The 53,948-nt window shown below is 64.7% G+C and carries 61 protein-coding genes and 2 pseudogenes; 29 read left to right on the plus strand and 34 right to left on the minus strand.

Features of this window, described 5'->3' with window-relative positions; translation table 11 throughout:
* Positions 1-222 (plus strand): NAD(P)H-dependent oxidoreductase (locus G9C89_RS18535; protein WP_172150821.1); only part of this gene is annotated, 222 nt, incomplete at its 5' end.
* A gap of 50 nt (positions 223-272) precedes the next feature.
* Here the strand turns inward: G9C89_RS18535 and G9C89_RS18540 are convergent.
* A pseudogene (locus G9C89_RS18540) lies at positions 273-476 on the minus strand (IS1595 family transposase); the annotation flags it as partial.
* Between the two features lie 70 nt (positions 477-546).
* Here G9C89_RS18540 and G9C89_RS18545 point away from each other — a divergent pair.
* Both G9C89_RS18545 and amrS read left to right on the plus strand, forming a co-directional pair.
* Positions 547-708: pseudogene (locus tag G9C89_RS18545) on the plus strand (IS5/IS1182 family transposase); the annotation flags it as partial.
* Between the two features lie 480 nt (positions 709-1,188).
* Positions 1,189-2,277, plus strand: coding sequence for an AmmeMemoRadiSam system radical SAM enzyme (gene amrS, locus G9C89_RS18550; RefSeq protein ID WP_172150823.1), 1,089 nt, complete (start codon positions 1,189-1,191; stop codon positions 2,275-2,277).
* Positions 2,278-2,616: 339 nt separating this feature from the next.
* Here the strand turns inward: amrS and G9C89_RS18555 are convergent, their stop codons facing one another.
* Positions 2,617-3,642: an IS110 family transposase gene (locus G9C89_RS18555; protein ID WP_172150825.1), complete on the minus strand. Its 1,026-nt coding sequence runs from the start codon at positions 3,640-3,642 to the stop codon at positions 2,617-2,619.
* A gap of 124 nt (positions 3,643-3,766) precedes the next feature.
* Between G9C89_RS18555 and G9C89_RS18560 the strand changes: the two genes are divergently transcribed.
* From G9C89_RS18560 to grxD, 9 genes are all read left to right on the plus strand, one after another.
* On the plus strand, positions 3,767-5,197 hold the full coding sequence (locus G9C89_RS18560; protein WP_172150827.1) for an IS1182 family transposase: 1,431 nt from the start codon (positions 3,767-3,769) through the stop codon (positions 5,195-5,197).
* A 299-nt stretch (positions 5,198-5,496) separates the two neighbouring features.
* A complete protein-coding gene (locus G9C89_RS18565) occupies positions 5,497-5,919 on the plus strand; it encodes a hypothetical protein (RefSeq protein ID WP_172150829.1) in 423 nt (140 codons plus the stop codon).
* Positions 5,920-5,928: 9 nt separating this feature from the next.
* On the plus strand, positions 5,929-7,134 hold the full coding sequence (locus G9C89_RS18570) for an adenosine deaminase (RefSeq protein ID WP_256674323.1): 1,206 nt from the start codon (positions 5,929-5,931) through the stop codon (positions 7,132-7,134).
* An 87-nt stretch (positions 7,135-7,221) separates the two neighbouring features.
* Positions 7,222-8,736 (plus strand): nitrogenase cofactor biosynthesis protein NifB, encoded by a 1,515-nt coding sequence (gene nifB, locus G9C89_RS18575; protein ID WP_172150831.1) that lies wholly within the window; start codon positions 7,222-7,224, stop codon positions 8,734-8,736.
* 30 nt (positions 8,737-8,766) lie between these two features.
* Positions 8,767-9,045, plus strand: coding sequence for a 4Fe-4S dicluster domain-containing protein (locus tag G9C89_RS18580; protein ID WP_172150833.1), 279 nt, complete (start codon positions 8,767-8,769; stop codon positions 9,043-9,045).
* Positions 9,046-9,055: 10 nt separating this feature from the next.
* Positions 9,056-9,499 carry an ArsC/Spx/MgsR family protein gene (locus G9C89_RS18585; protein ID WP_172150835.1) on the plus strand — a complete coding sequence of 148 codons (444 nt, stop codon included), beginning with the start codon at positions 9,056-9,058 and terminating at the stop codon, positions 9,497-9,499.
* Positions 9,499-10,086 carry a nitrogen fixation protein NifQ gene (locus G9C89_RS18590; RefSeq protein ID WP_172150837.1) on the plus strand — a complete coding sequence of 196 codons (588 nt, stop codon included), beginning with the start codon at positions 9,499-9,501 and terminating at the stop codon, positions 10,084-10,086. Before G9C89_RS18585 ends, G9C89_RS18590 begins: the two co-directional genes overlap by 1 nt.
* Positions 10,083-10,436, plus strand: a complete 354-nt coding sequence (locus G9C89_RS18595) for a thiosulfate sulfurtransferase GlpE (RefSeq protein WP_172150839.1) — start codon at positions 10,083-10,085, stop codon at positions 10,434-10,436. Before G9C89_RS18590 ends, G9C89_RS18595 begins: the two co-directional genes overlap by 4 nt.
* Before the next feature lie 16 nt (positions 10,437-10,452).
* On the plus strand, positions 10,453-10,782 hold the full coding sequence (gene grxD, locus G9C89_RS18600) for a Grx4 family monothiol glutaredoxin (protein WP_172150841.1): 330 nt from the start codon (positions 10,453-10,455) through the stop codon (positions 10,780-10,782).
* Between the two features lie 532 nt (positions 10,783-11,314).
* Here the strand turns inward: grxD and G9C89_RS18605 are convergent.
* From G9C89_RS18605 to G9C89_RS18655, 11 genes are all read right to left on the minus strand, one after another.
* The gene (locus G9C89_RS18605; RefSeq protein WP_172150843.1) at positions 11,315-11,857 is read right to left on the minus strand and encodes a flavodoxin; all 543 of its coding nucleotides are present in this window, start codon (positions 11,855-11,857) and stop codon (positions 11,315-11,317) included.
* A 247-nt stretch (positions 11,858-12,104) separates the two neighbouring features.
* Positions 12,105-13,433, minus strand: a complete 1,329-nt coding sequence (gene clpX, locus G9C89_RS18610) for an ATP-dependent Clp protease ATP-binding subunit ClpX (RefSeq protein ID WP_172150845.1) — start codon at positions 13,431-13,433, stop codon at positions 12,105-12,107.
* Positions 13,426-14,340: a nitrogen fixation protein NifM gene (nifM, locus tag G9C89_RS18615; RefSeq protein WP_172150847.1), complete on the minus strand. Its 915-nt coding sequence runs from the start codon at positions 14,338-14,340 to the stop codon at positions 13,426-13,428. Before nifM ends, clpX begins: the two co-directional genes overlap by 8 nt.
* The gene (locus G9C89_RS18620; RefSeq protein WP_172150849.1) at positions 14,330-14,800 is read right to left on the minus strand and encodes a nitrogen fixation protein NifZ; all 471 of its coding nucleotides are present in this window, start codon (positions 14,798-14,800) and stop codon (positions 14,330-14,332) included. Before G9C89_RS18620 ends, nifM begins: the two co-directional genes overlap by 11 nt.
* 19 nt (positions 14,801-14,819) lie before the next feature.
* Positions 14,820-15,167, minus strand: coding sequence for a nitrogenase-stabilizing/protective protein NifW (nifW, locus tag G9C89_RS18625; RefSeq protein WP_172150851.1), 348 nt, complete (start codon positions 15,165-15,167; stop codon positions 14,820-14,822).
* Positions 15,164-15,703, minus strand: coding sequence for a hypothetical protein (locus G9C89_RS18630; protein ID WP_172150853.1), 540 nt, complete (start codon positions 15,701-15,703; stop codon positions 15,164-15,166). Before G9C89_RS18630 ends, nifW begins: the two co-directional genes overlap by 4 nt.
* Positions 15,704-15,739: 36 nt before the next feature.
* A complete protein-coding gene (gene cysE / locus G9C89_RS18635) occupies positions 15,740-16,531 on the minus strand; it encodes a serine O-acetyltransferase (RefSeq protein ID WP_315852833.1) in 792 nt (263 codons plus the stop codon).
* On the minus strand, positions 16,528-17,676 hold the full coding sequence (gene nifV / locus G9C89_RS18640; RefSeq protein WP_172150857.1) for a homocitrate synthase: 1,149 nt from the start codon (positions 17,674-17,676) through the stop codon (positions 16,528-16,530). The genes cysE and nifV overlap by 4 nt, the downstream gene beginning before the upstream one ends.
* 32 nt (positions 17,677-17,708) lie before the next feature.
* The gene (gene nifS, locus G9C89_RS18645; RefSeq protein WP_172150858.1) at positions 17,709-18,917 is read right to left on the minus strand and encodes a cysteine desulfurase NifS; all 1,209 of its coding nucleotides are present in this window, start codon (positions 18,915-18,917) and stop codon (positions 17,709-17,711) included.
* 1 nt (position 18,918) lies between these two features.
* Positions 18,919-19,863 (minus strand): Fe-S cluster assembly protein NifU, encoded by a 945-nt coding sequence (gene nifU, locus G9C89_RS18650; protein WP_172150859.1) that lies wholly within the window; start codon positions 19,861-19,863, stop codon positions 18,919-18,921.
* Between the two features lie 56 nt (positions 19,864-19,919).
* Entirely contained in the window at positions 19,920-20,243 is a 324-nt protein-coding gene (locus tag G9C89_RS18655; protein ID WP_172150860.1) for a HesB/IscA family protein, read from the minus strand.
* A gap of 527 nt (positions 20,244-20,770) precedes the next feature.
* Here G9C89_RS18655 and modA point away from each other — a divergent pair.
* From modA to G9C89_RS18675, 4 genes are all read left to right on the plus strand, one after another.
* Positions 20,771-21,529, plus strand: coding sequence for a molybdate ABC transporter substrate-binding protein (gene modA / locus G9C89_RS18660; protein WP_172150861.1), 759 nt, complete (start codon positions 20,771-20,773; stop codon positions 21,527-21,529).
* Positions 21,530-22,195: a molybdate ABC transporter permease subunit gene (modB, locus tag G9C89_RS18665; RefSeq protein ID WP_172150862.1), complete on the plus strand. Its 666-nt coding sequence runs from the start codon at positions 21,530-21,532 to the stop codon at positions 22,193-22,195. It begins immediately after the preceding gene.
* Entirely contained in the window at positions 22,188-23,264 is a 1,077-nt protein-coding gene (gene modC / locus G9C89_RS18670; protein WP_172150863.1) for a molybdenum ABC transporter ATP-binding protein, read from the plus strand. Before modB ends, modC begins: the two co-directional genes overlap by 8 nt.
* A 245-nt stretch (positions 23,265-23,509) precedes the next feature.
* Entirely contained in the window at positions 23,510-23,728 is a 219-nt protein-coding gene (locus tag G9C89_RS18675; RefSeq protein WP_172150864.1) for a Nif11-like leader peptide family natural product precursor, read from the plus strand.
* A gap of 191 nt (positions 23,729-23,919) precedes the next feature.
* Here G9C89_RS18675 and G9C89_RS18680 read toward each other — a convergent pair whose 3' ends face one another.
* The 10 genes from G9C89_RS18680 to nifE all read right to left on the minus strand — a co-directional run bounded on the left by G9C89_RS18680 (position 23,920) and on the right by nifE (position 30,216).
* Positions 23,920-24,330 (minus strand): hypothetical protein, encoded by a 411-nt coding sequence (locus G9C89_RS18680; RefSeq protein ID WP_256674324.1) that lies wholly within the window; start codon positions 24,328-24,330, stop codon positions 23,920-23,922.
* Complete coding sequence (locus G9C89_RS18685; RefSeq protein ID WP_172150865.1) at positions 24,327-25,076, minus strand: DUF364 domain-containing protein; 750 nt, start codon at positions 25,074-25,076, stop codon at positions 24,327-24,329. The genes G9C89_RS18680 and G9C89_RS18685 overlap by 4 nt, the downstream gene beginning before the upstream one ends.
* Positions 25,073-25,447, minus strand: a complete 375-nt coding sequence (locus G9C89_RS18690) for a hypothetical protein (RefSeq protein ID WP_172150866.1) — start codon at positions 25,445-25,447, stop codon at positions 25,073-25,075. Before G9C89_RS18690 ends, G9C89_RS18685 begins: the two co-directional genes overlap by 4 nt.
* A 64-nt stretch (positions 25,448-25,511) precedes the next feature.
* Entirely contained in the window at positions 25,512-25,835 is a 324-nt protein-coding gene (locus G9C89_RS18695; RefSeq protein WP_172150867.1) for a 2Fe-2S ferredoxin, read from the minus strand.
* A gap of 10 nt (positions 25,836-25,845) precedes the next feature.
* The gene (gene fdxB, locus G9C89_RS18700; protein ID WP_172150868.1) at positions 25,846-26,145 is read right to left on the minus strand and encodes a ferredoxin III, nif-specific; all 300 of its coding nucleotides are present in this window, start codon (positions 26,143-26,145) and stop codon (positions 25,846-25,848) included.
* 58 nt (positions 26,146-26,203) lie between these two features.
* A complete protein-coding gene (locus G9C89_RS18705; protein WP_172150869.1) occupies positions 26,204-26,413 on the minus strand; it encodes a CCE_0567 family metalloprotein in 210 nt (69 codons plus the stop codon).
* Between the two features lie 15 nt (positions 26,414-26,428).
* Positions 26,429-26,911, minus strand: coding sequence for a NifX-associated nitrogen fixation protein (locus G9C89_RS18710; RefSeq protein ID WP_172150871.1), 483 nt, complete (start codon positions 26,909-26,911; stop codon positions 26,429-26,431).
* A 29-nt stretch (positions 26,912-26,940) separates the two neighbouring features.
* Positions 26,941-27,417, minus strand: a complete 477-nt coding sequence (locus G9C89_RS18715; protein ID WP_172150873.1) for a NifB/NifX family molybdenum-iron cluster-binding protein — start codon at positions 27,415-27,417, stop codon at positions 26,941-26,943.
* 3 nt (positions 27,418-27,420) lie between these two features.
* Positions 27,421-28,797 carry a nitrogenase iron-molybdenum cofactor biosynthesis protein NifN gene (nifN, locus tag G9C89_RS18720; RefSeq protein ID WP_172150875.1) on the minus strand — a complete coding sequence of 459 codons (1,377 nt, stop codon included), beginning with the start codon at positions 28,795-28,797 and terminating at the stop codon, positions 27,421-27,423.
* A gap of 9 nt (positions 28,798-28,806) precedes the next feature.
* Positions 28,807-30,216 carry a nitrogenase iron-molybdenum cofactor biosynthesis protein NifE gene (gene nifE / locus G9C89_RS18725; protein ID WP_172150876.1) on the minus strand — a complete coding sequence of 470 codons (1,410 nt, stop codon included), beginning with the start codon at positions 30,214-30,216 and terminating at the stop codon, positions 28,807-28,809.
* Between the two features lie 289 nt (positions 30,217-30,505).
* Here nifE and G9C89_RS18730 point away from each other — a divergent pair, with 289 nt between their 5' ends.
* Both G9C89_RS18730 and G9C89_RS18735 read left to right on the plus strand, forming a co-directional pair.
* Positions 30,506-31,120 (plus strand): LysE family translocator, encoded by a 615-nt coding sequence (locus tag G9C89_RS18730; RefSeq protein ID WP_172150877.1) that lies wholly within the window; start codon positions 30,506-30,508, stop codon positions 31,118-31,120.
* Positions 31,120-32,310: a benzoate/H(+) symporter BenE family transporter gene (locus tag G9C89_RS18735; protein ID WP_172150878.1), complete on the plus strand. Its 1,191-nt coding sequence runs from the start codon at positions 31,120-31,122 to the stop codon at positions 32,308-32,310. Before G9C89_RS18730 ends, G9C89_RS18735 begins: the two co-directional genes overlap by 1 nt.
* A 261-nt stretch (positions 32,311-32,571) precedes the next feature.
* Here the strand turns inward: G9C89_RS18735 and G9C89_RS18740 are convergent, their stop codons facing one another.
* A complete protein-coding gene (locus G9C89_RS18740; protein WP_172150879.1) occupies positions 32,572-33,333 on the minus strand; it encodes an SDR family oxidoreductase in 762 nt (253 codons plus the stop codon).
* A gap of 225 nt (positions 33,334-33,558) precedes the next feature.
* Here G9C89_RS18740 and G9C89_RS18745 point away from each other — a divergent pair, with 225 nt between their 5' ends.
* Complete coding sequence (locus tag G9C89_RS18745; RefSeq protein WP_172150880.1) at positions 33,559-34,566, plus strand: NADP-dependent oxidoreductase; 1,008 nt, start codon at positions 33,559-33,561, stop codon at positions 34,564-34,566.
* Positions 34,567-34,651: 85 nt separating this feature from the next.
* Here G9C89_RS18745 and G9C89_RS18750 read toward each other — a convergent pair whose 3' ends face one another.
* The 4 genes from G9C89_RS18750 to G9C89_RS18765 form a co-directional block, all read right to left on the minus strand.
* A complete protein-coding gene (locus G9C89_RS18750) occupies positions 34,652-37,720 on the minus strand; it encodes an efflux RND transporter permease subunit (RefSeq protein ID WP_172150881.1) in 3,069 nt (1,022 codons plus the stop codon).
* Positions 37,717-38,745 (minus strand): efflux RND transporter periplasmic adaptor subunit, encoded by a 1,029-nt coding sequence (locus G9C89_RS18755; RefSeq protein ID WP_172150882.1) that lies wholly within the window; start codon positions 38,743-38,745, stop codon positions 37,717-37,719. The genes G9C89_RS18750 and G9C89_RS18755 overlap by 4 nt, the downstream gene beginning before the upstream one ends.
* 96 nt (positions 38,746-38,841) lie before the next feature.
* Positions 38,842-39,621: an ABC transporter permease gene (locus G9C89_RS18760; protein WP_172151210.1), complete on the minus strand. Its 780-nt coding sequence runs from the start codon at positions 39,619-39,621 to the stop codon at positions 38,842-38,844.
* Positions 39,622-39,632: 11 nt separating this feature from the next.
* Complete coding sequence (locus tag G9C89_RS18765) at positions 39,633-40,565, minus strand: ABC transporter ATP-binding protein (protein WP_172150883.1); 933 nt, start codon at positions 40,563-40,565, stop codon at positions 39,633-39,635.
* Between the two features lie 261 nt (positions 40,566-40,826).
* On the opposite strand from G9C89_RS18765, the gene G9C89_RS18770 reads away from it, so the two are divergent.
* Both G9C89_RS18770 and G9C89_RS18775 read left to right on the plus strand, forming a co-directional pair.
* Positions 40,827-41,714 carry a DNA-3-methyladenine glycosylase family protein gene (locus tag G9C89_RS18770; protein ID WP_172150890.1) on the plus strand — a complete coding sequence of 296 codons (888 nt, stop codon included), beginning with the start codon at positions 40,827-40,829 and terminating at the stop codon, positions 41,712-41,714.
* A gap of 6 nt (positions 41,715-41,720) precedes the next feature.
* Entirely contained in the window at positions 41,721-42,218 is a 498-nt protein-coding gene (locus tag G9C89_RS18775) for a methylated-DNA--[protein]-cysteine S-methyltransferase (RefSeq protein ID WP_172150892.1), read from the plus strand.
* 166 nt (positions 42,219-42,384) lie between these two features.
* On the opposite strand, the gene G9C89_RS18780 is transcribed toward G9C89_RS18775, so the two are convergent.
* From G9C89_RS18780 to aroC, 5 genes are all read right to left on the minus strand, one after another.
* Positions 42,385-42,948 (minus strand): histidine phosphatase family protein, encoded by a 564-nt coding sequence (locus G9C89_RS18780; protein WP_172150894.1) that lies wholly within the window; start codon positions 42,946-42,948, stop codon positions 42,385-42,387.
* Positions 42,949-42,952: 4 nt separating this feature from the next.
* A complete protein-coding gene (locus tag G9C89_RS18785) occupies positions 42,953-43,144 on the minus strand; it encodes a PLDc N-terminal domain-containing protein (protein WP_172150897.1) in 192 nt (63 codons plus the stop codon).
* A 113-nt stretch (positions 43,145-43,257) separates the two neighbouring features.
* Positions 43,258-43,803: a 1,2-dihydroxy-3-keto-5-methylthiopentene dioxygenase gene (locus G9C89_RS18790; protein ID WP_172150899.1), complete on the minus strand. Its 546-nt coding sequence runs from the start codon at positions 43,801-43,803 to the stop codon at positions 43,258-43,260.
* Positions 43,804-43,885: 82 nt separating this feature from the next.
* The gene (locus tag G9C89_RS18795; protein ID WP_172150901.1) at positions 43,886-45,034 is read right to left on the minus strand and encodes an MFS transporter; all 1,149 of its coding nucleotides are present in this window, start codon (positions 45,032-45,034) and stop codon (positions 43,886-43,888) included.
* 136 nt (positions 45,035-45,170) lie between these two features.
* The gene (gene aroC, locus G9C89_RS18800) at positions 45,171-46,262 is read right to left on the minus strand and encodes a chorismate synthase (RefSeq protein WP_172150913.1); all 1,092 of its coding nucleotides are present in this window, start codon (positions 46,260-46,262) and stop codon (positions 45,171-45,173) included.
* Between the two features lie 173 nt (positions 46,263-46,435).
* Between aroC and G9C89_RS18805 the strand changes: the two genes are divergently transcribed.
* Positions 46,436-47,425, plus strand: coding sequence for an alpha/beta hydrolase (locus G9C89_RS18805; RefSeq protein WP_172150915.1), 990 nt, complete (start codon positions 46,436-46,438; stop codon positions 47,423-47,425).
* A 52-nt stretch (positions 47,426-47,477) separates the two neighbouring features.
* Positions 47,478-48,275: a hypothetical protein gene (locus tag G9C89_RS18810; protein ID WP_172150917.1), complete on the plus strand. Its 798-nt coding sequence runs from the start codon at positions 47,478-47,480 to the stop codon at positions 48,273-48,275.
* Positions 48,276-48,376: 101 nt separating this feature from the next.
* On the opposite strand, the gene uraH is transcribed toward G9C89_RS18810, so the two are convergent.
* Positions 48,377-48,730 carry a hydroxyisourate hydrolase gene (gene uraH, locus G9C89_RS18815; protein ID WP_172150929.1) on the minus strand — a complete coding sequence of 118 codons (354 nt, stop codon included), beginning with the start codon at positions 48,728-48,730 and terminating at the stop codon, positions 48,377-48,379.
* A gap of 115 nt (positions 48,731-48,845) precedes the next feature.
* Between uraH and G9C89_RS18820 the strand changes: the two genes are divergently transcribed.
* From G9C89_RS18820 to G9C89_RS18845, 6 genes are all read left to right on the plus strand, one after another.
* A complete protein-coding gene (locus G9C89_RS18820; RefSeq protein ID WP_172150931.1) occupies positions 48,846-49,148 on the plus strand; it encodes a hypothetical protein in 303 nt (100 codons plus the stop codon).
* Positions 49,145-50,089 (plus strand): allantoinase PuuE, encoded by a 945-nt coding sequence (gene puuE / locus G9C89_RS18825; protein ID WP_172150933.1) that lies wholly within the window; start codon positions 49,145-49,147, stop codon positions 50,087-50,089. The genes G9C89_RS18820 and puuE overlap by 4 nt, the downstream gene beginning before the upstream one ends.
* Positions 50,086-50,601 (plus strand): 2-oxo-4-hydroxy-4-carboxy-5-ureidoimidazoline decarboxylase, encoded by a 516-nt coding sequence (uraD, locus tag G9C89_RS18830; protein WP_172150935.1) that lies wholly within the window; start codon positions 50,086-50,088, stop codon positions 50,599-50,601. Before puuE ends, uraD begins: the two co-directional genes overlap by 4 nt.
* 27 nt (positions 50,602-50,628) lie before the next feature.
* Positions 50,629-51,624 (plus strand): allantoicase, encoded by a 996-nt coding sequence (gene alc, locus G9C89_RS18835; protein ID WP_172150937.1) that lies wholly within the window; start codon positions 50,629-50,631, stop codon positions 51,622-51,624.
* Between the two features lie 139 nt (positions 51,625-51,763).
* The gene (locus G9C89_RS18840) at positions 51,764-52,267 is read left to right on the plus strand and encodes an ureidoglycolate lyase (protein ID WP_172150939.1); all 504 of its coding nucleotides are present in this window, start codon (positions 51,764-51,766) and stop codon (positions 52,265-52,267) included.
* Between the two features lie 47 nt (positions 52,268-52,314).
* Entirely contained in the window at positions 52,315-53,571 is a 1,257-nt protein-coding gene (locus G9C89_RS18845; protein ID WP_172150941.1) for a urate hydroxylase PuuD, read from the plus strand.
* The last annotated feature ends 377 nt before the right edge of the window (positions 53,572-53,948 follow it).

The raw sequence follows: 53,948 nt of genomic DNA on the forward strand, positions 1-53,948 counted from the left end.
GGCGGCAAGAAGGTGGTGATTGTTTCCACCGCAGGCGGTATTCACGCCGGCCAGCCCAGCGGCCAGGCCCATGAAGAGTACCTGCTGTTGGTGCTGCGCTTTCTCGGTATCAGCGACATCGAGATCGTCCGCGCCGAAGGCCTGGCCTACGGCGAAGAGCCTCGCGTCAATGCCTTCACGGCGGCACAGGTGCAGATCGCGGAGTTGTTCGTCGCCGCGTAATTGTCCGCTGCCAACAAAAAGCCCGCTCAATTGAGCGGGCTTTTTGTTGGCTATGTCCCAATCATGTGTTGCATGGTTCGCCCAACCGCCTCCTGGATACAGTGAACCGGCTGGATACGCTGCTGATAACGCTCAAGCATGCGTCGCCAGCCCAGGTAGTTCGGAAGGTAGCGGATGGCGACGCCGTGAAAACGAGTCATCCAGCTCTTCAGGCGGCTGTGGTATGCATTAACGTTCTGATCGTGGTCTGCCCCCTATTGCTACGCCAAAGGGTCCACGAAAGGGGTCGGAGTGATTAAAATTAAATCACTCCGACCCCTTTACTCTTTTGGAACGCTCAAATATTGGATGGGAGCCACCCACTTCCTGACCAAAACACTTCCGCGGGTAAGTACCGAAATGAGCCTTCATGTGCTCGCCTACAACCTCAAACGAATGATGAGCATCTTCGGCATCGCAGGACTGCTTGAGGCGATCAGGGCGTGAATTCAGCCGCTTGGCTCGCCCGTTAGTAGCCGTTTTGGCCGCTGACGCGGCCCAAACGGTATTACGAACGTCTATGTAGCTGACTAAGGTGATTCGCGCTTCCGCCCGCTGATTCCACAGGCAATCTTCGCGACTCTCAGTTTTCGAGGTATTTAGCGCGTTTTCACACAGCTTGGGCCGATTTCTGCCGGTGACCACCGCCTGCTACGGGTCGAGTGCCGTCGGTCATCGCAGACCATACCTTGCCCCAAAAACGGCGCCTCACACGCCACAATATCCAGGCCGGATCCTGCACGGGCCCGCCAGCAATGGCATAGTGAAAGCATGCCGGCGTGCCCGCTCCGCCCTCCTGCCGCCAGTGCGGGAGCGCCCGCCCTCATCGGCAGGCTTGTTCGCGCAGCCGGAGCGCGCCTGCCCACTGCTGGCATACCGCTAACCGTCTGACGCGCGACACCGTCGGCACGCGGTAGGAGGCATACGATGAATGACCTGTCCGCACATCACCCGGGGCGCTGGTGGCACAGCTTGCCCGATGGCCGAATCCAGTGCGACCTCTGCCCTCGTGACTGCAAGCTGCGCGACGGGCAGCGTGGCGCCTGCTTCGTGCGCATGCGCGAAGGCGAGCAGGTGGTGCTGACCACCTACGGCCGCTCTTCCGGCTTCTGCATCGACCCCATCGAGAAGAAGCCGCTCAACCACTTCCTCCCCGGATCGGCGGTGCTGTCCTTCGGTACTGCAGGCTGCAATCTCGCCTGCAAGTTTTGCCAGAACTGGGATATCAGCAAATCGCGGGACATGGATCGCCTGATGGATCAGGCCAGCCCGCAGCAGATTGCCCTGGCGGCGGAGAGCTCGGGCTGTGCCAGCGTGGCCTTCACCTACAATGACCCGGTGATTTTCGCCGAATATGCCATCGATACGGCCATCGCTTGCCGTGCGCGCGGCATTCGGACGGTGGCGGTGACCTCCGGCTACATACACGCCGAACCGCGCCGCGAATTCTTCGCGGTGATGGACGCGGCGAATGTCGACCTCAAGGCCTTCACCGATGACTTCTATTTCAAACTCACCGGCGCACATCTGCAGCCGGTGCTGGATTCCTTGGTCTATCTGCATCACGAGACCGGCGTCTGGACGGAAATCACCACCCTGCTGATTCCGGACTACAACGATTCGAATTGGGAGATCGAGGCCCTGTGCGCCTGGGTACTCAAGGAACTGGGGCCGGATGTGCCGCTGCACTTCACCGCCTTCCACCCCGACTTCAAGATGCTCGAAACCCCGCGCACCCCGCCCGCAACGCTCAGGCGCGCCCGGCAGATCGCCCTGGCGCAGGGGCTGCACTATGTCTACACGGGCAATGTGCACGATGCCGAGGGCGGCACGACCTTCTGTCCAGGCTGCGGCGCGCCTTTGATCGAGCGGGACTGGCACCGCATCCTCCACTACCGGGTGACTGCCGAGGGGCGCTGTCCGCAGTGCCTCACCACCATCGCCGGGCGCTTCGACCAGCATGCCGGCGACTTCGGCCAGCGCCGGATTCCGCTGCGGCTGAACCCTAACCCCTGAGCAGATAAGCGTCCTATCGATGGGTGGCAGCGACGCTGCGCCGTAGACAGTTCGGCGACCGCTATCGGCCCAGACTGTGTAAAAATCTATGGTCACCCCCACTTTTGCAATACTGATCAGCGATGAGCGTTAGGCTTGCCTAAATCTATCCGGCGTCTTGGTGGAGCAAGCTCCGCGCCTCGATGAGAGTCGCGCCTGAGGATCCTGAAAACGTTGGCGGCTTCGAAAGCCAGTTTTTACATCAGGTTCTTCATCAGGCCGGTGGGCCGTTCACGTCATCGTCTATTCAGCTATCACAAAACCGGAAAAGGTCGTCGTGGTACTGCTCAGTCAGTAGGGTCAGGCGGTCAAGCCGTCTGGCTCGGCTTCATATCGAGTGTGCTTAACGGCAATTGCCCAGGCAATGCGGGCCAGTTTGTTCGCCAGGGCGCAAGCCACCACGTTCGAGTGGCGTCGAATGAGCAAGCCCCGCACCCAAGTCGCCAATGCCCCGCGCTGATGCTCAAGTCGCATTAGATAGACTCGAGCACACTGAACCAGCAAACGCCTGAGGTGCTTGTCACCCCGCTTGCTGATGCCCAACAGATTGGTGCGACCGCCTGTGCTGTACTGCCGGGGCACCAGCCCGAGTGATGCGGAAAAGTCGCGGCTACTGGCGTATTGCCGGCCATCGCCCATCTCGACCGCCAGCAAGCTGGCTGTGATCGGGCCGACCCCCGGCATGCTGAGCAACCGACTGCCCAAGTCATCCTCGGCTACTTGAGTCTCCAGCTGCCCCTCCAACTCCTTGATCTGCTGATCCAAGTAGAGGAAGTGCTGATGCAGTCGCATCAGCAACTGCATCAGTTGCGGCGGCAACGAGTGCTCTGACAAAGTGCTCGGGAGTCGCTTCATGGTTGCCAGGCCCTTGGGCAGGCAGATGCCGAACTCCAGCAGGAAACCATGTGCCTGGTTGGTGGCCTGTGTGCGCTCACGCACCAAGGCGTCACGCATGCGATGCAAAACAGACAGCGTCTGTTGTGCCTCGGTCTTGGGTGCGACAAAACGCATGGAGGGTCTGCACGCGGCCTCGCAGATGGCCTCGGCATCCACGAAGTCGTTCTTGTTGCTCTTCACGAACGGTCTGACAAATTGCGGTGAGATCAGTTTGGCGACGTGTCCGAGCTTGTTGAGCTCCCGCGCCGTGAAGTGGGCTCCGGCACAGGCCTCCATGACCACCGTGCAGGCTGGCAGATTGCCGAAGAGTCGCATCATCTGCAGTCGCGAGAGTTTCTTGCGAAAGACCGCCCGGCCTGCCCCATCCTGACCATGCAGATGGAAGCTGTGCTTGCCGAGATCGATACCCACCAGTGCAACTTTGTTCATGGCGATGGCCTCCGAGATAAACCCCGCGAGAGCATAGCCCTCGCGGGGTGTGGGGGTGACCATCTCATTACGTTGGCATCGACCTTGCTATGATTTGATGGATTCGAATCAGCGGGGGACGTCAATGAAGCGTTTTATCCAGGGAGAGCATCGAGGCCAAAGCGCGCTGCTTCCCGAGAGCCTGGATGACTATGTGGCGGACACCAACCCGGTGCGGGTGGTCGATGTTTTCGTCGATGAACTCGACCTTGGCACGCTGGGTTTTGAAGGTGTCGTCCCGGCTGAAACAGGTCGGCCCGCTTACCATCCTGCCGACCTCCTGAAGATCTACATCTACGGCTACCTCAATCGTATCCAGTCCAGTCGCCGTCTCGAGCGCGAGGCTCAGCGCAACGTTGAGTTGATGTGGCTGACCGGACGCTTGATGCCGGACTTCAAGACCATCGCCAACTTCCGCAAGGATAACGGCAAGGCAATCCGCGGCGTCTGTCGGCAGTTCGTGGTGCTGTGCCAGCAGCTTGGCCTGTTCTCTGAAGCGCTTGTGGCCATCGATGGCAGCAAGTTCAAGGCGGTCAACAACCGCGACCGCAACTTCACCAGCGCCAAGCTGCAGCGGCGAATGGAGGAGATCGAGTCCAGCATCAATCGCTACCTGAGCGCACTGGATACCGCTGATCGTCAGGAGCCTGCCGTGGCGAAGGTCAAAGCCGAACGCCTCCACGACAAGATCGCGATCTTGAAAACTAAGCTGCAGGAGCTCAAGGAAATCGAGGTTCAGCTCAACGAAACACCGGATAAACAGATCTCCCTGACCGATCCCGATGCCCGCTCAATGAAGACCCGGGGCACCGGCGTGGTCGGCTACAACGTGCAGGCGGCGGTCGACGCGAAGCACCACCTGATCGTGACGCACGAGGTCACGAACGATGGGGCTGATCGAGACCAGCTAAGCACCATGGCCAAGCAGGCGCGAGAGGCCATGGGCGTCAAGAAACTCTCGGCGGTCGCCGACAGAGGCTACTTCAAAGGCGAAGAAATCCTGGCGTGCCATGAGGCTGGAATCACCGTTTTCGTGCCCAAGGCGCTGACCTCGGGAGCGACAGCGGCGGGCCGCTTCGGCAAAGGTGACTTCATCTATGACGCAGCCAAGAACGAGTATCGATGCCCTGCTGGGCAAAGCCTGATCTGGCGGTTCTCACGCGTCGAGAAAGGACTGAAACTGCACCGCTACTGGAGTTCGCACTGCCAGGGTTGTGCGTTGAAAGAACACTGTACGCCTAGCTCAGAGCGGCGAGTGAGCCGCTGGGAGCATGAGGCAGTGCTCGAGGCGATGCAGAGTCGCCTGGATCAAGCGCCCGAGATGATGCGAATCCGCCGCCAAACGGTCGAGCACCCGTTCGGCACGCTGAAGTCCTGGATGGGCGCCACCCACTTCCTCACCAGAACGCTCGACCGGGTGAGCACCGAGATGAGCCTGCATGTGCTCGCCTACAATCTCAAACGCGTGTTGAATGTGTTGGGCAGCGGTGCCTTGATGGCCGCGATGAAGGCCTGAGGCCTGTTTTACAACTCTTGCCGCCCACCAGCAGGCGCGCCGAAGCCGAAAGTGGCATAGCAACCAGAATCACCGATTGCGCCTGACTGGGCCTCCCTCGGCCTCCTGGACACTGAGAAAATCCCCCGGCAGTTGATTGCCATCACTCACTACGTTTTTACACAGTCTGGGCCAAGAGCGGTCATCCAGGGAGAGCAGATTCGACCAGAAACAGTCTGCCCACACTCCCCCTGTACGCGTCCAGCGAGGCGCATTGGAGTCTGCTGACGTTATGATGCCCATCTGCATAGGAGGACATCTTGGACAAGCAAACGCAGATATTGAGATTGGTGCAGGAGCTAGAAGACGAGCTCGATCAGTTTCCCCTCTCCAGCGTAATCCGATCGCACGCGGAGTTAACTGAACAAGCACTCGATGCTTGGTCTGATCGCCTCCGGGACATAGGCCATCCGGGGCGCAAATTCTGGGATCAGCCAGCGGAGCTAATGTACGACGAGGCCGGTGTACTGCTCGGGGCCATGTTTGTTCTTATTCAGGCGGCCATCACCGAGACGGTTTCGATTGTAAAGCGGATCTACGAGCTAAATGGACAGAAGATAAATAAGAACGCCGTGATGTCGTTGGAGGCAGATCTCGATTCGAGGTCAAGCCTGAGCTACGTCGCGATCGCAAACGGAGCTGCAAATTTTTATACCCACGCATTACGCTCGACGAGCAAATAAGGAAAGTGATTGAACCAGAGCCAATCTTATTTACCTGGGATGCAGGGCGATGTCAGCAGGGGCAACGAGGTACAACAAGGCAAGGCGAAGATGGCCGGTGTGCGCGACCGAGGAGAGCTCCACGTGCACCTCAACGGAGCGATTCCGGCACCAATAATTCGAGAGATACTGGCCGACGAATCAACGGAACTGCCGCCCGGGTTTCTGATTGAGCGCGACCTGCTTCGAAACACACCCTGCCATTCCTTGGCGTCGTACTTAACTCCGTGGCAGGCACTGAGGCTATTTCCCAAGAAGCGCGAGAACCTGGATCGCATTTCCAATGCAGTCTTCGCTAGCCTCGTGGAGAACGGAGTACGCTTTGTCGAACTACGAAGCAGCGTCTTGTACCTCGCCCATCTGCAGAATTGCTCGCCCACCCAAGCGCTAGAACATCTGATCGAATCAACCAGGAACGCCGCGCATCGTCACGGCATTCGTCGCGGTCTGATTCTTACAGTGACGCGCGGCGACTACGGTGCGGTTTGTCTTTCCACACTACTACAGGCCTATCAAGACCTCGGAGAGCCGAACGATGTGGTGGGGCTCGATCTTGCGGGTGATGAGGAAATCGCATATCCATCGGAGTTGCCGTCACTTTTCCGAAAGGCAAAAGATCGATTCGGACTCGGGGTCACCATACATGCCGGCGAAACAGGTCGCGTGGAAAACGTTCAGGCTGCTGTGGAGTTATTTGGCGCCGACCGTATTGGCCATGGGACAGCTGCAGGTAAGGATCCTCACCTGCTAGACAAATTGGTAACGCAGGACATCTGCATCGAAGTATGCCCGATTAGCAACAGACTCACCGGCGCAGTACCTTTCGATGAGGCCCATCCACTTCAAGAATTTCGGCGCTTTGGGGTTCCGTTTGTTATCTGCTCAGACAACCCTGCAATCCATCAACGCGGTCTTGCGGATGACCAAACGATCGCGATTGCTGAGGGGCTTATCTACACCCCACGCCTACACCAAGCACCCCTCCCGAATCCCCTCAAAAAACCGCGCGTCCAAGTCCCTCGCAGCCCTCTCCTGCCCTGCCCCAGCAAACACCGAAGCACTCGCCTTGCACACCGCCTGCAAACCAACCCGGCATTGTCGCAAGTCCTACAGCGCCCACCCGGAAGCCCTGTGATTTTGTCCGCTGGCAGACAAAAGAAACCATCTACATGTTGATAATCCATTTAAAAACAATAGCTTGCTAAACAGGCACGGCACTTGCTCTGCATCCTGCGTACTGACTCTCTCACCCGGAGACCGACCATGGATCTGAGCGTACTTGGGCAAAACGATGCGGAGCATCACGGCGCTGGCGGCTGCTCCTCTGGCTCGTGCGGCAGCACGGACGATCAGCTCACCCACCTGCCGGAGCATATCCGCGAGAAGGTGCACAACCATCCGTGCTATTCCGAGGAGGCCCATCACTACTTCGCGCGCATGCATGTGGCGGTGGCGCCGGCCTGCAACATCCAGTGCCACTACTGCAACCGCAAGTACGACTGCGCCAACGAGTCGCGTCCCGGGGTGGTCTCCGAGGTGCTCGACCCGCTGCAGGCGGTGAAGAAGGTCAAGGCGGTGGCGGCGACCATCCCGCAGATGACCGTGCTTGGCATCGCCGGCCCGGGCGATCCGCTGGCCAACCCGCAGCGCACCTTCGACACCTTCCGCATGCTCAGCGAGGAGGCGCCGGACATCAAGTTGTGCGTCTCCACCAACGGCCTGGCGCTGCCCGACTGCGTCGACGAGCTGGCCAAGCACAACATCGACCACGTGACCATCACCATCAACTGCGTGGACCCGGACGTCGGCGCCAAGATCTACCCCTGGATCTACTGGAACAACAAGCGCATCCACGGGCGCAAGGCGGCGAAGATCCTCATCGAGCAGCAGCAGAAAGGCCTGGAGATGCTGGTGGCGCGCGGCATCCTGGTCAAGGTCAACTCGGTGCTGATCCCCGGGGTCAACGACGAGCACCTCAAGGAGGTCAGCCGCGTGGTCAAGGCCAAGGGTGCCTTCCTGCACAACGTCATGCCGCTGATCGCCGAGGCCGAGCACGGCACCTTCTATGGCGTGATGGGCCAGCGCAGCCCCGAGCCGGAGGAACTGCAGGACCTGCAGGACGCCTGCGCCGGCGACATGAACATGATGCGCCACTGCCGCCAGTGCCGCGCCGATGCGGTCGGCCTGCTCGGCGAGGACCGCGGCGACGAGTTCACCCTCGACAAGATCGAGGAGATGGACATCGACTACGACGCGGCGATGGTCAAGCGTGCGGTCATTCATGCCGCGATCAAGGAGGAACTCGACGAGAAGGCGGCGAAGAAGGCACGCCTGGCCGGCATGTCGGTACCGGCGGCGGCCGGCGGCGACGCCGCCAAGCACCATCGCCCGGTGTTGATGGCCGTGGCCACCAGCGGCGGCGGCCTGATCAACCAGCATTACGGGCATGCCCAGGAGTTCTTGGTGTACGAGGCCTCGCCGGCCGGGGTGCGCTTCATCGGCCATCGCAAGGTCGAGCAGTACTGCGTCGGCAATGACAGCTGCGGGGAGAAGGACAGCGCCTTGTCCGGCGGCATCCGCGCGCTGAAGGGCTGCGAAGCGGTGCTCTGCTCGAAGATCGGCTTCGAACCCTGGAGCGAACTGGAGGCCGCTGGTATCCAGCCCAACGGCGAGCATGCCATGGAGCCTATCGAGGAAGCGGTGATGGCGGTCTACCAGGAAATGATCCGCGACGGCCGCCTGGAGCGCGACAAGACGTTGCAGCGGGCCAATGCCTGAAACAGTGCAAGCGATAGCTGGAGGTGCGAGATGGCATTGAAGATTGTGGAAGCCTGCGTCAACTGCTGGGCCTGCGTGGATGTCTGCCCGAGCGAGGCGATCTACCAGGGCAGCGCGCATTTCAGGATCAACGCACACAAGTGCACCGAGTGCGACGGCGACTATACCGAGCAGCAGTGCGCGAGCATCTGCCCGATCGAAGGCGCCATCCTCCTGGCCGACGGCAGCCCGGCGAATCCGCCGGGTTCGCTGACCGGCATTCCACCGGAGCGCCTGGCCGAGGCCATGCGCGAAATCCAGGCACGTTGAGGGAAGGGTCATGTCCTGCATCGTCTTCTATGAAAAACCCGGTTGCGCCACCAACAACCTGCAAAAACAGCTGTTGCGCTCGACCGGCCTGGAAATCGAGGTGCGCAACCTGTTCCGCGAGCCCTGGACCCGCGAGCGCCTGCGGCCGTTCTTCGGCAACCGCCCGGTGGCCGAGTGGTTCAACCGCTCGGCGCCGGCGATCAAGTACGGCGATCTGGACCCGAGCCGGCTCGGCAGCGCGGAGGCGCTGGAGCTGATGCTGGCCAATCCGCTGCTGATCCGCCGGCCGCTGATCCGTTGCGGCCAGCAGTTCATGGCCGGCTTCGACCTGCTGGCGATCAACGCCCTGTTGCCGTGCAAGGCCAAGCTGGCGCGGATGCCGGCAGCCATCGACAGTTGTTCGCTCGGGCAACACTCGCAGGAGGGCTGCCTGCCTCTGCAGGCGGCGCTGTGATGACCAGCCTGGCCAGCCGTCCGCTGCTCGGCGCCACGGCCTTCAGTCGCCAGCAGCCCAACCATGCCTGGCTGGCACAGATCATCCGCGCCCAGCGTGAAGGCCGCAGTTGCCTGCCGTTCCAGCTGGGCCTGGACGCCCGGGACTATGCCGCGCTGATCCAGGCGCATTTCCCCCAGTGGAGCGGCCAGACCAGTGCGGCCCAGGGCTCACTGGCCCACGAATGCAACGAGCTGCGCGAGGAGTTGCTGGACATGCGCCGCGACGAATGGGCGGAGCTGCGCGCCCTGCTGCTGGACGGCCGGCGCGGCAGCGACCGGGACGAGGTCAGGATGGCCAACATAGTCGCCGCCGCCTGCCTGGGCGGCGACCACCTGTGGCGCGACCTCGGCCTGGACTCGCGCCTGCACCTGCGCGAGCTGCTGAACCACAACTTCCCGCGGCTGGCCGTGCGCAACGTGCAGGACATGCGCTGGAAGAAATTCTTCTACAAGCAGCTGTGCGAACGCGACGGCGGCTACGTCTGCCGCTCGCCCAGCTGCCAGCACTGCCCCACCCACCATGACTGTTTTGGAGAAGAGCTATGAGCGACTTCACGCGCATCAGTGTCGAGCAAGCCGAAACCCTGCTGGCTCGGGAAGCCAACATCATGCTGCTGGATATGCGCGACGCGCGCGCCTACTGCCAGGGGCACGACCCGCGCGCCATCCACCTCAACGACCTGACCCTGCGCACCCTGCTCAAGTGCACGCCCAAGCAGGTGCACCTGATCATCGGTTGCTACCACGGCAATTCCAGCCAGGACATGGCGCGCCTGTTCAGCGACTTCGGTTTCAGCAACTGCTACAGCCTCGACGGCGGCTACGAAGCCTGGCAGGCGCGCACGACCAAAGCGCGCCCGATGGCCGCCACACAGCACAGCGCCGCCGCCCTGTAATCCGGAGGAAACCCCCATGCAACTACTCGACACCGAAGCCCGCATCCGCCAGCAGCTCGCCGACAACCCGGTGCTGCTGTACATGAAAGGCACCCCCGAAGCCCCGGAATGCGGCTTCTCCCGCGCCGTGGTGGCGACCCTGCAGAACGCCGGCCAGCCCTTCGCCGCGGTCAACGTGCTGGCCGCACCGCATATCCGCGAGAAACTGCCGAAGCTCTCACAGTGGCCCACCTACCCGCAGTTGTTCGTCAATGGCGAACTGGTCGGCGGCTGCGACATCGTCCTCGGCATGCAGGCCGACGGCAGCCTGCAGGAATTGCTGGCCAGCGTACGCAGCGAAGCCTGAGCGGCCAATTCGTCAACTTGAGTTCGCGGCGTCCCTGTAGGGTGCGCCGTGCGCACCTGAATACCGGCTGAGCCATTGCCTGCCCTCGCAGGATATGGGCGGTGCGCACGGCGCACCCTACGAGAGCGCATGAACATCACGCGGCGCTCGACTGCTACAGGGATCCAGGTAGACCGGTTAGCCGTGGGATATTTCCCGCCGTCTTCGACGGAGCGCTGTCGCGCAGCAAACTGGGGTGCAATTGCGCCTATCAGCTTGTGGCTACCTGTAGGAGCGGCCCATGGCCGCGATGCGTTTCGCGGGCATGGCCCGCTCCTACAGGTCTTTGTGCAGATTAAATTTCTATTTATAAAACAATGGGTTATTTCTTGTTTGATGAGAGCGGCTTTAGCCGCAAAACATTGCTGAGGACGCGACGCGTGGGAGACTCATGCCCCGTAGGGTGCGCCGTGCGCACCATGGAGCGCACGGACCTTCCGCTGCGCACAGCCTAGGCGGCCCCGCGCACCCTACGAGAGCGCGTGAAGCGGCGCTAAAGCGCCAGGTCGAAATCCGCGGCGATCGACTGCAGCCAGGCCTCCAGGCGCTGTTCGGTCAGGCCGCTCTGGTTGTCCAGGTCCAGGGCCAGGCCGACGAACTGGCCGTCGACCACCGCCTCGGAATGGCTGAACTCGTAGCCTTCGGTCGGCCAGGCGCCGACCACCTTGGCGCCGCGCTCGATGACGAAGTCGTAGAGCACGATCATTGCGTCGAGGAACTCCTCGGCATAGCCGATCTGGTCGCCCAGGCCGTAGATGGCCACGGTCTTGCCGCTGAAGTCGACGTCCTGCAGCTTGGGCAGGAACTCCTCCCAGCTTTCATTCTCGCAGTCGGCCGACAGGCCCGGCAGCAGACCTTCGCCGAGGGTTGGCGTGCCGAGGATGAGGAACGGGTACTGGGCCAGGTCCTCCGGCGTGGCGCGATTGACGTTCAACGGGTCCGCCATGGTGGCGTCGTCGAAGCGCTTCTTGATCATTTTGGCGACCTTGCGGGTCTTGCCGGTGTTGCTACCGAAGAAAAGTCCAATCCTGGCCATAACTCACCTCTGACTGCGTGCAATGAATCCGATATCGGGCTACCCGCCGCGGCCTGGGCCAGGCGGGCTATTACTCTCAACAGCTACTCTCAAGAGGGAGTTAGCAGGAACCAGGCCAGCTCCCGCGCCTCCCAACACGCACGCAAGACATTGATAGTCATGCCTTTTTTATTCGACTAAAACAGCCTGTGGGAAAACCTACAGGCGCGCAGCGATGTCTGCCGCCGGCCTGTAGGTTTTCCGACACTCACGAATCGAGAGTCATCCGCGGCGCTGGCGCGCTGCGTTCCGCCGGCGCAGACGGCGCCGGCGAAGGTACGACGATGCCCTCCTCGGCCGAGCTTTGCAGCACCTGCAAACGGGCACCGGCCTGGTCCTTGAGCAGCTCCAGCACGCAGCGCTGCACCCCGGGTTGCGACGGCAGGCTGAACATGCTCGGCTGCAGCGCCGCCTCCAGTACCGCGCGCAGGCCGCGGGCGCCGCTCTTGCGCTGCAGGGCCAGGTCGGCGATGTGGGCCAGGGCCGCCGCGCTGATCTCCAGCGTCACGCCCTGGTAGGCGAACAGCTGCTGGTACTGCTTGACCAGGGCGTTGCGCGGCTCGGTGAGAATGCGCAGCAAGCTGCCATGGTCCAGCTCCTGGAGGAAGGTGATGATCGGGAAACGACCGATGAACTCGGGGATCAGGCCGAACTCGTGCAGATCGTCGGGCAGCAGCGCGGCCAGCAGATCGTTCAGCGGCGGCGGCTCGCGCCGCGCTGGGGCGTGGAAGCCGATGCTGCTCTGCGGCGGCTGAATGCGGCTGCAGACCAGGGCCTCCAGGCCGGGAAAGGCGCCGCCGGCGATGAACAGGATGTTGCGCGTGTCGACCACCTGTTCTTCGCCGTGCTCGTTGCGCCGCCCGGACTTGGAGATACGCACCTCGGTGCCTTCGACCATCTTCAGCAGGGCCTGCTGCACGCCCTCCCCGGAGATGTCGCGGACCGCCGTGCCGCCGCCGCTGCGACGCGCCAGCTTGTCCACTTCGTCGATATAGACGATGCCCCATTGCGCCTGCTGCACGTCGCCGCCGGCCGCCTCCAGCAGGCGGGCGATGATGCTGTCGACGTCATCGCCGACGTAGCCGGCCTGGGTCAGGGTGGTGGCATCGGCCGAGGCGAACGGCACCCCGAGCAGGCGCGCCAGGGAACGCACCAGCAGCGTCTTGCCGGTACCGGAAGGCCCGGCCATGAGGATGTTGGATTTTTCCAGCTCGACCTGCTCGCCGAGCTGGCAGCCGCGCTCGCGGTCGCAGTTGAGCAGGCGCAGGTAGTGGTTGTAGACGGCCACCGCCAGGGTTTCCTTGGCCGCTTCCTGGCCGATCACCGACTCGTCCAGGTGCTGCTTGTAGGCCGCCGGTGTGCGCAGTTGCGGGGCCAGCTGCTGGCTCTTGCGGCGCAGCCCCCAACTGCCCACGACCTGGTGGGCCAGGTTGACGCAGGCTTCGCAGATGCGCCCCTGATTGCCGGCGATCAGCGGCACGCTCGGGCTTTTTTCCGTACCGCAGAAAGAGCAGCAGAGGGTCTCGGTATCAGCCATGGCCTGGTTCTCCATTAAGGTGAAAGTCGCGCAGCGGCATGTCCGTCAGGGTGGCTGGTTGCAGCAGCCGTTCCAGCCACTGCCGCTGGCAGGCTTGTCGCCGCCTGGCCTGCAGCTTGTCGCGCAGGTGCGGCAGGACCTCTTCGAGGGGCGCGCGCATGGCCGGATAGACGGCCTCGCAGAGCAGCAGATGAAAGCCCAGCGGCGACTCGACCGGCGGGCCGATCTGCCCGGCCTGCAGCTTGAACAGGCAGGCCTCCAGCTCGGCATAGAGGGTGCCGGGCCTGACGTTGCCGAGCCGCCCTTGCTGCAGCGAGGTGGGGCATTCCGAATGCTTCAGCGCCTGTTCGGCGAAGCGCCACGGCTTGCCGCGCAGGCGTTTGGCGATGGCCTCGATGCGCGCCCGCGCGGCCTCGCGGGTGTTTTCCACGAAGTCCGGGTTGATGGTGATCAGGATGTGCCGGGCCTGGCGCGAGGCCGGTCGCACGAACTGCTCGAGGTGGCTGAAGTAGTAGAGGCTGGCGTCGGTCTCGCTGACCGGCGCCAGGCCGGCGCTGACGCGCTCGAGCACGGCTTCGACCTTGAGTTCCCTGGCCAGCAGGCGGCGCATCCGCGCCGGCTCCAGGTCGCTGGCGGCGAGCGCCTGCTGCAGCGCCTGGTCGTCGGCGTAGCCGCTGGCGATGCGCGCCCAGGCTTCTTCGACCTGCGTCGGCGGAATCACCACGCCGCAGGCTTCGGGGCTGCGCAGCACCGCCTCCTCGATCTGCAGCTGGCGGCCGACGATGCGCTCGGCCTGCCGCCGTTGTTCGGCACTCAGCTCCGGCGGCGCACAGCCGAAGCGCTGCTGGGCGACTTTCAGCAGGAGGTAGCGGCTGTCGCGCTCGCCGAAAACCTGCTCATTGCCCATCGCGCACCTCCGCAGGGGCGCTGGCCAACGCCAGGCTCGCTTCCGGTACCTGGAGGACCCGGCCATTGCCGAAGTGCACGTGGTACTCAATGCCCTGCGGCAGATCGCGCAGCACCTTCTCGATGCTGCCGGCCTGCCCCTTCGCCACCAGCACGCTGCCGCGCACGGCCAGGCTGCAGGTGGCCACCACGTTGTCGCGGAACTCGAAGAGGTTGGCGATCCAGGGCGCCGCGGCGGGGATCAGCTCCTCCTCGCGGCAGCCGACGACGCGGCCTTCGGCGATAAAGTGCACGCGGTAGATCAACTGGTCCTGCAGGTAGCTGCCGACGTCGTACACGCAGCCCAGCGCGCCGCGGCGGATCAGCAAGGCACCGGTTTCCAGGCCCGGATAGGTGCCATCGTTGCGCACGTTGCGGATCAGGCGCACTTCCGCGCCATAGTCGAATTGCGGCAGGCTCATGGCACGCCCCTCCCCTGGTTCAGCTAAACAGCTCGTCGATGGAGACGAAGGATTTCTGCGGTTCATGCATGTGGAAGACCTTGAACACCTTCTCGGTCTGCGCGTCCGAGCCGACGAAGTCCTGGTAGGCGCGCGCCAGCAACTGCTGGTAGATGGCATAGCGCGCCGGGTCGTCCTGCTGCTCGAGGCTGCCGGCCTTGGCCAGGTAGTCGTGGTAGCGCTGCATGATGTGCAGGCGGTTGATGTGCACGACGTTCTGCTCGTAGGCCACGGCGAAGAACTCGAGGAAGTCCTCGGCGGAGACCAGATCGTCCAGCGCCTCAGCCAGCGTCAGGCCGGCATCCGGGGAAAAGCGTTGCAGGGTCATGGGCGTATCTCCGTGGGGGTGGCAGAGGGAAAAGGCAGGATGTCGGCGTCGTTGGCCGCCAGGATGTCGAGCAGCAAGCGGGCGCCGAGGCGGTTGTCCGCGTCCAGGGTGACGACCGTGGCGAGCATCGCCTTGCCCTGTTCGAAGCGGCCCAGACGCAGGCTGAGGTAACCGGCGCCCTTGAGCGCCAGCAGGAAGAAGCGCAGCAGGCCGATGCCGCGGCTGGCCGCTTTGCTCAGATCGGCGCGGCGCAGGTCCGCCCAGCGCGCCGGCAAGCCGAGGCGCGGACCAACCACCGCCATCAGCCGCTCGGCGATGTGCAGGGCATCCTGGTAACGGTGCTGGTAGTAGTAGAAGCGGTACAGCCCGACCAGCACGCAGAGGTCGTCCGGCGCCAGGGCCTGGGCGGCCAACAACGGCTGCTCGGCCGTGCCCTGGCTGTACTGCCGCGCGGCGGCGTCCAGGCAGGCGGCAACCGCCGGGGCCAGCGGCGCGTCGAAGTAAAGGCCGTCGCCATTGAAATCCTGCAGGTCCATGCTCGCTCGCCCCTTATGTCTGGATGGTCTGGCTGTTCAATCGAGCGCCGAACTGGCGGCGTGGCGCTGTACCGGGCCCTGCTCCAGGGCGATGGCGCCACCGGCGCAGTCGTGCTCGCAGATGCCGTTGTCGGGGTCGCAGCCCTGGTAGAAGCGCTGCTGGCTGCCGGCGGCGCTCAGGCCTGCCTGCTCGAGCCGGGCCTCCAGGGTGTCGAGGCGCTCCAGCAGGCAGGCGATGGCCTTGCCTACCGGATCAGGAATCAGGTGATGGTCGAGGTCGAAGCCGTAGGGATTGAGCTGGCCGACCTCGCGCAGCCTGACCACCTTGCCGGGGATGCCGACCACGGTGCAGCCTGCTGGCACATCCTCGACCACCACCGAGTTGGCACCGACCCGGGCGTTGGCGCCGATGCTGATCGGCCCGAGGATCTTCGCCCCGGCCCCCACCAGCACGCCATCGCCCAGGGTCGGGTGGCGCTTGCCCTTGCGCCAGCTGGTGCCGCCCAGAGTCACGCCGTGGTAGAGAGTCACGTCCTGGCCGACCTCAGCGGTCTCGCCGATCACCACGCCGGCGCCATGGTCGATGAACAAACGCGCGCCGATGGTCGCGCCCGGGTGGATGTCGACGTTGCTCAGCAGGCGCGCGACGAAGGCCAGCAAGCGCGCCAGGTAGCGCCATTCGGCCAGCCACAGGCGATGGCCGAGGCGATACAGGATGATCGCGTGCACCCCCGGGTAGGTGGTCAGCACCTCGAGGCGGGTGCGCGCCGCCGGGTCGCGCTGGAACACGCAAGCGACATCCTCGCGCCATTCGCCGAGCAGGCTCACGCCACACCTCCGGCGACCAGGGCGCTTTCTTCGCACAGCTGCTGATAGAAGGCGTGCAGGTCGAGCGTCTGCGGGCTGCATTTGGCCCGGGTGGAAAAAGCGCGGATGCGCCCGAGCAAGGCGCGGCTCTGCCAGTCCTGCAGCTCGATGCCCAACTCGCGGTAGCGGCTGTGGACCAGGTGGGTGCCGGAATGCTTGCCGAGCACCAGGCTGTGGCTGCGGCCGAGTTCGTCCGGGTTGAGGCCCTCATAGGTGCGCCGGTGCTTGAGCAGGCCATCGACATGAATGCCCGCCTCGTGGGTGAACACGCCGGCGCCGACCACGCTCTTGTGCCAGGCCACCTGGCGCCCCGAAGCCTGCTCGACCAGCGCGGAAATGGCCGGAATGGCGTGGCTGTCGATGCCGCAATCGATGCCATGCAGGTGCTTGAGGGCCAGCACGCATTCCTCCAGCGCGGCGTTGCCGGCGCGCTCGCCGAGGCCGTTGACCGTGGTGTTGATGTGGCTGGCGCCGCCGCGCACCGCGGCCAGGGTGTTGGCCGTGGCCAGGCCGAAGTCGTCGTGCGCATGCACCTCCAGTTCCAGGTCCAGACGCTGGCGCAGGAAGCGGAAGCGCTCGAACATGGCGAACGGCTCCATCACCCCCACCGTATCGGCGAAGCGCAGGCGCCGGGCGCCGGCGGCCTGGGCGACATGGGCCACGCGCACGATGAATTCGGGATCCGCCCGCGACGCGTCCTCGCAGCCCAGGCACACCTCCAGCCCGGCCAGGCGCGCCTCGCCGACCAGCCGCGCCACCTCGCCCAGCGCCCAGTCACGGTCGCGCCCGAGCTTGTGCCGCAGCATCAGGTCGGAGACCGGCAGCGACAGGTCGACCATGCCCACCCCGCTGTGCAGCGCCGCCTGCAGGTCGAAATCGCACAACCGGCACCAGGCCAGCAGCCGGGCCGGCAGACCGAGCGCGGCGATAGCGCGCATCACCTCGCGCTCTTCCTCGCCCATGCTGGGGATGCCGATCTCCAGTTCCGGCACGCCGATGGCGGCCAGGCCACAAGCGATGGCGATCTTCTCCTCGGCATTGAAGGCCACCCCGGCGCCCTGTTCGCCGTCGCGCAGGGTGGTGTCGTCGATGATCACTGTGCTCATGGCTGCCTCTCTGGCTAGCGTGAAAGTCGCACTCAGGCGTAGACCGGGGCGAACTCCTTGTCGGCTTCCTGCGCCGGTCCGTCGCCGCTCCAGTACGGCGACAGCTTGCGCAACTGCGCGACTATCGGCGGTACCTCGCGGATCACATGCTCGATCTCCGCTTCCGTGGTGTAGCGCGACAGGGAGAAGCGCACGGTGCCGTGGGCGGCGGTGTAGGGAATGTCCATGGCGCGCATCACGTGGGACGGTTCCAGCGAGCCCGAGGTGCAGGCCGAGCCGCTGGAGGCGGCGATGCCGACCTTGTTCAGCAGCAGCAGGATGGCCTCGCCCTCGATGTATTCGAAGGCGATGTTGGCGGTGTTCGGCAGGCGGTTGCCCGGGTCGCCGGTGACGAAGGCATAGGGCACGGCGGCGAGGATGCCGGCCTCGAGCTTGTCGCGCAGGCGCCTGACCTCGCTGTTCTCGTGCGCCATGAACTGCAGCGCGCGCTCGGCGGCGACGCCGAGGCCGACGATGGACGCGGCATTCTCGGTGCCGGCGCGGCGCCCGCGCTCCTGGTGACCGCCGCGCAACAGCGGCCGGAAGCGCGTGCCACGGCGCAGGTAGAGCACGCCGACGCCCTTGGGCGCGTGCAGCTTGTGGCCGGACAGCGAGAGCATGTGGATCGACGAGTGCTGCAGGTCGAGCGGGATCTTGCCCACGGCCTGCACTGCATCGGTGTGGAACATGACGCCGGCCTCGTCGGCCATGCGCGCCATCTCCTCGACCGGGAACAGGGTGCCGGTCTCGTTGTTCGCCCACATCACCGACACCAGCGCCACATCGTCGCCGAGCAGGCTGGCGTAGTCGTCCAGGTTCAGCCGTCCGCGCTTGTCCACCGCCAGCTTGTGCACGGTGTAGCCCTCGCTCGCCAGGTAATCGCAGAGGCTCAGCACGGCCGGATGCTCGACCGTGGTGGTGATCAGGGTCTTGCGCTCCGGCTGGGCCTTGAGCGCCGAGAGGATGGCGGTGGAGTCCGCCTCCGAACCGCAGGAAGTGAAGATGATTTCCGAGTCATGCTCGGCACCGAGCAGCTTCTGCACGCTCTGCCGGGCCTTCTTCAGCGCCAGGCCGACCTGGTTGCCGAAGCTGTGCATCGACGAGGGATTGCCGAACTGCTCGGTGAAGAACGGCAGCATGGCCTGCACCACTTCATCGTCCACCCGGGTGGTGGCGTTGTTGTCGAGATAGACGTTGTTCATCTCACACCCCCGCCATCTGCGCATGGGCCGGCGCGCTGACCGGCACGACCTTGACGAACTCGCCGAGCTCCTCGATCAGGCGCTGCTGGATGCCGCTCAGGGTCATGCTGGCCATCTGGCAACCGGTGCAGGCGCCCGTCAGCTTGACGTAGACGTTCTTGCCCTCGACATCCAGCAGCTCGACGTCGCCGTGGTCGCGCTGCAGGGTCGGGCGGATCGCTTCCAGGACCATCTCGATGCGGCGGATGCGCTGCAGGTTGGTCAGCTTGCCGCTGTCCGCGGCGAGCGCTGGCGCCGGCTCGGGCACTTCGAGGGTGACCAGCTGCGGCTTCTTCGCCGCCTTGGCCTTGGTCGGCGCCGGCACGAAGGTCTCGCCGCGGGCGGCCAGTTCTTCGCCGAGGATGCGCTCGATCCCTTCATGGCAGGCCGAGCAGCCGCCGCCGGCCTTGGTGTAGTTGGTCACGTCCTCGACGCTGGACAGGTGGTTGGCGCGGATGGTATCGCGCACCATCACCTCGTCCACGGCGAAGCACTTGCACACCAGGGCGCCTTCCTCGTGGTCGTCCTCCAGCGCTTCGCCGCGGTAGTTGGCCACCGCTGCGCGCAGGGCTTCGCGGCCCATCACCGAGCAGTGCATCTTCTCCGGCGGCAGGCCGTCGAGGTAGTCGGCGATCTCCTGATTGCTGATCTTCAGCGCAGCGTCGAGCGTCAGGCCCTTGACCATCTCGGTCAGCGCCGAAGACGAGGCGATCGCCGAGCCGCAGCCGAAGGTCTGGAAGCCGGCATCGAGGATGATATCGGTCGCGGGGTCGACCCTGAGGGTCAGGCGCAGGGCGTCGCCACAGCTGAGCGAACCGACATCGCCGGTGGCGTTGTTTTCCGCCACGGCGCCGGCGTTCCTGGGGTTGTAGAAGTGTTCTTTGACCTTTTCCGAATAGTCCCACATGACGGCTGATCTCCCGGTGAGTCTCGGGCCGCCGGCGCTGCCGGCAGCCTCATTGCCTAGCAGGCGAAGGATTTACCGCAGCCGCAGCTGCTGCTGGCGTTCGGATTGACGAAGGTGAAACCGCTGCCCTCCATGCTCTCGACGAAATCCATGGTCACGCCGCCGAGCAGCGGCGCGCTGGTGTCGTCGATCAGCAGGACGATGCCGCCGCAGTCGACTTTCTGGTCGTCCTCGGCACTGCTCTCTTCCAGTTTCAGGCTGTATTTCAAACCCGAGCAGCCACCGCCTTCGACACGGATGCGCAAACCGGCGACCGGCTTGGCAGTGCTACTCATGAAGCGATTGATGGCGGCCATTGCGCTGTCTGTCATGGTAATCATCGAGTTGTCTCCTCGGCTGTGCGGTTGCTTGAGCCAACCTGGCAAGACGACTGGTGCAAGCCATATGCCAGGCCGAAGCCTTGAAAAAAACCGTTCAGGATCAACACGATACGAAAGCCATGCGGTGCCTTGCGGCTGTCGCGAACAAGACCAGAGAGCCCGCTTGTCGCGATTACGACAAAGCGCCGCGAGCACGACCGGGCCCGTTATCGCCATGGCCAGGGAGCGCCTGTTTGGCACGGAGCGTTACGCATGCAGCGAGCCGCCCTAGCTGAAAACCGATGCCTGGCGCTGCGGCGCTTTAGCCTGTCGCGATAGATACAAAAACCCCTATCGCCGTGCCGGGTTGTGCCACACCCGACAAGGTTCGGCAGCGCGGCTGGCACCATCCGCATGATCTAAGCAGCTGTTGTACAAGGACTTATTTCGCCGGCAAGCACTTGGAAGCGTTTTTGCTTCAGGCCCTGCATGGCGCGCTTGCCGAAGCCCGCCCCATCACCACCTGCCGTCGATCGAGCGAGGTCAGCATGCCTACGATATTTTCCCGTCTGCTGGGCAGCCTGCTGCCCCTGGCCTTGAGCGGCGCGACCCTGGCCGGCGAGGTCCAGGTGGCGGTCGCCGCCAACTTCAGCGCGCCGATGCAGGCCCTCGCCGAGCAGTTCGCCCAAGCCAGTGGGCACCAGGCGCTGCTGTCGTTCGGCTCTACCGGCAAGTTCTACGCGCAGATCAGCAACGGCGCGCCCTTCGACATCCTGCTCAGCGCCGACAGCAGCACCCCGGCCACCCTGATCAGCGACGGCTCCGCGGTGCCCGGCAGCCAGTTCACCTATGCCAGCGGCAGGCTGGTGCTGTGGTCGGCACAGCCCGGACGGGTCGACGACCAGGGCGCGGTGCTCGAGCGGGGCGAATTCGCCCACCTGGCCATCAGCAACCCGGCGACCGCGCCCTATGGCGCCGCCGCCCTCGAGGTGCTCAGGGGGCTCGGCCTCGAGCGGCGCCTCAAGGACCGACTGGTGCAGGGCGACAGCATCACCCAGGCCTATCAGTTCGTGGCCAGCGGCAATGCCGAGCTGGGTTTCATCGCCCTGTCCCAGGTCTACCTGGACGGCCGCATCACCCAGGGCTCGGCCTGGCAGGTGCCGGCGGAGCGCCACGCAGCATTGCAGCAGGACGCCGTGTTGCTCACCCGTGGCCAGGCCAATCCGGCGGCGCTGGCGCTGCTCGAGCACCTGCGCAGCGCGCCGGCAAAAGCGCTGATCGCCCGCTATGGCTATGGAGTCGACTGAATGAGCGCAGAAGACCTCGGCGCGATCTGGCTGACCCTCAAGCTGGCCACGCTGGTCACCCTGTTGCTGTTGCTGCTGGGCACGCCGCTGGCCTGGTGGCTGGCGCGCACCCGTTCGCCGTGGAAAACGCCGATCGCCGCCCTGGTCGCCATGCCACTGGTGCTGCCACCGACCGTGATGGGCTTCTACCTGTTGCTGCTGCTCGGCCCGCAGGGACCGCTCGGCCAACTGACCCAGGCGCTGGGCCTGCTGCCCTTCAGCTTCGCCGGCCTGGTGCTCGCCTCGATGCTCTACTCCCTGCCCTTCGTGGTGCAGCCGCTGCAGAACGCCTTCGCCGCCATCGGCCCGCGTCCGCTGGAGGTCGCCGCCACCCTGCGCGCCTCGCCCTGGGACAGCTTTCGCCATGTGGTGCTGCCGCTGGCGCGGCCGGGCTTCATCAGCGCCAGCGTGCTGGGATTCGCCCATACCGTCGGCGAGTTCGGCGTGGTGCTGATGATCGGCGGCAATATCCCGGACAAGACCCGGGTGGTGTCGGTGCAGATCTACGATCATGTCGAGGCCATGCAATACGCCAATGCCCACGTCCTGGCCGGCTGCCTGCTGCTGTTCAGCTTCGTCGTGCTGCTGATCCTCAACCGCCAGCAACGGAAGATCGTCCATGACTGAAACCGGTATCGATGCGCACCTGCAGCTGCGGCGCCAGGACTTCTGCCTGGATGCCCGCCTGCAACTGCCGGCAACCGGGGTCAGCGTGCTGTTCGGCCGCTCCGGCTGCGGCAAGACCACCCTGCTGCGCGCCCTCGCCGGCCTGGAGCGTGCCGAAGGCTTCCTGCGCTTTCGCGGCCAGCGCTGGCAGGATGACGCCTACTTCCGGCCCACCCATCTGCGCCCGCTGGGCTATGTATTCCAGGAAGCCAGCCTGTTCCCCCATCTGGACGTGCGCGCCAACCTGAACTTCGGTTACCAGCGGATTGCCGCAGGGCAGCGGCGCATCGGCTTCGACGAGGCCATCAGCCTGCTCGGCCTCGAGGCCCTGCTCGAGCGTCATGCCGATCGCCTGTCCGGCGGCCAACGCCAGCGGGTGGCCATCGCCCGGGCATTGCTCAGCAGCCCCGAGCTGCTGCTGATGGACGAACCCCTGGCCAGCCTCGACCAGCACAGCAAGGCGGAAATCCTGCCCTACCTGGAGCGCCTGCGCGACGAGCTGGGCATGCCGCTGGTATATGTCACCCACGCGCCGGATGAAGTCACCCGCCTGGCCGACCACCTGGTGCTGCTGGACAACGGCCGGGTCAGCGCCAGCGGCCCGCTCAACCAGCTGCTGACCGACCCTAATCTGCCCCTCGCCCACCTCGACGAGGCGGCGGCGGTGATCGACGCCCGCGTGACCAGCCACGATCCGCACTACCGGCTGAGCAGCCTTGGCGTGCCCGGCGGCAGCCTCACGGTGGCACTGTCCGTGCTGGCGCCGGGCACGCCGACGCGGGTGCGCATCCTCGCCCGCGATGTCAGCATCGCCCTGGACATGCCGCAGCACAGCAGCATTCTCAACAGCCTGCCGGCGCGCATCGTCGACCTGCATCACGACCGCGACCCGGCCCGGGTGCTGGTGCGCCTGGACCTCGGCGGTGCGCACATCCTTTCGCACATCACCCGCCGCTCGGCCGACCAGCTCGGTCTGGTGGCGGACCAGCTGGTCAACGCGCAGATCAAGTCCGTGGCCCTGACGAGCTGAGCGCTTGTGAAAAAACTCTCGCCTACTGCGGCCGTCTCCAGGCGCTCGATATTTTCACAACCTCTGAGCGCGACTGTCTGGATTGCGCCAATCGGGTTGTGTGCGATTGTCGCCAATGCGACCAGTCGCTCCGCGCAACTCATTGATTAAACATGATTTTCAAGAAGGCATCGATGTTGCATCGGAGCCTGACGGCAGAGCCCTGCGGGCCTTGCCTTCCTTACCACTGCGATAGAGAGAGCAGCATGTCCATTAAAGAAATCAGAGCCTTCTCGGACCAGGCCCAGGCGGACCAGGCCCTGGCCGAGAAGTTGAAAACCTGCGAGAAAGTCCGCGAGATGATCGCCCTCGGCAAGGAATACGGCTTCACCATCGACGAGGTCGAGCTCTATCCACCCAACGAGGCGCAATTCGTCGAGGCACAACTGTCGGTCAAGCTGGCCAAGGCGCTGCTGCGCTGCTGAGCCGACCTGGCAGAGCGCGGGGGACCACGCATCCCCCGCGCTCCCCTTGTCCCGTGTCGCGCGGCTGCGCCTGGCCTGCGTAGGGTGCGCGGGGCCGCCCAGGCTGTGCGCACCATGACAACCGGGTGCCTGGTGCGCACGGCGCACCCTACGGGCCGGGGTCATCGAGACAATAATTCTGAGACAGCCCACTAGCCGATCAGCAGCGCATAGGCCCGCCGCAGCAACTCCCGGTCGAGCCAGGGCATGCCGATGCTTTGCGGCAGGTCGATCCAGCGGCTGCCAGGCGGCGCCGGACACAGATCGTGCCCCGGCAGCGCGGCCAGGTAGATGGGCAGCAGCAGGCCCGGCACCTCCAGGCTGACTCGAAACTCGCCGACCAATTCCAGCGCGCGACCGATACCCAGCTCTTCCTGCAGCTGGCGCAAGGCGCTGGCCGGATGGGTCTGCAGCGGGCTGTGCGCCTGCTCGTCGGCGAACACCGCCAGGGCCGGTAAGGGTATTGGCAGAACCACGCCGCCATGTTGCGGAATCAGAAAATGCAGGCGCGCGCTCACCGGGTGCTTGTGGCACAGCAGCATGCGCCACGCCTCAGTCGTCATGACCGTAACTCCAACAGCGCGTATTCCACCGGCCCGGCGAACAGCCGGGTGCCGCCACCCTCCATGACCACTTGCTGCGCCGCCGAACCGTCCAGCACGCGCACGCCGGCCAGGTAGTCCACGCCGAACTGCTGCCAGTCGAGCAGCCAGGGCAGGCTCGGGCCCATCAGCACCACCTGCGCCTGCCGGGATAACTCCAGCAGGCGCGGCAGGGTCTTGTTGGCGATGCTGCTGGCGCTGATGAACACCCAGTCGGCCTGGGGCAACAGGTATTCGGCGGCGCTGTCGGGCAGGTCGCCGTCCTGTTGCCGACGCTCCAGGCACTGATAGGCGAAGCCCTGCCAGAGTTGCTCCAGCCCCGGATAGTGACCGATCACCGCCACCCGCCGCCCTTCCAGGCGTGGGCGGAAATGGGCGAAAACCTGCAGATGTCCGGGCACCTCGGCGCGCAGCGGCTCGGCCAGCCGTGCACAGCCGGCGGCGCCATTGCTCCAGGCATTGAGCACGGCCAGGCCGACCGCCGCCTCGGCGCTGTCCCACGACAGCAGCCAGCGGCGCAGGCGATCGCTCGGCTGTCCGCGCAGGGTCCCGGCCCAGCTCAGGGTGCGCGGCACCTGCCGCGGACTGAAGGCGAAGCCCAGGCCATGGTCCACCTCGGCCAGGGTCCAGTTCAGCCCCAGGCACACCTGCTGCACCGCGGCCCGGTCGGTGCAGCTGTCGAGCAGCCAGTCATACAGTCTGTTCATGCTTCAAGCGCCGGCAGCAGGCGCAGCTCGCTTTTCAGCGCACCGGCACGCCCCCAGGCGGTCGCCGCCTCGATGACCAGGTGCGGCTGGTGCGGATGCGCCTGGAGCAGATCGAACTCGGCGTATGCCAGGCCATCGCCATAAACCAGGATGCTGCCCTGATACCCCCCGGTCGGGCCGCGCCATTCGGCATACAGCGCCAGGCTGTGGTCGAAGCGATCCTCGCGCAGCTCGGCATGGGTGCAGGGCGTGCCGGCCAGCACCAGGTCCTGGTCGATACCGGCCCGTTGCAGGCTCGCGGCCAGCGCCTGGCAGATTTCCGCGAACAGTGGCTGGGCGTCATGCAGCCAGGCATGCAGTGACATCGGCATCAGGCGCAATCCTCGTTGAATGATTGGGCGATGTATCTGAGCAGCAACAACTCGCTCATGGGCGCTACCACAGCTCCGTCGGGGTGAGTTTTTCCGCATAGGGCTCGCCGCCCAGCAGGTGCTGTTCGACGATCGGCCCGACGTCCGCCGGCTCGACCCAGCTGTACATCACCGCGCCGGGGTAGATCAGCAGGTTGGCCCCGGCCTGGCACGGGCCGAGGCAGCCGGTGCTGGTCAGGGCGATGCGGCCCAGCAGGTTGCGCTGGATCAGCGCCTGGGCGAAGGCATCGAACATCGCCTCGCCGCCCTTGCCGGCGCAGCTGCCGCGCGGATGTCCATCCGGACGCCGCTGGGTACAGTTAAACAGGTGGTACTCGGGCTTGGCCATGTCCGTCTCCTCAACACGCGAGGGCTTGGTGGCTGTGGCACTGCTTGGGGCAGACCTTGGCGCAGGACGTGCAGCCGATGCAGTCGAGCGCATCCTTGATGGTCATCACCTGCATTTCATCATCCTCGTCGTAGAAATCCTCGGCGTCATCGAGCACCGTGCTGCGCTCGGCCAGGGTGAACACATCGCGTGGACAGACCTTGTAGCAGCGCCCGCAGCCGATGCATTTCTGCGCATCCAGCGCGGTGACGAACTGCGGAATCCACTCGAGCCCACCCCGGGTGCGCCCGCTAATCATTGCCTCGGCCATGCTCTGTCTCCTCCCCGGGGGGCTACGGTTGTGTGTGTGGCTGTTGCTGCATACGCGCTCAGGACGCGCTGGCCTGATCCAGCCGCGCCTTGGCCTCGGCCCAGTCCAGGCATGCCTGGTGGGTGCGCCGGGCCAGCTCCGGCAACTCGTCGTAGGCACTGAGCAGCCGATCCTCGACCAGGTCATGGATCTGCCCAGCCCAGTCGCTGGCGATACGCTTCTTCTGGCTGACTTCCTTGTGCAGCGCCTTGAGTTGTTCTTCGATCATGTCGGTCTCCTATGTTCAGAGTTCGGCGACGTCGCGGTGCGCGGCAACCAGGCCGGCGGCCTTGCCCAGCTGCTTCTCGGCTTCGCCGACCAGCGCGTCGAGCGAGTCGAAACCGAAGCGGTGGACGTCGCGCAGGGTCTTGTCCAACGCCACCAGCTTGCCGACCAGAATCAGCGCGCGGCCGAAACCCTCGTGGCTGATGTTGAGCACCGGCACGGCGAGCAGCCCGGTCTCGCGCTCGACCATCTGGGCGATGGCGTTGTAGTAGGCCTTGATCCGCGCCAGCGTGGTCTCGTCGGGATCGCCCACCACCGGGATGGCCCGGCGGCGTTCCTTGGTCAGCACCAGCGGATCGAGCACCCGGGCGTCGCTCCAGGTGTCGTAGGTGCCATAGCTGTCCATGCAGCGCAGCTGGACCAGCATCTGGCGGATGATCGGCTGCTGCAGGGCGGCGTCGTCCTCCAGCACTACGGGTTGTTGTTCAGGTGCGTCATACATGCGGTGTTTCCTCGCTGAAATGTTCGGCTTTATTCGTCCCAGGCTTCGCTCGCCATGGCGGCGAAGCGCTGATGATCCGCGCCCTGGGTGCGCTGAATGGCCTTGGCCAGCCAGGCCGAGGGGCCTTCGCGCAGTTCGGCCTGCAGGGTCTCGATCAGCTCGGCGATGCGCGCCGATTCGGCGACCTTCACCGGCTGTACGCCGATGGCCAGCAGCTGGCGCACCGCCGAGGCCCCGCAGGCGCGGCAGTACACGGCGATGCAGCCGTCGAGCAGGCCCAGCTTGCTGACCAGTTTGTCCTCGTTGCCGTCCTGCTCCTGATCGCCGAACTCGGCCACCGAGAGCAGTTGCGCATGCTGCGGATTGACCCCGTAGATGACGAAGGCGCGCGACGAGCCGAAGTGCTGGTCGACGTGCTCACGATCGGCGGAGGCGAAGGCCACCTTGAGCAGGCTGCCGTCGTCCTCGGCATCCAGTACCTGCAGTTGTCGAGTCGGGCGGGCCATGGCTCAGTGCCTCCGTTGCGGCTGTTCGGTAAGGGGTTTCTGCGCATAGATCGAGCGATAGGGGGCGATGCCCTGGTGCCGCTCGACCAGCAGGTTGGCGATGTCGAACAGCACCTGGCTGCTGCCGCGATAGCCGACCCAGCAGCGCTGGAAGCCGCCGAGCAGGTCGTATAGCGGAAAGCCCATGCGCAGCAGCGGCAGGCCCAGGCGCTGGGCGCAGGCCTGGGCGTGACTGTTGCCCAGCAGCAGCTGGGCCTGCTGAGCGCGCGCACCCTGTTCGAGATCCTCGAGATCGCCGACCTGGATGCAGGCCAGCGGCGAGTCCGCCAGCGCCGCGGAATTGGCCGGCACCACGGCGCTGACCGTGCGCGCGCCCATGCCGCGCAGCAGCGCGTCGAAGCCGAGCAGCAGATCGGCATCGGCGGCGATGGCCAGTCGCGCATCGCCGAGCATGAAGTGGGTGTCGAGCATGCAGTCCTGCAGCTGGCGCCGCTGCTTCTGCCAGCGCTCGGGCACCGGCGTGCCGCTGATCTCGGCCAGGGCCAGCAGCCAGGCATCCACCCCGTCCAGGCCGAGCAACAGGCCGAAGCGCCGCTGCGGCACGCCGGTGCGCGCGGCCAGGGCATCGGCGGCGCCATGCAGGCTCTGCCCGACCACCAGGGTGGCAATGCTCTGCCCCGCCGTGGCCAACTCGGCCACACTCAGCCCGCCGGTGGTCAAGGGGTTGAAGGCGGCCTCGTCGAGGTGACCGTCGAGCGAGCCGGACAGGTCGGGAATCAGCAACGGGCGCAGGCCGAAGCTCTCGATGCTGTCGCTGATGAATTCCAGGTCGCCCGGGGTCAGGCTGGCCGAGCACAGCACGTTGACCTGGCGCGGGCGCTGGCCGGCGCGGCCCTGCTGCTCGGGCACCAGGGTTTCGATGATGGCCTTGACCGCCACGGCGAAGCCGCTCTCGAAACTGCCGGAAAAATCCGGGGTGTTCACCGGCACTATGGCGACATCCCGGTACTCGGCGTACTCGCGGCGAAATTCGTGCAATGCGCTGTGCAGGTCGCAACCCTGGGTTTCCGCCAGGCCGGTGCTGAGCAGGCCGATGACCGCCGGGTGCTGCTTGTCGCAGAGGGTCCTGAGCGCCTCGACGATATTCTCGTCGGCGCCCATCACCGAACTGACCTGGTCCATCGCCGTGGTCTGCAGCGGCACCGGCTCGCGGAAGTGACGCACGAAGAACACCTTGGCGAAGGCGGTGCAGCCCTGCGAGCCGTGCATCAGCGGCATGCTGCGCGCCAGGCCGAGGAAGGCCAGCGTGCCACCCATGGTCTGGCTGGCTTTCAGCGGGCTGACGGCCAGGGCTTTGTTGCGCTTGATGATCTCGGCCATGCTGCCCCCTCAACCGTTCGCGACGTGCAGGGCGACAGCCCCGCTCTGGTCCCAGGGCGCCGGACGGCGCACCGCTTGCCACACCGGGCTTTCCAGGGTCAGGCAGAGCTGGCGCACCAGCTCGAGCATGCCGGTGTAGCCGGCGTAGCCGAATTCGCGCTCCTGATTGATGTCGAGGAAGGGGATGCGTGCCTTCAGCGCGGTGTACATGTTGCGTCCGCCGGCGATGAGGATGTCGGCGCGGTACTCCTCGACGGCCTTGAGCAGCGCGCGCGGGTTGCCTTCGTCGAGCATCTTCACCTCATCGCCCATCAGCTCGCGGATGCGCGCCTTGTCTTCCTCGGTGGATTTCTTGGTGCCGGTGGCGACCACTTTCATGCCCAGGTCCTGCAACGCCGAGATCACCGACCAGGACTTCACCCCGCCGGTGTAGAGCAGCACGCGCTTGCCGGCCAGGCGTGCACGCCAGGGTTCCAGGGCCAGGCGGATCTTCATCTCCTCGCGCGCGATCAGCGCCTCGGTACGCACGGTCAGATCCGCATCGCCGATCAGCCGGGCGAAGTCGCGCAACGCCTGGGAGGTGTCGGTGATGCCGTAGAAACTGCCCTCGAACCAGGGCGTGCCGTAGCGCTCCTGCAGCTTGCGCGCGACGTTGAGCATGGCCTTGGAGCAGACCATCATGTTCACCGCGGCGGCGTGCATGCTCTGCACCTCGCGAAAGCGCGCATCGCCGGACAGGGTGCAGAGCACGCGCAGGCCCAGCTCGTCGAGCAGCGGCAGCACATGCCAGAACTCGCCGGCGATGTTGTACTCGCCGATCAGGTTGACGTCATGCACGCGGATGCCCGGGCGCGCACTGCCGGCCGGCAGCGGATCGGGTTCGCGGCTGCCGATCACGTACTTGAGCATGGCCTCGCCGGCGATGCGGTTGCCGAGGTTCTTGGTGCCGTAGAAGCCGGCCGCGTCCACCGGCACCACCGGCGTATTGAAGTGCTCGCCGGCGGCCTTGCAGATGGCGTCGACGTCGTCGCCGATCAGCGCCGGCACGCAGGTGTTGTAGACGAACACCGCCGCCGGCGCGTAGCCCTCCACCGCCTGGCGGATGGCATGGAACAGGCGTTTCTCGGCGCGGCCCATGATCACGTCCTGCTCGGACAGGTCGGTGGTCATGCCGATGCGGTACAGCTGCGGGCCGCTGGAGCGGGTGCCGCGGTTGTCCCAGGAACTGCCGGCGCAGGCGATCGGGCCATGGACGATGTGCGCCACATCGGCGATCGGCAGCAGGGCGATCTGCGCGCCGTCGAAGGCGCAGCCGCCATCGGTGGCACCCGGCTTGGGCTTGGCGCAGCCGGATTTTTCCTTCTTGTTGTGGCTGCAGGCAGGCTCATCGAGCAGCTCGGCAATGTCCTTGGCTTTCATCGCACCCCTCCGCGTCATCGGTGTCGCACACGAAGCCTGTTGCAATGCCCATACCAAACAATAACTGATTGATTTTAAATGGATTATCTGAATAACCCGTTGTCGCAAAGCCGCCCTCCTGTCGGCTTTGCAACAAGGCCGTGCAAACATGACGCCGCTTGTCCGCCTCACTGTACTGGCCGATGAGGATGCCCGGCCCAACTGTATGGCCCTTTGCACGCTTCGCTGTATCGCGACACCCATGGCATCAGCCCTTAGGCTTGCAAGCACTGCCACCGAGTGCCCTGCCATGACCGCTGAACTGCTGATTGCCTTTATCGCCTTTGCCTTCGTCACCTCGGTGACGCCGGGACCGAACAACATGATGCTGCTCGCCTCCGGGGTTAACTTCGGCATGCGCCGCAGCCTGCCGCACATGTTCGGCATCAGCCTGGGTTTCATGGTGCTGGTGATGGCGGTGGGTTTGGGCCTTGGCCAGGTGTTCGAGCAGGTGCCGCTGCTCTACAGCCTGCTGCGCTACCTGGGCGCGACTTACCTGCTCTACCTGGCCTGGAAAATCGCAAACGCCGGCGCGCCCGAGAGCCAAGCCCAGGCCAGTGGCAAACCGTTCAGTTTCCTCCAGGCGGCGGCGTTTCAGTGGGTCAACCCCAAGGCCTGGGTAATGGCCATCGGCGCCATCACCACCTACACGCCACAGGATAATTTCGTGGTCAACGTGCTGCTGATCGCCGCCCTGTTCGCCCTGGTCAACTGCCCCAGCGTCGGCCTCTGGACCATGGCCGGCAGCCTGCTGCGCAACTGGTTGAGCAATCCGCGGGTGCTGCGCGGCTTCAATATCGGCATGGCGCTGCTCTTGGTCGCTTCGCTCTATCCCATCTTCGCCGACGTGCAGGAAGTGCTCTGATGCAGGAACTGACGCAAGGCCGCCTGCGCCTCCTGGCCGATAGCTCGACCTCGGCGGTGGTCGCCGGCTTCATCGCCATGCTCACCGGCTACACCAGCTCGCTGGTGCTGATGTTCCAGGCTGGCCAGGCGGCGGGGCTGAGCAGCGGGCAGATTTCCTCGTGGATCTGGGCGCTGTCGATCGGCATGGCGGTGACCAGCATCGGCCTGTCGCTGCGCTACCGCGCGCCGGTGATGATCGCCTGGTCGACCCCGGGCGCCGCCTTGCTGATCAGCAGCCTGCCGGGGGTGCCCTACGGCGAGGCGATCGGCGCCTATATCCTCGCCTCGGGGCTGATCGTACTGATCGGCCTGACCGGCAGTTTCGACCACATCATGCGGCGCATCCCCGGCTCCATCGCCGCCGCCCTGCTGGCCGGGGTGCTGTTCAAGATCGGCCTGGAAATCTGCGGCGCCGCCGAGCAACAGCCGGTGCTGGTGGTGGCGATGCTGTTCGCCTACCTGCTGGGCAAACGCCTGCTGCCGCGCTATGCGGTGCTCGCCGCGCTGATCGTCGGCTGCCTGCTGGCCGGGTTGTTCGGCCTGCTGGATTTCAGCGAATTCGAGCTGCAGCTGGCCACCCCCGAATGGACCACGCCGAGCTTCTCCTGGGCCGCGTCGATCAGCATCGGCATCCCGCTGTTCATCGTCGCCATGGCCTCGCAGAACCTGCCCGGCATGGCCGTGCTGCGTGCCAACGGCTACAACCTGCCGGCCTCGCCGTTGCTGACCACCAGCGGCCTGGCCTCCATCCTGCTGGCGCCCTTCGGCTCCCACGGCATTCATATGGCGGCGATCAGCGCCGCGATCTGCGCCGGCCCCGAAGCCCATGAGGACCCGGCCAAGCGCTACACCGCCGCGGTCTGGTGCGGGCTGTTCTACGGCATCGCCGGGATCTTCGGCGCCACCCTCGCCGCCCTGTTCGCCGCCCTGCCCAAGGCGCTGATCCTGTCGATCGCGGCGCTTGCGCTATTCGCCTCGATCATCGGCGGCCTGACCCATGCCATGAGCGAACCCAAGGAACGCGAAGCGGCGCTGATCACCTTCCTGGTCACCGCCTCGGGCATGACCCTGTTCTCGGTCGGTTCGGCGTTCTGGGGGATAGTGGCGGGACTGCTGACCCTGGCGATTCTTAATGTTGGCAAGGATTGATGGGTATCGGGGCTCGGAGGCTTTGTAGGAGCGGCGGGGACGCCTAGTTCATGGCCGCGACAGGGCATGCCTGCAAAAAGCATCGCGGGCATGGCCCGCTCCTACGAAACGCCCGAGAACCGTAGCCCGGATGCAATCCGGGGGCGCTGGACGGGGTGGTAATTTTCCCGGATTTCATCCGGGCTACTCGTAGGTTGGGGGCACCCCAAAGAACAAAGGCGCCTGGATAGGCGCCTTTGTTTTGCTCCGAGCGAAGCGCGATCAGATCGCCGTCGCCCCGCCGTCCACCGCCAGGGCGTGGCCGGTGGTGAAGGCGGCGCCATCGCAGCACAGGTAGAGCACCGCGGTGGCGATTTCCTCGACCTTGCCGATGCGCCCGACCGGGTGCATGGCGGCGGCGAACTCGGCCTTCTTCGGGTCGGCCTCGTGGGCGCGGCGGAACATGTCGGTGTCGATCACCGCCGGGCACACCGCGTTGACGCGGATTTTCTTCTTCGCGTATTCCACCGCCGCCGACTTGGTCAGGCCAATGACCGCATGCTTGGAGGCGCTGTAGATGCTCATCTTCGGCGCCGCGCCGAGGCCGGCGACCGAGGCGGTGTTGACGATGGCACCGCCGCCCTGGGCCAGCAGCAACGGAATCTGGTACTTCATGCACAGCCACACGCCTTTGACGTTGACGCCCATGAGGGCGTCGAACTCGGCCTCGGTGCCCTCGGCCAGCTTGCCCTTCTCGATCTCGATGCCGGCATTGTTGAAGGCATAGTCCAGGCGACCGTAGGCGGCTACCGAGGCATCCATCAACGCCTTGACCTCGGCATCGCGGGTCACGTCGCAGCGCACGAAGGTGGCTTGGCCGCCGGCTGCGCGGATCAGCTCGACGGTGCCTTCGCCGCCCGCCACGTCGACATCGGAAACCACTACCTTGAGGCCTTCGTTGGCGAAAGCCAGGGCCGTCGCACGGCCAATACCGGCAGCGCCGCCGGTGACCAGGGCAACCTGGCCGGAAAAGCTCAAACTCATCTGCGTGTCCTCACAAGGAGTGAAAGTCTGCGCCGAGTCTAGTCAGAGCAGCAGCCGAGGCGGCAGCACTATTCGAACAACGGTTATGGCCTCATGCAAAATAATGATTAACACCCCGTCGCGCCATCACCCGAATGGATCGTCAGCCATTCGGCCCCAGGGCAAACCTTGCCCATCGGCCCAGCAGGGGCTATCACAAGTCTTTCCGTTCAATGAGTACCGATCATGACTGCCAGCCTCAACCGCCAATTCCTCCTCGCCCAACGCCCCGTCGGCCTGCCCAGCCGCGACACCTTCAGCTACGTGGAAACCCCGCTCGGCGAACCCGGACCCGGCCAGATCCTGGTCAAGAACCTCTATCTGTCCCTCGACCCGGCCATGCGCGGCTGGATGAACGACGCCAAGTCCTATATCCCGCCGGTCGGCATCGGCGAGGTGATGCGCGCCCTCGGCGTCGGTGAGGTGGTCGCCTCGCAGCACCCCGATTTCGCCGTCGGCGACCATGTCAACGGCGCCCTGGGCGTGCAGGACTACTTCCTCGGCGAACCCAAGGGCTTCTACAAGGTCGACGCCAAGCGCGCCCCCTTGCCGCTGTACCTCTCCGCCCTGGGCATGACCGGCATGACCGCCTATTTCGCCCTGCTCGATGTCGGCGCGCCCAAGGCCGGTGAAACCGTGGTGATTTCCGGCGCCGCCGGCGCGGTCGGCAGCATTGCCGGGCAGATCGCCAAGCTCAAGGGCTGCCGCGTGGTCGGCATTGCCGGCGGCGCGGACAAGTGCAAGTTCCTGATCGACGAACTGGGCTTCGATGGCGCCATCGACTACAAGAATGAAGACCTGCACGCCGCCCTGAAACGCGAGTGCCCGAAAGGTGTGGACGTGTATTTCGACAACGTCGGCGGCGACATCCTCGATGCCGTGCTCACCCGCCTGGCCTTCAAGGCACGGGTGATCATCTGCGGCGCGATCAGCCAGTACAACAACAAGGAAGCGGTCAAGGGCCCGGCCAACTACCTGAACCTGCTGGTCAACAGCGCACGCATGGAAGGCATGGTGGTGATGACCTACGCCCCACGCTTCGCCGAGGCGGCCCAGGAAATGGCAGGCTGGCTGGCCAGCGGCAAGCTGAAGTCCAAGGAAGACATCGTGGTTGGCCTGCAGACCTTCCCGGAAACCCTGCTCAAGCTGTTCAGCGGGGAGAACTTCGGCAAGCTGGTGCTCAAGGTCGAGTAACACTTGTGGGAGGGGCTTTAGCCGCGACGCGCCCTATCGCGGCTAAAGCCCCTCCCACAGACACTGTGCATGCTGGATTACTGCATTACGCTACCGCCACTTCGTCGCTCTGCTGTTTGATCGGCCGCCAGCTGCGCAGCAGCATATAGAGTGTGGGAATCACGAACAGGGTGAAGAAGGTGCCGACCAGCAGGCCGCCAACGATCACCAGGCCGATCTGCTGGCGGCTTTCGGCGCCGGCGCCGCTGGCGATGGCCAGGGGCAAGGAACCCAGGACCATCGCCCCGGTGGTCATCAGGATCGGCCGCAGGCGCTGCACCGAGGCGTCTATCACCGCGCCGCGCAGCTCATGGCCCTGGCGCAGCAGCACGTTGGCGAACTCGACGATGAGGATGCCGTGCTTGGTGATCAGGCCGATCAGGGTCACCAGGCCGATCTGCGAGTAGATATTCAGGGTACCGCCGAACAGGGTCAGCGCCAGCAAGGCGCCGGCCATCGACAGCGGCACGCTGAACAGGATGATCAGCGGATCGCTGAAGCTCTCGAACTGCGCCGCCAGCACCAGGAAGATAAAGGCCAGGGCCAGGGCGAAGATCAGCGCGATACCGGCGCTGGACTCCTTGAAGTCACGCGAGGTACCGGTGTAGTCGTATTGCGTGTCCGGCGGGAATACATCGCGGGCGGTGTTTTCCAGATGGGCCAGCACCTCGCCCAGGGTGTGGCCGGCACCGACGTTGGCACTCACCGTCACCGCACGCAACTGGTTGAAGTGATTGAGTTCGCGCGGCGCCACCGTCTCGCGCACCTCGATCAGGTTGGACATCTGCACCATGCTGTCGTCACGCCCGCGCACATAGACGCGGTCGAGATCCTGCGGATTGCTGCGGTCGACGCCCTGCAATTGCACCATCACGTCGTACTGTTCGCCGTTCTGCTTGAAGCGGGTGACCTGGCGGCTGCCGAACAGACTTTCCAGGCTGCGGCCGATGGTCGCCACGTCGGTGCCGACTGCGACCGCCTGCTCGCGATTGATCGCCACCTTGAGCTGTGGCGCATTCAGTTTGAGGTCGCTGTCCAGGCTTTCCAGACCGGGGTAATCACGCAGGCTGTCCAACAGCTCATCGACGTAGCCCTGCAACTCGGCATATTCCATCGAGGAGCGGATCACGAAGTTGACCGGCTGGTTGCGTGCGCTCTGCCCCAGCGGCGGCCGGTTGACCGGAAAGGCGCGCACCCCGGCGATGTCCTGCAGCTTGGGCAGCAGCTCGTTGCGAATCTCGAACTGGCTGCGCGAGCGGTCGCCCCAATCCTCCAGCTTCATGAAGGAAATACCCTGGGCCACCGTGGGAAAACCGGCGATCACCATGTAGCGGTTGGTTTCCGGGATGCTCTCGTAGGCCGCCTCGATCTCCCGCGCATAGCGCCCGGTGTAGCCGATGGTGGCGCCGTCCGGGCCGTTGAACACGCCGATGATGGTGCTGGTGTCCTCGGTCGGCGCCAGCTCGGCCTTCAAGCCGGCGAACAGCAGCAGACAGGCCAGCAGGGCCAGCAGCAGCACCCCCAGCACCAGCCACCAGGCCGCCAGGGCGCGGGCCAGCAAGCGCCTGTAGCCATGGGTCAGGCCGTTGAGGAAATCCTCGATCAGGTTGTACAGGCGGTTGTGCCGCTCGCCGGCCCGATGCGGCTTGAGCAGTACCGCGCACATCATCGGGGTCAGGGTCAGGGCGACAAAACCCGAGACCAGCACGGCGCCGGCCAGGGTCCAGGCAAACTCGGTGAACAGCTTGCCGGTGGTGCCCTGCATGAAACCGATGGGGGCGAACACCGCGGCCAGGGTCAGGGTCATGGCGATCACCGCGAAGGCGATCTCGCGGCTGCCCTTGAGCGCCGCCTGCATGGGCTGCATGCCCTCCTCGATATGCCGGTGGATGTTCTCCAGCATGACGATGGCATCGTCCACCACCAGGCCGATCGCCAGGACCATGGCCAGCAGGGTCAGGGTGTTGATGGTGAAGCCCATCAGGCTCATCAGGGCGAAGGCGCCGATCAGCGACACCGGGATGGTCACCAACGGAATGATGGTGGCGCGCAGCGAACGCAGGAAGATGAAGATGATCAGGATGACCAGCGCCACCGCTTCCCAGATGGTGATGAAGACATTGTCGATCGACTCGCGAATGAACAGCGAATTGTCGTGGGCGATGGCCATTTCCATGCCTTCGGGCAACAGCGCGCGCACTTCCGGCAGGGCCGCGCTCAAGCCATCGGAGATATCCAGCGGGTTGGCCGTGGCCTGCTTGATCACGCCCATGGACACCGCCGGACGGCCCTTGTAACGCACGATGCTGCGCTCGTTCTGCGGGCCTATCGCGGCATAGCCGACATCGGCCAGGCGCAGCAGATAGCCCTGCGAGTCATCGAGAATCAGCTGGTTGAACTGCTCCGGGGTATTCAGATCGGTTTCCGAGAGCACGGTGAACTCGCGCTCGCGCGACTCGATGCGCCCGGCGGGAATCTCCACATTCTGCCGGCGCAGGGCGTCTTCCACGTCCTGTACGGTGAGGTTGTGCGCGGCGAGCTTTTCCGGGTCGAGCCAGATGCGCATGGCCAGGGTCCGACCACCGCGGATCTGCACCTCGGAGACGCCGGCGATGGTCTGCAGGCGGTCCTTGATCACCCGCTCCAGCAGGTCGGTGATCTCCATGGCGCTGTAGCGTTCGCTGTAGAAGGCGATCCACACCACCGGCTGGGCATCGGCCTCGACCTTCTGCACGATGGGTTCGATGATTTCATCCGGCAGCAGTCCGCGCACCCGGCCGAGCCGGTCGCGGACATCGTTGGCCGCTTCGTCGCTGTTGGCACCCAGCTTGAACTGGGCCGTGATCTGGGTGTTTTCCGAGCGGCTGATGGAACTGACGAAGTCCAGACCCTCGATGCCCGAGAGTACATCCTCGATCGGCTGGGCGACCTGGGACTCCATGATTTCCGGGCTGGCTCCCGGATAAGTGACGTTGACCGTGACGATGGGCACGTCGACGTTGGGGTATTCGCGCACGCTCAGGCGGTCATAGGCCATCAGGCCGAGCAGCACCAGGATCAGCGACAGCACGGTGGCGAATACCGGCCGGCGGATGCAGATGTCCGACAGCGTCATAGCACGGGCTCCACCACCTTGGTGCGCACCGCCATGCCCGCGCGCACCTTCTGCCAACCGGCGCTGATCAGGCTTTCATCACCGACCAGGCCTTCGCGCACCTCGACCGTACCGGCTGCACGCTTGCCCAGCTTGACCTCGCGCACCTCGACCTTGCCGTCCACCACCAGGTTGACCAGCAGGCGCTCGCCGACCGGCATCACCGCCTCCTCGGGGATCACCAGGGCATCGGGGCGCTCGGCGAGAATCACCGACACCTTGACGAACTGGCCGGGGCTCAGGCGCCCATCGGCATTCTCGATATGGGCGCGAATCGCCTGGCTGCGCCCGGCTTCATCCAGGCGCGGGTTGATGGCGTAGATCTCGCCGCTGAAGCGCTCGCCCGGATAGGCGTCGAGGCTGATCTCGATGCTCTGCTGCAGGCGAATCTGGCTGATGGCCTTCTGCGGAATGCGGAAGTCGACCTTGAGCGGATCGAGCACCTCCAAGTTGACGATGTCCTGGCCGGCGCTCAGGTAGTCGCCCGGGCTGACCTGGCGCAGGCCCAGGACTCCGCTGTGCGGTGCATGAATCCGGGTCTTGTCCAGGCGCGCCTGGGCCAACGCCAGGCTGGCGCGGGCGGCTTGCTGCTGGGCACTGGCTTCATCCAGCGCCTGGGCATTGCTGGCGCCGCGCTTGAACAGCATCTGCGCGCGCTGATGATTTTTTTCCGCCAGATACAGATTGGCCTGCGCCTGGGCCAGCTCGGCACGGGTAATCGCATCGTCCAGGCTGACCAGCAAGGTTCCGACCGCGACGGCCTGGCCTTCGCGGAAATGCAAGGAGGCCAGACGCCCTTCGATTTCCGGGCGGATCATCACCGACTCATCGGAGCGCAGCGAGCCGAAGGTAATCAGCTCGTCGCGCACCAGGGCTTTTTCCACCTGCACGACTTCGACCAATGGGCCTTCCGCCGCCTGCGCCAATGGCCAAAGGGTCGAAAGCAGCAGCAATGCGACGAATAACGGGCGCGGACGGGCAGACATATACAACCCCAATGATTCTGTAGAGGCTGAGTCTAACGGCTTCGCCGCGCCTTTCAGCCGTTAAAGATGTTTCCCGATATTGTTTGCCAACACCTGTTACTGACGCATGCCGCGCCCGCTGACCAGCAAGCGAATGCACACGCCATACAACACGGCGGTGGCTATCAGCATGAAGCCGATGGCGACACCGATGCGAATGTCCGATACGCCGAGGATGCCGTAGCGAAAGGCATTGACCATATGCAGCACCGGGTTGACCAGCGACAGGGTCTGCCAGAACGGTGGCAGCAGGCTGATCGAGTAGAACACCCCGCCCAGGTAGGTCAGCGGCGTCAGGACGAAGGTCGGAATGATCGAGATGTCGTCGAAGTTGCGCGCGAACACCGCGTTGATGAAGCCGCCCAGGGAGAAGATGGTCGCGGTCAGCAGCACCACCAGCACGGTCACGCCGAGGTGATGCACCTGCAGGTGGGTGAAGAACAGCGACAGCAGGGTGACGATCAGGCCTACCGCCAGCCCGCGCAGCACCCCGCCCACCACATAGCCGACGAGGATGATGTGCGGCGACACCGGCGACACCATCAGCTCCTCGATCGAGCGCTGGAACTTGCTGCCGAAGAAGCTCGACACCACGTTGCCGTAGGAGTTGGTGATCACCGACATCATGATCAGCCCCGGCACTATGTATTCCATGTAGGTGAAGCCGCCCATGTCGCCGATCTGCCGGCCGATCAGGTTGCCGAAGATGACGAAGTACAGAACCATGGTGATCGCCGGCGGCAGCAGAGTCTGTGGCCAGATGCGGGTGAAGCGGCGGATCTCGCGGTAGACGATGGTGCGCAACGCCACCATGTTGGCGGCGAACTCGGAATTCAGATAAGCCGTGCTCATACCGCCACCTTCGCCAGGTTCTTCTCGACCAGGGAGACGAACAACTCCTCCAGGCGATTGGTTTTATTGCGCAAGCTGAGCACCTCGATTTTCTGCAGCGCCAACTGGCGGAACAGTTCGGTAATGCCCTGGTCCTTGTCGATTTGCACTTCCAGGGTGTGATGGTCGAGCAGGTGCGCCGGGTAACCGATCAGTTGCGGCGGCACCAGTAGCGACTCCTTCAGGTCGAGCAGGAAGGTCTCCACGTGCAGCTTCTTGAGCAACTCGCGCATGCTGGTGTTCTCGACGATCCGGCCGTGATCGATGATGCCGATGTTGCGGCACAACTGCTCGGCCTCCTCCAGATAATGGGTGGTGAGGATGATGGTGATGCCTTGCTGGTTGAGCTCGGTGAGGAAACTCCACATCGAGCGGCGCAACTCGATATCGACCCCGGCGGTCGGCTCATCGAGAATCAGCAGGCGCGGCTGATGGACCAGGGCGCGGGCGATCATCAGCCGCCGCTTCATGCCGCCGGACAGCTCGCGCGAGGGCACATTGCGCTTGTCCCACAGCCCCAGCTGGTTGAGGTACTGCTCGGCACGCTGCTTGGCGATGCGCGCGGGAATCCCGTAATAACCGGCCTGGGTCACGACGATGTCGAAGACCTTCTCGAACTGGTTGAAATTGAACTCCTGGGGCACCACGCCCAGGCAACGCTTGAGCGCCGCCGGCTGCTTGTCCAGGTCATGGCCGAACACGTTGACCGTGCCGCTGGTCTTGGTCACCAGGGTCGAGAGAATGCCGATGGTGGTGGATTTGCCGGCGCCATTGGGGCCGAGCAAGGCGAAAAAATCCCCTTCGGCGACATCCAGGTCGATGCCATGCAGAGCCTGGAAGCCATTGCCGTAGGTTTTGGTCAACTGCCGGATGGACAGAGCGGTACTCATAAAAAATGCACGCACCTGTAAAAAGAAGAAATCAAAAGATGGGGGCTGCGCCGCTCACTACAAGGGCAAAGCGCAGCAAGTCTAGCGCCACAGCGCCGCCAATCGCAGTGTTATCGAGAGAAATTGCGGGTGGCCGGCAAAACCGCCACGCACAAAAGCCAAGCGGCGGGCCACGCCCCTACGGACCAGGCTACGAGTACAGCGCCTTTTGAAAGTCAGTTTGGCGCTGACAAGCGCGCGACCCGGGGGTATCGTCCGGGCATGAATAACGCCCCGCAAGCCACGCTGCTGTTGCCCTACCACGCCCCCTGGGATTGGCAGCAGTTCCACGACCACTTCGCCCTGCGCGCCCTGGCGGGCGTCGAACGGCTGAGCCGCGAGTGTTACTGCCGCAGCTTCCGGCTGGCCAACGTCAGCGGCTGGTTCAGGGTAAGCCCGCAGCCCGGACAGAACGCCCTGGCCCTGAGCTACAGCGCCTCGGCCATCCCCTGCCTGGCCGAATTGCAGCAGCGGGTGCGACGGATGTTCGACCTGGATGCCGAACCGCAGCGCATCGGCAGGCATTTCGCCCAGGATCCCTACCTGGCTGCGCTGGTCGCGCGCAATCCGGGGCTGCGCCTGCCGACCGCCTTCGACCCGTTCGAGCAGGCGGTGCGGGCCATCGTCGGTCAGCAGGTCACGGTAAAAGCCGCGGTGACCATCAGCGGGCGCCTGGTCATGCGTCTGGGCGAGCCTCTACCGGCGGCCGACGGCAGCGGCGTCGACCGCCTGTTCCCCAGCGCCGCGGCAATCGCCGGGGCCAACCTGGAGGGCATCGGCATGCCGGGTAAACGCGTACAGACGCTGCAGCACTTCGCCGGGCTGGTCGCCAGCGGCGCCTTGCACCTGGATCTGCGCCATGGCAGCGAAGCCCTGATCGAACGGCTCTGCGCCCTGCCCGGCATCGGCCCCTGGACCGCCGAATACATAGCGCTGCGCGCCTTCGGCGCCGCCGATGCCTTTCCCGCCAGCGACCTGGGCCTGCTCAAGGCGCCACTGTGGGGCGCCGACGGCATCGACACCAGGCAACTCAAGGCCCGCGCCGAAGCCTGGCGACCGTGGCGCGCCTACGCCGCCGCCCACCTGTGGCACAACTATTCGCAGAGGTGAATGGCCATGTTCTACCGCTACCACCCCAGCCCTCTCGGCCGCCTGCTGCTGGCCGGCGATGAAACCGGCCTGCAGCAACTGCTGATGGAGATCGACGACAAACCCTGGCAGATCGGTGAGCACTGGCGAACCGCTGCTGGCGAACTGGATGAGGTGTGTCGGCAACTCGACGACTACTTCGCCGGCCGCCGTCGGCGCTTCGAGCTGCGCCTGGCGCCGCACGGCACGCTCTTTCAACAGGCGGTGTGGCAGGCGTTACAACGCATCCCCTTCGGCCAGACCAGCAGTTACAGCGCCCTGGCCGCGCAGATCGCCCGACCCAAGGCGGTGCGTGCGGTCGGCGCGGCCAATGGCGCCAACCCCATCGCGGTGATCATCCCCTGCCACCGGGTGATCGGCCGCGACGGCAGCCTGACCGGTTATGCCGGTGGCCTGGCGCGCAAGGCGCTGCTGTTGCAGCTGGAAGGGGCGCAGGTACCGGAGCAGGCAACGCTGGCGCTTTGAGGCGGGCTGCTAGTGTGCTGTCTCGCAATAATCATTGCTCAAGCAGCTGCGGCTGGCCTGTGTAGGGAGCGCGGAGCCGCCTAGGCTGTGCGCACCACTGACAACTGGGTGCCTGGTGCGCACGGCGCACCCTACGAGCTGGTGTCATCGATTCTGAGACAGCACACTAGGGCGCCGGAATGCGCGCCAGCACCTGGGCCGGAACGCCGAGCGGCAAGGCCAGGATCAGGCCTTCGCCGGAGGCGGGATAGATGCCGGTCAAGGCGCTGATATTCACCTGATGAGACACCAGCACCATAGGTGCACCGCGCGCCAAACTATTGACCTGGGCGACCAGCTCCGCGGTCTGCTGGCTGGCGCGTGCGCGGCTGGCGAAGAAGGAGTCCAGCGCCGGCATGGCTTCGACCGCCCCCAGATCCATTTCCTGCGCCGTATCGCGCGCCCGGCACCAGCGGCTGCTGAATAGCCTGGGCTGCTCGATCCACTGGCTGCGCAGCAATGTGCCCCAACGCCGGGACTCCTCGCGACCCTGCTCGCTGAGGTTGCGCTGGGTGGTGCAATCGCCGAGTTGGAAGTTCGCCGGATCACCGAAACCCGGTGCGCTGGCATGGCGCAACAGCAACAGCGCGCGGCCTTCACGCAGGGCATCCCATGCCTGGCTATCGCTGGCGTAGGCGAAGCCAGGCAGGCTCAGCCAGGCCAGCAACACCCAGCCGACCAGGCGGATCATGCCTTTAGAAACGCACGTTGCCACGCGGCCCCAGCAGCGCCCAGATGATCAGACCGATCACCGGCAGAAACAGGATCAACAGCACCCAGAGGACTTTCTTGCCGACCTCGGTGTTGCTTTTGACGATATTGATGATGGCCCAGATACTCAGAACCAGAATAATCAGGCCGACAAGGCCATTCATAGTAGAACCCATGGGGACACTCCTGTGCGAAGGGTTGCCCGACTAGCATAGCCATCGATGCCTGGCGTTGCGCAAGCGCTATGTTGCGCAGGCCCTACCGCTTCAGCCCCCGAACCAGCCGAGTATCAATCATCCAGCCGCGGGAAACGGCTGGCAATATCATCGCCGGTGAACTCGGCGACCCAGCCATCGGTATTGCTGAACAGACGGATCATCACGAAGTGCGGATGCTCGCCCATGTCGAACCAGTGCCGCGTGCCGGCCGGCACCGAGATCAGGTCTCCCTTCTCGCACAACACGGCGTAGACGTAGTCGTCGATATGCAGGCTGAACAGGCCGCTGCCCACCACGAAGAACCGCACTTCGTCCTCGGCATGCCGGTGCTCGTCGAGAAACCTGGCGCGCAGCTCGGCCTTATCCGGGTGCTCATCGCTCAAGCTGAGCACATCGACCGCGGCATAGCCGCGCTCGCTCATCAATTGCTCGATCTGCGGCCGGTAGGCGGCGAGTACCTGTTCCTGGCTGCAGCCAGGAGCAAGCGGCGTCAGCGCCTGCCAGCGCTCGAAATGCACACCGACGGCGGCCAGGGTGCTGGCGATATCTTCCAGATGGGTCAGCACCTTGTTCGGCAGATCGGCAGAAGACTCGGGGTAGACGCTCAGGCTGCTCATGATCAGAACTCTCGTGGGTTATCCGTAGGCTGAGTAAAGGCACAGCTGGAGCCCAAACCCAATGACGTGAAGCACGGCCGGCTCATGGCCGCGGCTCGTGCATGCGCGTGGCAGTGATGGCCGCGACCAGGGCGACCAGGCTGGCGATGGCGAACGTCCAGGCCGGGCCGAGGCTGTTCCAGCTGTAACCGGAATAGAGCGCACCCAAGGCGCCGCCAACCCCGGTCAGTGCAGCGTACAACGCCTGCCCCTGGCCCTGCTGACGGTCGGCGAAACTGCGCTGTACGAAGTGGATGGCCGCCGCGTGAAAACTGCCAAAAGTCGCGGCGTGCAGCAACTGGGCGAACAGCAATACCAGTAGATGATCGGCCAGGTTGCCCAGCAACAACCAGCGCACGGCGGTGATCAGAAAGCTGGCCAACAGCACGCTGCGCAGCGAAAACCGCGCCAGCAGCTGGGCCATGACCATGAACAGCACGATCTCGGCCAGCACCCCGAGGGCCCAGAGCTGACCGATCAGGCCGCGCGAATAGCCGAGCGACTCCAGGTGCAGGGTCAGAAAGGTGTAATACGGGCCGTTGCTCAGCTGCATCAGCCCGACACTGAGGTAAAACGCCAGGATGCCGGGGCGACGCAACTGCTGGATAAAGCCGCCCTCGCCCACCGCATTGGGGCGCATGCGCGGCTGAGCGTTGGGCACCCACCAGCTGCTCAGCACGATGCCGCCCATGATCAGGATCAGCGCCCAGGGATAGGCATCCAGGCTGAGCAGCTCGAACAGCTTGCCCAGGCCGACCACCGCGACGATGAAGCCGATGCTGCCCCACAGGCGAATCTTGCTGTAGCGCGCCGCCTGCTCCTGCAGATGGGCGAAGGTGATGACCTCGAACTGCGGCAGCACCGCATGCCAGAAGAACGCGTGCAGGGCCATGATCAGGGCCAGCCAGGCATAACTCTGGCTGATGAAGATGCCGGCGAAACACAGCAGCGTGCAGATCGCGCCAAAACGCACGATGGCCAGGCGCTGGCCGCTGTGATCGCCCAGCCAGCCCCAGATGTTGGGGGCGATGCAGCGCATCAGCATGGGAATGGCGACCAGTTCGCCGATGCGGGCGGCGGAAAAGCCCAGGTGATCGAAATACAACGCCAGAAACGGAGCCGTGGCGCCGAGTAGCGAGAAATAGAAGAAATAGAAACCGGACAGGCGCCAATAGGGCAATGCGGAGGTCATGGCTTAACGGATGCAGGTTGGGTTGAGGAGCGTAGCGACGAAGCCCCACATTGCGAGCTGCAGGCCAACAACTGCACTGGCCGCTGTTGGACTTCACTGCATTCAGTCTGCGCGGCCCGGCCCAACCTACCCCTATTCAAAGCTGCCCTAGCACCGGCGTAGCGACGCGCACATCGGCGTTCTGCGCGCGGTGGCGCAGCAGGTGATCCATCAGCACGATGGCCATCATCGCCTCGGCGATCGGCGTGGCGCGGATGCCGACGCAGGGATCGTGACGGCCCTTGGTGATCACCTCCACCGGATTGCCAGCGACATCGATCGAGCGCCCCGGCGTGGTGATGCTGGAGGTCGGCTTGAGCGCCAGGTGGGCGACGATCGGCTGGCCGCTGGAAATGCCGCCGAGGATGCCGCCGGCGTTGTTCGACAGGAAACCCTCGGGGGTCAGCTCGTCGCGATGCTCGGTGCCGCGCTGGGCGACGCTGGCGAAACCGGCGCCGATCTCCACGCCCTTGACCGCGTTGATGCTCATCAGCGCATGGGCCAGTTCGGCGTCCAGACGGTCGAAGATCGGCTCGCCCAGGCCCGGCATCACCCCTTCGGCGACCACGGTGATCTTCGCCCCGACCGAATCCTGGTCGCGGCGCAGCTGGTCCATATAGGCCTCCAGCTCGGGCACCTTGTCCGGGTCGGGGCTGAAGAAGGCGTTCTGCTCCACCGACTCCCAGCTCTTGAACGGAATCTCGATCGGGCCGAGCTGGCTCATGTAGCCGCGAATGACGATGCCCTGGGTCGCCAGGTACTTCTTGGCGATGGCGCCGGCGGCCACACGCATGGCGGTCTCGCGGGCCGAGCTGCGGCCACCGCCACGGTAGTCGCGGATGCCGTACTTGTGCTGATAGGTGTAATCGGCATGGGCCGGGCGGAAGACATCCTTGATCGCCGAGTAATCCTTGGACTTCTGATCGGTATTGCGGATCAGCAGGCCGATGGCGCAGCCGGTGGTCTTGCCCTCGAACACCCCGGCGAGGATTTCCACCACATCGTCTTCCTGACGCTGGGTGGTGTGGCGGCTGGTGCCCGGCTTGCGCCGGTCGAGGTCGCGCTGCATGTCTTCCAGCGACAATTCCAGGCCCGGAGGGCAACCATCGACGATGGCGACCAGCGCCGGGCCATGGCTTTCGCCAGCGCTGGTGACGGTGAACAACTTGCCGTAGGTATTGCCGGACATTTGCAGGATACTCCGCGGGAATCAGCACCGGGCCCGGCGCAACGCTTGCCCGCGCGCGCCAGACCGCTACTCGATAAAGGCCGCGAGTATACCCGCGGCGCCGGCTCAGTTCACCCTCGAACCTTAGGTCGATGTTGACGTCCAATTCACGTCCCACTGCCACAGTGCCCATCATGCTGCGAGTTCTGCTGTTGACCCTGCCCCTGCTTGCGAGCCTGGCCCAGGCCGCCCCCCTTACCATCGTGCAACGACCGATCAGCCTGGCCACCGAACAGGGCAGCCTGCAGGGCACTTTAGTGCGCCCGCAAAGCGACCAGCCGCTGCCTGTCGCGCTGCTGATTGCCGGCTCCGGACCCACCGACCGCGACGGCAATAATCCCGCCGGCGGGCACAACGACAGTCTCAAGCGTCTGGCCCAGGCGCTGGCCAGGCACGGCATCGCCAGCGTGCGTTACGACAAGCGCGGGATCGCCGCCAGCCGTGCCGCCACCCCGGACGAGCGCGACCTGACGGTCGAGCAGTATGTCGCCGACGTTGCCGCCTGGGGCCAGCTGCTCAAGGCCGATAGTGATTTCAGCCGGCTGATCCTGATCGGCCACAGCGAAGGTGCCTTGATCGCCAGCCTGGCGGCCCCGGCAGCCGGTGCCGATGCGCTGATCTCGATCGCCGGCAGCTCGCGCCCCATCGACCAGGTGCTGCGCGAACAACTGCACTATCGCCTGCCGCCGAACTTGCTCGCGCAAAGCCATCGCCTGCTCGACTCGCTGCTGGCCGGCCAGCCGAGCGATGCGGTGCCCGCTGAGCTGCGCGTGCTGTTTCGCCCCAGCGTGCAGCCCTACCTGATTTCACTGTTCCGCCAGGATCCCAGCGCGGCCTTCGCCCGCGTGCAGATCCCGGCGCTGATCGTCCAGGGCAGCCACGACATCCAGGTCGGCGTCGCCGATGCCGAGGCCTTGCAAGCCGTCAAGACCGATGCACAACTGGCGATAATCGAGGGCATGAACCACGTCCTGCGCATCGTCCCGCTGGACGTCAAGGCGCAACTGGCGTCCTACGACAACCCGCGCCTGCCCCTGGCGCGCCTGCTGACCGAGCGCGTCGTCAGCTTCATCGAGGAAACTGGCAAAGCGCCAGCCTCCAGCGCCGCGCAAATCGGCCGATAAAGGCTGGGCCAGCGCGCCGTCTTGCCCTGGTATCGCGCACAGGACTGCCTTTATGACCGACGCCAACGCCCCACAATCTGCGCCTGATGCCACTGCCCATGCGCAAGCTGCGGTCGAGAAAGCCCATCCCTGGGCGGATCTCGCGCCCGAGCACTTCCGCCTGTTGCGCCTGGCGCCCCTGCCGGTCGACCGCCACACCGGCGCGCGGCCCTTGCGCTTCGTGCAACTGGGCCGGGTGGAGCGGCACGCCAAGGGCCAGAGCCTGCTGCGCCTGACCCTGCACCTGCCCGGCGTGCGCCTGCGCAAGGAATTGAACCTGCTGGAGGTCTGGATCGACCACCGCAGCAAGGAGATGCGCCTCGGCCCGGAAAAGGGCTTGCTGGTAGAACCGGGCAATCGCGGCCTGGGGCGCTTCCTGCTGGCCCAGGGCATCGCCTGGGCCCAGCGACACTGCGCGCACTACCTGGTAGAAGGCGCGGCCCTGCCGGCCAAGGACGCCCTGAACGAAGACGCTCGTCTGCGCCGCGATCACTGCCTGCAAGCCCAGGGCTTCGACATCGAATACCTCGACCCCCTGCAACTCAAAGCCCGTTACAGCGCCGCCCGGGTCAGCAGCCTGCACAGCGATTGGCAGAGCGAAAAGGTCCAGGTTGTCGACCTGCTCGATGCCGCGGCCATGTTGCAACAAGCCGACCAGAACCTGCGCGAACAGGACGTCAAGCTGCGCAAGCTGGACTCGCGCCTCGAACTGTTCCGCCGCGAAGACAGCAGCCTGCGCTTCACCATCGCCTGCCTGGTGGCGTTTTGCATGTTCCAGGCCGGCTTGCTGATCTGGATGGCCACGCGTTAGGCAGCAATTACCCTCCTACGCCCGCGCAGCAGAAAAAAAGCCCGCGATGTAAGCGGGCCAGGGACTCTAAGGATGAGTCAGGGGGTCACAAGCATTCGCTATCAGCTACCGCGATAGGTGGAGTAGCTGTATGGGGAAATCAGCAGGGGAACATGGTAGTGCTCCTGGCCGGCATCGATACCGAAGCGCAGCACCACCACATCGAGAAATGCCGGATCGGGCAACTGCACGCCACGCGCGCGGTAATAGTCGCCCGCATGGAATTGCAACTGGTAGACACCGCTGCGGTAGTCGTCGCCCTGCAGAATAGGCGCATCGCAACGGCCGTCATGGTTGGTCAGCACACGGCTGAGCAACTGCAACTGCGCGCCTTCGACCCGATACAACTCAACAGTGATGGCGCTGCCGGGGCAGCCGTGCGCGGCATCCAGAACATGTGTGGTCAATCGTCCCATAGCGATCAGGCATCCACGCCGGCCACTTGCCGCGCAGACACCGCACCTCCTCTACTGTTAGTGAATTCGGCAGATGACTCAGGCTCCAGCAGCCTCGAGTTGAGCGGAGCATAGCATGCCGCCGAACAATTCAAGACACTTTTTTAATTTATTGTACACAATAATATTTACAATCAATCCGGCCAAGACCACCAACCCGCGCCCAGCCATGACGGCAAACCCCGTGGCTCAAGACATGCGCTTGGCGCACGGCCCGAGCACCGGCACAGATTCGATGGCGAAAATTGATTTAGCAATAAGCCTGATTTTTTATTTACAAATCGCCATTCATTTTGTATACAATTACCTCATCACGGTCGCGTCCCTCGTCACGGGCTACGCAGTGACCGCAACACGCCAAGAAGGAAGACTGCAGTGAGCGCTGACTACCCACGCGACCTGATCGGTTACGCCAACAACCCGCCGCATCCGCACTGGCCGGGCGACGCCCGTATTGCCCTGTCGTTCGTGCTCAACTACGAGGAAGGCGGCGAGCGCAACGTGCTGCACGGCGACCCGGAGTCCGAGGCCTTTCTCTCCGAGATGGTCTCCGCCCAGCCGCTGCAAGGCGAACGCAACATGAGCATGGAATCGCTCTACGAGTACGGCAGCCGCGCCGGGGCCTGGCGTCTGCTCAAGCTGTTCGACAAGCACGCAATCCCGTTGACCGTATTCGCCGTGGCCATGGCCGCCCAGCGTCACCCCGAGGCGATCAAGGCGATGGCCGCCGCCGGCCATGAGATCTGCAGCCACGGCTACCGCTGGATCGACTACCAGTACATGGACGAGGCCGAGGAGCGCGAGCATCTGCTCGAAGCCATCCGCATCCTTAAAGACATCACCGGCGAGCGCCCGCTGGGCTGGTACACCGGCCGCACCGGGCCGAACACCCGGCGTCTGGTGATGGAGGAAGGCGGTTTCCTCTATGACTCGGACACCTACGACGACGACCTGCCCTACTGGGATCCGGCCAGCAGCGCGGCCAAGCCGCACCTGGTGATCCCCTACACCCTGGATACCAACGACATGCGCTTCACCCAGGTGCAGGGTTTCAACACCGGCGACGATTTCTACCAGTACCTGAAGGACGCCTTCGACGTGCTCTACGCCGAAGGCGTGGCCGGCGCGCCGAAGATGCTGTCGATCGGCATGCACTGCCGCCTGCTCGGCCGTCCGGCGCGCATCGCCGCCCTGGCGCGCTTCATCGAGTACGTCAAAGGCCACGACAAGGTCTGGTGCGCCCGCCGCGTCGATATCGCCCGCCACTGGCACGCCACCCACCCCTTCTCCTTGAATCAGCAGCACGAGAACAGCAAATGAGCCGCTTTCGGACCCTGACCCCGTCGCACCTGAGCCGCGCAGACTTCGTCAACGTCTTCGCCGACATCTACGAGCACTCGCCCTGGGTGGCCGAGAAAGCCTTCGAGCTGGGCCTCGATCAGAGCGTCGACAAGGTCGACGGCCTGCACCAGCGCATGGCCGACATCCTGCTCAGCGCCAGCCATGAGGCCCAACTGGCGCTGATCAACGCCCACCCGGACCTGGCCGGCAAAGCCGCCATTCGCGGCGAGCTGACCGCATCGAGCACCGCCGAGCAGGCCGGCGCCGGTATCAGTGAATGCAGCGCCGAAGAATTCGCGCGCTTTACCGAACTCAACGATGCCTACAAGGCCAAGTTCGGCTTTCCTTTCATCATGGCGGTGAAAGGTAGCAACCGGCAGCAGATTCTCGCGGCCTTCGAAGAGCGCATCCATAACGCCCCGGAGCAGGAGTTCGCCTGCGCCCTGGCCGAGATCAACAAGATCGCGCTGTTCCGTTTGCAAGCCCTGTAACGCCCTCACTGTTAAGGCAGACACGATATGAAAGCTTACGCCGTACCCTTCGAGAAATACCTCAACCTGGCCGACGCCCGTCTCGGCACCAAAGCCATTTCGGTCACCGATGACTGGTTCGCCGACGTCAACCGCCTGTTCCAGCCGACCCCGGCGGTGTGGAAGGAAGGCGTGTTCGACGACAACGGCAAGTGGATGGATGGCTGGGAATCGCGGCGCAAGCGCTTCGAAGGTTACGACAGCGCGGTGATCCGCCTCGGCGTGGCGGGCTCGATCAAGGGCGTGGACATCGACACCAGCTTCTTCACCGGCAACTTCCCGCCGTCGGCTTCCCTGGAAGGCTGCTTCGTCGCCGAAGGCGACCCGAGCGACGCCACCGAGTGGACTGAAGTGCTCGGCGCGGTCGAGCTGCAGGGCAACAGCCACCACTACCACGAGATCAACAACAGCCAGGCCTTTACCCACCTACGCTTCAATATCTACCCGGACGGCGGCGTTGCCCGTCTGCGCGTCTACGGCATTCCGTTCCGCGACTGGAGCACTGTCGGCGATAACCAGCAGATTGACCTGGCCGCCGCACTGAATGGCGGGCGCGCCCTGGCCTGCTCCGACGAACATTTCGGCCGCATGAGCAACATCCTCAACCCGGGCCGCGGCATCAACATGGGCGACGGCTGGGAAACCGCACGCCGCCGCACCCCGGGCAACGACTGGGTGATTGTCGCCCTCGGCCACCCCGGCGAGATCGAGCGCATCATGGTCGACACCCTGCACTTCAAGGGCAACTACCCGGACAGCTGCTCGATCCAGGGCGCCTTCGTCAAGGGCGGCACCGACAGCCAGATCGAAACCCAGAGCCTGTTCTGGCGCGAACTGCTGCCGAGCCAGAAGCTGCAGATGCACGCCGAGCATGAGTTTGCCGAGCAGATCAACCCGCTCGGGCCGATCACCCATGTACGGGTCAATGTGTTCCCGGATGGCGGTATCAGCCGGCTGCGCCTGTTCGGCAAGGTCGCCAAGTAAACCCTCCCCTTTGTAGGAGCCAGCTTGCTGTGGTCCGGCACTCCGGCGATGCTTTTTAGCCATTGATCGCCCATTGATCGCCAGCAAGGACTAGGCGTCCCCCTGGTTCCTACAAAAGCAACGATATTAGCGAGTCACCATGCGCACACTGATCATCGAGCCGTTAAGCAAGGAAGCCTTCGCCCCCTTCGGTGACGTTATCGAAACCGAGGGCAGCGAGTTCTTCATGATCAATAACGGCTCTACCCGCCGCTATCACAAACTGGCCACGGTCGAGACCGCACAGCCGGAGGATACGGCGATCATCAGCATCTTCAGCGCCGAAGCGCTGGAGATGCCGTTGACCGTGCGTATGCTGGAGCGCCATCCGCTGGGCAGCCAGGCATTCATGCCGCTGCTCGGCCACCCCTTTCTGATCCTGGTCGCGCCACTTGGCGATGCACCTCGGTCGGAGTTGGTCCGCGCCTTCCGCAGCAACGGCAGGCAGGGCATAAATTACCATCGCGGCGTCTGGCACCACCCGGTGCTGACGATCGAAAAGCGGGATGACTTCCTGGTGGTTGATCGCAGTGGTTCCGGCAACAACTGCGATGAGCATTTCTTTACCGAGGCAGAGCAACTGCTCCTCGACCCCCACCAATAAGAGAAGCCTGGCGCCGGCGTGCCGGCAGCGGGAAAGAGGTACTGATTGTGGAAGCACATTTGACTGAGTGGCTGAATCTGGGCATCCGCTGGATCCATATGATCACCGGCATCGCCTGGATCGGCGCATCCTTCTATTTCGTCTGGCTGGAAAACAACCTCAACCGCAGCAACCCGCGCGACGGCCTGTCCGGCGATCTGTGGGCAATCCACGGTGGCGGTATCTACCACCTGGAAAAATACAAACTGGCCCCGCCGCAGATGCCCGACAACCTGCACTGGTTCAAATGGGAGGCCTACGCCACCTGGCTGTCGGGCGTGGCCCTGATGCTGGTGGTCTACTACCTCAACCCGAGCCTGTACCTGGTCAAGCCCGGCGTCGACCTGGCACCGGCAATGGCCATCGTCATCGGCTTCGGCTCGATGCTTGCGGGCTACGTGGCCTACCACTTGCTCTGCGATTCGGCCCTGGGCAAGCGCCCGGCCCTGCTCGGTGCGGTGCTGTTCGTGCTGTTGATCGCCGCGGCCTTTGGCTTCAGCCTGATCTTCAGCGGTCGCGCGGCCTATATCCATGTCGGTGCGATCATCGGCACCATCATGGTCGGCAACGTGTTCTTCACCATCATGCCGGCGCAGCGCGCGCTGGTTAAGGCCATCGAAGACAACACCACCCCCGACCCGACCCTGCCGGCCAAGGGCCTGCTGCGCTCGCGGCACAACAACTACTTCACCCTGCCGGTGCTGTTCATCATGATCAGCAACCACTTCCCGAGCACCTACGGCAGCCAGTACAACTGGCTGATCCTGGCCGGCATCGCCATCCTTGCAGTGCTGGTGCGGCACTACTTCAACACCCGCCACGACAGCAGCAAATACGTCTGGACCCTGCCCGCCGCAGCCCTGGGCATGATCTGCCTGGCCTACGTCACCGCCCCGGTACGCTCGACGCCCGAAGCCGCTCCGGTGGCCGCCAGCACAAGCCAACCCGCCGCCATCATCGCCAAGGCAGAAGAAATGCCTGAAGCGACCCCAGGCGCAGCAGGTGCGAACTTTACCGAGGTCAACAAGGTGATCCAGCAACGCTGCAGCGTGTGTCACTCGGCCCAACCGAGCAGCCCGATGTTCAGCGCCGCGCCACTGGGCTTCATGCTCGACACCCCGCAGCAAATCAAGACACAGGCAGCGAAGATCCATGCCCAGTCAGTCGCCTCGCAGGTCATGCCGCTGGGCAACATCACCCAGATGACCCAGGAGGAACGCGACCTGATCGGCGCCTGGATCGCCCAGGGCGCGCAACTCAACTAGACCCTGCAGCCGGGGCGGATCCAGTCTGCCCCGACAGCGGCCTGCCCTACACCGCAGGCCATCGCAAGCAATGCCGTTCGCTTGAGCAAAGTGAGCGGCATTTTTTCTTGCGGCCTTGCCCAACTCACCCGGATTGCCAGCCCTTCCACGCGCCCCTCATGCGCCCCACTGGAGGGCAGTGGTTTCCCGGACTTGCCTCCTGGCTTCGCGCCGCACGCCTTGCTGACGCCGACGAAAAAGCGGCCGGCTTGAACGGCATGCCTTCATTGCACGAGCTTTGGCTCGCCTGGTCGGCCACCACGATATGCCGCGCGGGGCTTGTGCTGGACAACCTGTGCCGACGGCCCGTTACAATGCGCGGCGTTTTGCCTCAAGCC

This window comes from Pseudomonas tumuqii, assembly GCF_013184545.1.
GTDB classification, from domain to species: domain Bacteria; phylum Pseudomonadota; class Gammaproteobacteria; order Pseudomonadales; family Pseudomonadaceae; genus Aquipseudomonas; species Aquipseudomonas tumuqii.

Excerpts from the sequence above, each read along its gene's own strand:
- G9C89_RS18630 (WP_172150853.1), bottom strand. The coding sequence starts at position 15,703 with ATGGACCTGCAGGATTTCAATGGCGACGGCCTTTACTTCGACGCGCCG.
- G9C89_RS18810 (WP_172150917.1), top strand. The coding sequence starts at position 47,478 with ATGACCGACGCCAACGCCCCACAATCTGCGCCTGATGCCACTGCCCAT.
- aroC (WP_172150913.1), bottom strand. The coding sequence starts at position 46,262 with ATGTCCGGCAATACCTACGGCAAGTTGTTCACCGTCACCAGCGCTGGC.
- clpX (WP_172150845.1), bottom strand. The coding sequence starts at position 13,433 with ATGGCTGATACCGAGACCCTCTGCTGCTCTTTCTGCGGTACGGAAAAA.
- G9C89_RS18560 (WP_172150827.1), top strand. The coding sequence starts at position 3,767 with ATGAAGCGTTTTATCCAGGGAGAGCATCGAGGCCAAAGCGCGCTGCTT.
- nifS (WP_172150858.1), bottom strand. The coding sequence starts at position 18,917 with ATGAACAACGTCTATCTCGACAACAACGCCACCACCCGGGTGGACGAT.
- G9C89_RS18555 (WP_172150825.1), bottom strand. The coding sequence starts at position 3,642 with ATGAACAAAGTTGCACTGGTGGGTATCGATCTCGGCAAGCACAGCTTC.
- modA (WP_172150861.1), top strand. The coding sequence starts at position 20,771 with ATGCCTACGATATTTTCCCGTCTGCTGGGCAGCCTGCTGCCCCTGGCC.
- G9C89_RS18745 (WP_172150880.1), top strand. The coding sequence starts at position 33,559 with ATGACTGCCAGCCTCAACCGCCAATTCCTCCTCGCCCAACGCCCCGTC.
- amrS (WP_172150823.1), top strand. The coding sequence starts at position 1,189 with ATGAATGACCTGTCCGCACATCACCCGGGGCGCTGGTGGCACAGCTTG.
- G9C89_RS18680 (WP_256674324.1), bottom strand. The coding sequence starts at position 24,330 with ATGACGACTGAGGCGTGGCGCATGCTGCTGTGCCACAAGCACCCGGTG.
- G9C89_RS18765 (WP_172150883.1), bottom strand. The coding sequence starts at position 40,565 with ATGAGTACCGCTCTGTCCATCCGGCAGTTGACCAAAACCTACGGCAAT.
- G9C89_RS18685 (WP_172150865.1), bottom strand. The coding sequence starts at position 25,076 with ATGAACAGACTGTATGACTGGCTGCTCGACAGCTGCACCGACCGGGCC.
- G9C89_RS18840 (WP_172150939.1), top strand. The coding sequence starts at position 51,764 with ATGCGCACACTGATCATCGAGCCGTTAAGCAAGGAAGCCTTCGCCCCC.
- G9C89_RS18595 (WP_172150839.1), top strand. The coding sequence starts at position 10,083 with ATGAGCGACTTCACGCGCATCAGTGTCGAGCAAGCCGAAACCCTGCTG.
- uraD (WP_172150935.1), top strand. The coding sequence starts at position 50,086 with ATGAGCCGCTTTCGGACCCTGACCCCGTCGCACCTGAGCCGCGCAGAC.
- G9C89_RS18695 (WP_172150867.1), bottom strand. The coding sequence starts at position 25,835 with ATGGCCAAGCCCGAGTACCACCTGTTTAACTGTACCCAGCGGCGTCCG.
- G9C89_RS18675 (WP_172150864.1), top strand. The coding sequence starts at position 23,510 with ATGTCCATTAAAGAAATCAGAGCCTTCTCGGACCAGGCCCAGGCGGAC.
- nifB (WP_172150831.1), top strand. The coding sequence starts at position 7,222 with ATGGATCTGAGCGTACTTGGGCAAAACGATGCGGAGCATCACGGCGCT.
- nifN (WP_172150875.1), bottom strand. The coding sequence starts at position 28,797 with ATGGCCGAGATCATCAAGCGCAACAAAGCCCTGGCCGTCAGCCCGCTG.
- modB (WP_172150862.1), top strand. The coding sequence starts at position 21,530 with ATGAGCGCAGAAGACCTCGGCGCGATCTGGCTGACCCTCAAGCTGGCC.
- G9C89_RS18580 (WP_172150833.1), top strand. The coding sequence starts at position 8,767 with ATGGCATTGAAGATTGTGGAAGCCTGCGTCAACTGCTGGGCCTGCGTG.
- G9C89_RS18705 (WP_172150869.1), bottom strand. The coding sequence starts at position 26,413 with ATGATCGAAGAACAACTCAAGGCGCTGCACAAGGAAGTCAGCCAGAAG.
- grxD (WP_172150841.1), top strand. The coding sequence starts at position 10,453 with ATGCAACTACTCGACACCGAAGCCCGCATCCGCCAGCAGCTCGCCGAC.
- nifM (WP_172150847.1), bottom strand. The coding sequence starts at position 14,340 with ATGGGCAATGAGCAGGTTTTCGGCGAGCGCGACAGCCGCTACCTCCTG.
- G9C89_RS18730 (WP_172150877.1), top strand. The coding sequence starts at position 30,506 with ATGACCGCTGAACTGCTGATTGCCTTTATCGCCTTTGCCTTCGTCACC.
- G9C89_RS18820 (WP_172150931.1), top strand. The coding sequence starts at position 48,846 with ATGCCGCCGAACAATTCAAGACACTTTTTTAATTTATTGTACACAATA.
- G9C89_RS18620 (WP_172150849.1), bottom strand. The coding sequence starts at position 14,800 with ATGAGCCTGCCGCAATTCGACTATGGCGCGGAAGTGCGCCTGATCCGC.
- alc (WP_172150937.1), top strand. The coding sequence starts at position 50,629 with ATGAAAGCTTACGCCGTACCCTTCGAGAAATACCTCAACCTGGCCGAC.
- G9C89_RS18655 (WP_172150860.1), bottom strand. The coding sequence starts at position 20,243 with ATGATTACCATGACAGACAGCGCAATGGCCGCCATCAATCGCTTCATG.
- nifW (WP_172150851.1), bottom strand. The coding sequence starts at position 15,167 with ATGACCCTGCAACGCTTTTCCCCGGATGCCGGCCTGACGCTGGCTGAG.
- G9C89_RS18790 (WP_172150899.1), bottom strand. The coding sequence starts at position 43,803 with ATGAGCAGCCTGAGCGTCTACCCCGAGTCTTCTGCCGATCTGCCGAAC.
- nifU (WP_172150859.1), bottom strand. The coding sequence starts at position 19,863 with ATGTGGGACTATTCGGAAAAGGTCAAAGAACACTTCTACAACCCCAGG.
- G9C89_RS18715 (WP_172150873.1), bottom strand. The coding sequence starts at position 27,417 with ATGGCCCGCCCGACTCGACAACTGCAGGTACTGGATGCCGAGGACGAC.
- G9C89_RS18690 (WP_172150866.1), bottom strand. The coding sequence starts at position 25,447 with ATGCCGATGTCACTGCATGCCTGGCTGCATGACGCCCAGCCACTGTTC.
- modC (WP_172150863.1), top strand. The coding sequence starts at position 22,188 with ATGACTGAAACCGGTATCGATGCGCACCTGCAGCTGCGGCGCCAGGAC.
- G9C89_RS18775 (WP_172150892.1), top strand. The coding sequence starts at position 41,721 with ATGTTCTACCGCTACCACCCCAGCCCTCTCGGCCGCCTGCTGCTGGCC.
- G9C89_RS18750 (WP_172150881.1), bottom strand. The coding sequence starts at position 37,720 with ATGACGCTGTCGGACATCTGCATCCGCCGGCCGGTATTCGCCACCGTG.
- G9C89_RS18710 (WP_172150871.1), bottom strand. The coding sequence starts at position 26,911 with ATGTATGACGCACCTGAACAACAACCCGTAGTGCTGGAGGACGACGCC.
- nifE (WP_172150876.1), bottom strand. The coding sequence starts at position 30,216 with ATGAAAGCCAAGGACATTGCCGAGCTGCTCGATGAGCCTGCCTGCAGC.
- G9C89_RS18795 (WP_172150901.1), bottom strand. The coding sequence starts at position 45,034 with ATGACCTCCGCATTGCCCTATTGGCGCCTGTCCGGTTTCTATTTCTTC.
- G9C89_RS18780 (WP_172150894.1), bottom strand. The coding sequence starts at position 42,948 with ATGATCCGCCTGGTCGGCTGGGTGTTGCTGGCCTGGCTGAGCCTGCCT.
- G9C89_RS18785 (WP_172150897.1), bottom strand. The coding sequence starts at position 43,144 with ATGGGTTCTACTATGAATGGCCTTGTCGGCCTGATTATTCTGGTTCTG.
- G9C89_RS18605 (WP_172150843.1), bottom strand. The coding sequence starts at position 11,857 with ATGGCCAGGATTGGACTTTTCTTCGGTAGCAACACCGGCAAGACCCGC.
- G9C89_RS18585 (WP_172150835.1), top strand. The coding sequence starts at position 9,056 with ATGTCCTGCATCGTCTTCTATGAAAAACCCGGTTGCGCCACCAACAAC.
- G9C89_RS18590 (WP_172150837.1), top strand. The coding sequence starts at position 9,499 with ATGACCAGCCTGGCCAGCCGTCCGCTGCTCGGCGCCACGGCCTTCAGT.
- G9C89_RS18740 (WP_172150879.1), bottom strand. The coding sequence starts at position 33,333 with ATGAGTTTGAGCTTTTCCGGCCAGGTTGCCCTGGTCACCGGCGGCGCT.
- fdxB (WP_172150868.1), bottom strand. The coding sequence starts at position 26,145 with ATGGCCGAGGCAATGATTAGCGGGCGCACCCGGGGTGGGCTCGAGTGG.
- G9C89_RS18805 (WP_172150915.1), top strand. The coding sequence starts at position 46,436 with ATGCTGCGAGTTCTGCTGTTGACCCTGCCCCTGCTTGCGAGCCTGGCC.
- nifV (WP_172150857.1), bottom strand. The coding sequence starts at position 17,676 with ATGAGCACAGTGATCATCGACGACACCACCCTGCGCGACGGCGAACAG.
- uraH (WP_172150929.1), bottom strand. The coding sequence starts at position 48,730 with ATGGGACGATTGACCACACATGTTCTGGATGCCGCGCACGGCTGCCCC.
- G9C89_RS18755 (WP_172150882.1), bottom strand. The coding sequence starts at position 38,745 with ATGTCTGCCCGTCCGCGCCCGTTATTCGTCGCATTGCTGCTGCTTTCG.
- G9C89_RS18735 (WP_172150878.1), top strand. The coding sequence starts at position 31,120 with ATGCAGGAACTGACGCAAGGCCGCCTGCGCCTCCTGGCCGATAGCTCG.
- G9C89_RS18770 (WP_172150890.1), top strand. The coding sequence starts at position 40,827 with ATGAATAACGCCCCGCAAGCCACGCTGCTGTTGCCCTACCACGCCCCC.